The sequence below is a fragment of the Polaribacter sp. Z022 genome, from assembly GCF_023555495.1.
In the GTDB taxonomy this organism is placed as follows: Bacteria; Bacteroidota; Bacteroidia; order Flavobacteriales; family Flavobacteriaceae; genus Polaribacter.
On record NZ_JALCZO010000001.1, the window covers coordinates 634,266 to 691,936 of the forward strand.

A 57,671-nucleotide genomic window follows, 5' to 3' on the forward strand; every position below is an offset into this window, starting at 1 on the left:
ATATTTGTGCAAGTGGTGGTTTAACAGAAGCTAAAAGAATTTCTGCTTTAGCAACTACAAATGGAATAGATTTAATTCCTCATACATGGGGTACTTCAATTGGTTTACATGTAGCTTTACATTTTATTGCTAATTTAGAATCTATACCAGGTAGAATGTATCAAGCAAATTTTTTAATGGAATTTGATCAAACAGAAAATGGCTTAAGAGATAACTTGTCATTCCCTAAATTAGAAATGAAAAATGGTATGTTAGAAGTACCAAACAGACCAGGATTAGGAATAGATATAGATGAAGAAGTATTACGAAAGTATTGCATTAATACTACGTCTAATGAAAACATAATAGAAAACATACTAAAATAATAATAATGAAGACTAACAACTTCGGATATAAAAAATTATACATTGACGGTAAATTAGTTGATGCAGTTAGTGGAGAAAGAGAAGATGTAATTTGTCCAGCTACTGGAGAAGTAATTGCGCAAATAGCAAAAGCTGGTACAGCAGATGCAGAAAAAGCTTTAATATCATCGCAAAAAGGATTTAAATATTGGTCTAAACTTTCTTTAGAAGAAAGAACAGTTTGGATGTTAAAATTGCGTGATGCAATTTTAGAAAAAGAAGATGAACTAAGAAATGCAATGGTGCATGAAATGGGTAAAACCTATGCAGGTTCTGAAGAAGATATATTAAGATTAACAGAGGCGTTAGAATGGTATCCTAATGCAATGAAAAATTTAAGAGAAGAGCAAATTCCAGATTATGAAGGAACTCATACTCATAAAATGATTTCTAAACCAGCAGGAGTTGCCCTTGCTTATTTAGCTTGGAATTTTCCTTTATTAAATGTTGGTTATAAAATAGGGCCAGCATTGGCTTCTGGTTGTTCTTTAATTATTAAGCCTTCAACTTTATCACCATTATCAACATATATGGTTGGAGAAATTTTAGAAAGTATTAATTTTCCAGCAGGTGTTGTAACAATTTTAGCAGGATCTAGTAGAGAAGTGGCAACACCAATGACTACTAGTAAAATACCAGCTGTAATAACTATGATTGGTTCTACACAAACTGGTCAAAGAATTATTGCAGATAGTACTACCTCTATTAAAAAATTGGGAATGGAATTAGGAGGTAATGCTCCTTTTATTGTATTTGAAGATGCAGATTTTGAAGAAGCTTTAAACTTAGCAATCATTTTAAGATTTCATAATACTGGTCAAATTTGTGTAGCAGCTAACAGAATATTTGTTCATAAAAATATTTATGACAAATTCATGAAAGAATATGTAAAAAGAGCTTCAGAATTAAAAATTGGTTTTGGTATTAAAGAAAACGAAGATGTTTTTATGGGGCCTTTAGCTTCTAGTGAATCTAGAGACAGAATGTTCGAATTAGTTGAAGATGCTGTAAGTAAAGGTGCAACTTTAGAATATGGAGGTAAAATTCCTGAAGATCTACCTAAAGATGGATATTGGATGCAACCAACAGTGGTTTCTAATATAACTACAGATATGAAGCTATTTAGAGAAGAAACTTTTGGTCCAGTTGCAGGTATTATGCCTTTTGATACTGATGATGAAGTTTTAGAATTAGCTAATGATACAGAGTTTGGTTTAGCCTCATATATATTTACAAATAATCATAAAAGAATAGAAAGATTCACTGAAGACTTAGAATTTGGAGAAATTCAGATAAATGGTGTAAAATATGCCATATATTTGCCTCATGGAGGCTTTAAGAACAGTGGTATTGGTCATGATTGTTCTCATTTAGCCTTAGAAGATTATTTAGTAAAAAAACGTGTTACAACAGCACTTTAATATATGGCGAAAAATTTATTACAAAACAGTTTAAAAAAAGGAGAAACTTTATATGGCCCTTTTTGTAAAATACAAGATCCAGCAATTGTAGAAATTGCAGCTTTAAGTGGTTTCGATTTTGTTATTATTGATATGGAACATGGTCCTTATAGCATAGAATCTGCTCAAAATATGATAAGAGCAGCAGAAGCAAGAGGAATTACACCAGTAGTTAGGGTTACAGAAAATTCTGAAACTTTAATATTAAGAACATTAGATATTGGTGCTAAATGTATTCAAGTTCCACAAATATGTACAAAAGCAGACGCAGACAGATTGGTTAAATCTACCAAATTTTATCCAAAAGGAGAAAGAGGAATGTGTCGTTATGTAAGAGCAGCAGAATATACAAATATTAGTGGTGCAGATCATTTTGGTAAAGCAAACGATAATATAACAACCATTATTCATATTGAAGGAATGGAAGGTATCAATAACTTAGAAGAAATAGTAAAAGTTGATGGTATAGATGTTATCTTTTTAGGACCTTATGATTTATCACAATCTTGTGGAGTTCCTGGAGATGTTAATAATCCTAAAGTGGTTGATGCAATGAAAGGAGCTGTTGAAACTGCAAAAAAATATGGAAAATTTGTAGGTACTTTTACTGAATCTGCAGAAAAAGCAAAAATGTGGAAAAGTATTGGTGTACAATATATTTCTTATGCAGTAGATGTTGGTTTGGTAATGAATACTTTTAAAGATATTACAAAGCAATTAAAAGAATAATTTTATTTTAATAAATTAAAAAAGCCTTTTTGAATTTTCAAAAAGGCTTTTTTTGTTAATAGAGTAGTTAAATAATTAGTAAAACGTTCTTTTAATGTATTACTATATTTAATCATAAAAACATCATATAAACCTTCTTATGATGTTAAAACGAAGTATTCATAAGAGTATAAACTAATTTAATAAATGTTTTAATTTAAAAGTTTTCGATATAAAAAAACTCCCTCTTTTTTAGAAGAGAGAGTTTTTATTAAAATATTTTAAAAGAATAATTATTTCTTTACAAAACGTTTAGTAGAAATTCCTTTGTCAGAAGTTAACTTTAAAATGTAAATAGATTTACTTAAAGAAGAAACATCTAAAGAACCTTGTACGTTGTTTAATGATAATACTTTTGTACCTAATAAGTTAAAAACTTCAGCAGATTGAATCTTTTCTTGCGAATTGATAAATAAATTGTTTTCTACTGGGTTTGGGTAAGTGTTAAACTCAAATGAATTAATTTTTTCAGTAGATAAAGTAGCTGCTACTATTTCAATAATTATATCAATTTTTGTTCCCCAACCAGATCCACCAGCAGGAATGTAATTTTTACCATTGAAACGTAATGTATGATTTCCTAAAGGAGCATCAGAAGGAATAGCGTACTTAGCATCTGTTTCTGTATAAGGAGACGTTTCACCTGGAGCATCAAAAATATTATTATATGGTCCACCAATGTTAGCACCTGCAGCTTCTCCAGTTTTAACTACCATAAAAGCTCTTTCAATATTATTAGAACCATGAGTAAGTGTAAACGTTACTGTCATGTCTTTACCTTGTTCAACTTTTACAGGCGTTGCAAATTCTGTACCACTAGCACCAGTTCCTGCAGTTCCGTTAATTATAATATTTGAAGTATTTTGTCCTATCACCGAAGATGAAACTAATACAGCAAATAAAAATAAAGTTTTAATGTAATTTTTTTTCATAATTATAAATTTATATAGATTAAGTTTTTATAAAATTACAGTAAAACCCTACTTTTTTATTGCATAAAATTACCCCAAGTAAAGTCATAATTAACAATATAACTTTTTTAGAGTCAAAATTTTAAAATTAAAACATATTAAAATGTAGCTATTTTAATTTTAAAAGCATATATTTGGGTGCCCAATTTGGTTATCCAGTTTGGGCACCCAAAAAAAATACAGTATCAAAACACAAGTTATATATATCATGGGAGTTTCTGGTTGTGGTAAAAGCACAATAGGAAAATTACTTGCAAAAGAATTAAAAATCCCTTTTTTTGATGGAGATGACTATCATCCTGAAAGTAATATTAAAAAAATGTCTAAAGGGCATGCTTTAAATGATGATGATAGACAAGGATGGTTAGAGACATTAAATAACTTAGCAAAAAAACAACTTTCTACAAATAGTTGTGTTATTGTATGTTCTGCTTTAAAACAAAAGTATAGAGATATTTTAAATAAAGGAATTGTAAAGCAAGCTAAATGGGTTCATTTAGAAGGTAGTTTCAATCAAATTTACAAAAGAATTAATAGTAGATCTAATCATTTTATGCCTTCAGAATTACTTAATTCTCAATTCGATATTTTAGAAAACCCAAAACAAGCTATTAAAATTGATATTAGCTTAACACCAGAAAAAATTATAAATACAATAAAAGATAGATTAATGAATACCTCAGAGTTTGGATTATTTGGTTTAGGAGTAATGGGAAAAAGCTTGTGTAGAAATTTAGCTAATAACGGATTTAAAATTTCTATGTTTAACAGGCATGTAGATGGTGTAGAAGAAGACGTTGCTAAAAAATTTAAATCGCAATTTTCAGAATTATCACAAGCTGAAGCTTTTGATGATATTTCTGCTTTTGTAAATTCTTTACAACAACCAAGACGTATTATGCTAATGGTAAATGCGGGTAAAACAATAGATTTTGTAATTGAAGATTTGTTACCTCATTTATCTGAAAATGATATTTTAATTGATGGAGGAAACTCAAATTATAAAAAAACGAAACAACGTTTTGAATATTTAAAACCAAAAGGAATACATTTTATTGGTACTGGAGTTTCTGGAGGAGAAGAAGGAGCTTTAAAAGGACCCTCTATAATGCCAAGTGGAGATTTAGAAGCATATAATAACATTAAGGTCTTTTTAGAGAAAATTGCTGCTAAAGACAAAAACGGATTGCCTTGTTGTACATATGTTGGTCCAGAAGGAAGTGGACAATTTATAAAAATGGTTCATAATGGCGTAGAATATGTAGAAATGCAGCTTTTAGCTGAAGTTGCTACAATATTAGAAAGTTTAGGTCAAAATCCTGATGAAATTGCAGATACTTTAGAAACTTGGAAAGATGAAGCAAGTAGTTATTTATTAGAAATTACAACTAATATTTTTAGAAAAAAAGAAGGTAATGATTGGTTAGTAAAAAAGATATTAGATAAAGCAGGAAATAAAGGAACTGGAAACTGGACAACCATTGCTTCTGCAGAACTTGGTGTACCAAGTACATTAATTGCTTCTGCGCTTTTTTCTAGATATACTTCTTTTTATAAAGAAGAAAGAGTACTATTAAATAAGAATTTCGAAAACGTAAATAATTCAGAATTAAATATTTCTACTCAAGAAGTGTTAGAAGCTTATCAATTTGCAAGAATTATAAATCATTATCAAGGATTTAAATTAATTTCTGAAGCTTCTCATAAATCTAATTGGAATTTAAATTTAAGTGAAATTGCTAGAATCTGGACAAACGGCTGTATAATTAGATCTTCATTAATGGAAGACCTGGTTGAAGTTTTTAAAGAAACAACTAATATTTTAACAAATTCAGAATTAATTCAACTTGTTAAAAAATATAAACCATCAGCTAAAAAAGTTGTTTCAGAAAGTATTCTTAATGATATAACAACGCCAGCTTTAAGTGAATCATTACAGTTTTTAAACGGAATTACAACAGAATATGCTTCTGCAAATGTAATACAAGCGCAACGTGATTATTTTGGAGCACATACATACAAACGATTAGATGATGATTCTGAAAAGAGTTATCACACAAATTGGAATTAAATATTAACTAACCTATAAACTTACTCTTAACTATGGAAAATACTAAAACTAGTAAATCTTTGTTTAAAAAAATACTTGCTATCATTTTAGGATTTGGTCCTGGTATTTTTGCTATTGGTTATACCATTGGTACAGGAAGTGTTACATCTATGCTTGTGGCTGGTAGTACTTATGGTATGCAATTATTATGGGTATTACTTTTAAGTTGTCTTTTTTCTGGAGTATTAATGTTTGCTTACGGAAATTATGCTTTAATATCAGGAGAAACAGCACTTTATAGTTTTAAAAAATATATTAAAGGAGGTAAAATACTTGCTATTTTAATTATAATTGGAATCTCTTTTGGTCAATGGGGTTCTCTTATGGGAATTTTAACTATTTCTTCTAACATGCTTTTTGAAATCTTTGCTATTAATTTTGAAGGACTTCGAAACTATGAATATTTAACTGTTTTAATTATTGCAATAACTATTATAGTAATTTTTTATTCTGTAATGTTAGTTGGTAAATATAGTTTTTTTGAAAAAATACTAGTTGTTTTTGTAACGTTTATGGGGTTGTCTTTTATTGTGTCTTTATTTTTTGTGCAGCCATTACCAATGGAAATTGTACAAGGATTAATACCAAGTATACCAGATGTACCAGGAGGAAAAATGATGGTTGCAGCATTTGTAGGAACTACAATGGCAGCAGCTACATTTTTGTCTAGACCTTTATTTGTTAAAGGAAAAGAATGGGGTATTAAAGATTTAAAAAAACAACGTAAAGATGCTATTAATGCAGCAATACTGGTGTTTATAATTAGTGGAGCAATTATGGCAGTAGCTAGTGGTGCTTTATTTCATCAAGGAAACCCAGTAGAAAATGTGTTAGACATGGCAAAACCATTAGAACCAATTGCAGGAAGTTTTGCTGTAGCAATATTCTTTTTTGGAACACTTAGTGCAGGTTTATCATCTATTTTTCCTTGTTTATTAATTGCCCCTTTACTAATTGCAGATTATCAATCTGGTACTTTAGATACCAACTCTAAACAATTTAGAATAATTACAGCTATAGCTTGTTTAGTAGCCTTAATTGGACCCGCATTTTTTGGTGGAAAACCAATTTTAGTACAAATATTATCGCAAGTATTTAATGTATTTGTGTTACCAATAGTGGTTTTAGGAATCATTTTATTAGTAAATAATAAAAAAATAATGAAAGAATATAAAACAAATATTTTTGTAAATATTGGCTTGTATTCTGCATTTATATTTTCATGTCTTATTTCTTACACTGCTGTTATAGGTTTGGTAGATAAGTATTTATAGGAGTAAATTTTAGATAAATAATTTTAAATGAAGATAAGCTTAATAGATAATAATGTAAGAAGAACTTTGCAAAATGATGTAATCTGTAAGATTAGAGATTTAATAAATGCAAAGAATTTAGAACGTGGAGACAAATTGCCTTCAGAGAGAATTATGTCTGAAAAGTTTGATGTAAAAAGAAACCATATAAGAGAAGCTATAAGAAAGTTAGAATTTTATGGTGTATTAAAATCAATGTCACAAAGTGGAACCATTTTAGCAATAGGGTTAACAGGGTTTAATGGTATTGTAGATGAAATAGTTTCTTTAGATACACCCTCATTTAACGAGCTGGTAGAAACAAGAATTTCTTTAGAATTAAAAATTGTAAGGCTAGCTGCAAAAAGAAGAACAGAAACAGACTTAAATAAAATAAAGGAAGCTCTAAATGCTTTTAAAGATAAGATAAGTGTAGGAGAAGATTATTTAGAAGAAGATTTATTATTTCATTTAGCTATTGCAAAAGCAAGTAAAAATAGTACAATGGTTTCATTAATGCTCTTATTAACACCACCAATACTTTCTACTTATGAAAGAGATGCTGTTTGTGAAGGTGATAAAGTAATTTCTGAAATAGCAAAACACGAAAACATTTATCTAGCAATAGAATCTAAAGATGTTGAGCAAGCTACAAAAATGATGAATGAGCATTTTTACAAATTAACGAAACACATAGAAAATTAAAATTCACATAAATTCAAACAAAATGAATAAAAAACTTATTAATTCTGTAGCAACACTTTTATTGTTAGGTGTTTTTTTAACAATAAATAGTTGTAGTAAATCAGTAAAAAAAGAGAATAAAGAAGAAACAAAAAAAACTGTTTATGCAAGTGATGTTATTCCGTTTTTTGATCATTGGAAACTGGTTTTAGGAAATGGTGTAAATGCAGGATTTGCAAATAATTTTGAACACAAAGACTTTTTTTATACAGCAAACGATGCAAATGGAGACTGGGTTGTTTTTAAAGCACCAAATGCTGGAAGTACTCATGGTACTTCTAACAATACAAGAACAGAATTGGGGCAAATTAAAAAATGGTATCCAAAAACTGCTAATGATAAATTAACAGCTACTCTAAAAGTAATGAATGTTTCTGCAACAGGTGATGCTAGAGTTGCTGCTTCTCATGCAGTTGTTGTAGGACAAATTCATAGTGCAGATGCTTTTGAAAATGAACCTCTAAAAATATTTTACAAAAAATTTCCTGGTCATACAAAAGGCTCTGTTTTTTGGCATTATGAAATTAATACTGCAGGAGATGATAATTCTTTAAGATGGGATTTTTCTCATGCTGTTTGGGGTAATGATTTTTCTGTTGTAGGTAAAACTGCAGATACATATCCAGAAGAGCCAAAAGATGGTATTGCTTTAGGTGAAGAATTTACCTATGAAATAGAAGTTAAAGATGGAATAATGAACTTGAAATTTTCAAGTAAAGGTCATGAAACAAAGACTTTTACCAAAAACTTACTTGAATCAGAATATGCTACAAAAGCAGATATTCCAGAGCAAACTCAAAAATTATTTGTACCAATTGGTCAAGATGGAGTAGAGCGTAAAGAAGCTTATACAGGTGAAGGTTGTTTCTTTAAATTAGGAGCTTATAATCAAACTAATGGTAAATCTCCAGAAGTAAATAAAAATTGGTGTTCTGGTGCAGAAACACATGGAGGAGATATTCAAAAACAATATGCAGATGGAAATTATGCTGAAGTTTGGTTTAAAACTGCAAGTATTAAAATAAGTGAAGCATCTGTTTCTAATCAAGGTTATTTCAATAAAAACGATCATAAATAATAAAACATGAATAATAATAAATTAGCAGGTAAAAATGTACTAATTACAGCAGGAGCTCAAGGTATAGGAGAAGCAATTACTAAACATTTTATAGATAATGGAGCTAATGTTGCTATCCACTATTTTTCTAGTGCAGATACAGCAAATCAATTAACAGAGTATGCAAAAAGTAAAGGTCTAAAAGCTATTGCAATTAGTGGAGACTTAACTAAAGAGTCTGATGCAATTTCTTTGGTAGAAGCAACTATAAATGCATTTAATGGTTTAGATATTTTAATTAATAATGCAGGGTCTTTAGTTGCACGTAGAATGTTAAACGAAATGGAAGCAGATTTTTGGCACAAAGTAATGGATATAAACATGACTTCAATGATGTTTGTAACTAAAGCTGCAGCTCCTCATCTTGCTAAAAACGATAATAGTAGTATTGTAAATTTAGCCTCACTTGCTGGTCGTAAAGGAGGTCATCCAGGATCGTTGGTATATGCTACTAGTAAAGGAGCTATTTTAACTTATACACGTGCACTTTCTACAGAGTTAGGAGGTCAAGGTATTAGAGTTAATGCAGTAGCACCAGGTCTAATTTTAGGTACATCTTTTCATAATACACATACAACTAAAGAATCTGCAGCAGAAACAATTTCTGGTATTCCAATAGAAAGAGCTGGTAATGCAGATGATGTAGCAAGAGCAGTATTATTTTTAGCATCAGAATATGATGGTTTTATTACAGGTGCTACTTTAGATATTAATGGTGGTGTATACAATATGTAATTAAACTTATATTATTTAATTAAATAAGCTCCTAATCTCTTTTTTATAATAAGTTCCTAATTTCTAATTAAATTGTTATGATAAAAACAGCAGTAATTCACCCTACAATAATGGAAGTTTTAGCACGTTCTGGGCACTTTGCACAAGTTGTAATTGCAGATGGAAATTTACCAGTTGGAGCTATGAACGGGCCTAATTCTACCACTGTACATTTAAATTTTCGTCCAGGATTATTAGATGCTACAACTGTGTTAGAAGGTTTAATAGAAGTTTGTCCTTTTCAAGGAGCAACAGTTATGAAAAAACCTAAAGAAGCAAATGTAGAAATACATGAGGCGTATAAAAAATTATTAGGTGATGTTAGTTGGGAGGAAATGGAAAGATGGGCATTTTATGATAAAATTAAAGATGCAAATACAACATTAATTATTCAAACAGGTGAGCAAAGACGTTTTGCAAATTTAATTTTAACTGTTGGTGTAGTAAAAATGGCAGAAGAAAACAACTTTTAGTTTTTCTAACGCTTGGTAAAAATGAAATATTAAAAAATATTAATATGAATACTAAAATAACAAAATCAATATTTTGCGCATTAATGTTTGGAATAATCTCTTTTAGTGGATGTTCAGATAAAGCAAAAAAAACTAGTAAAAAAGTAACCAAAGCTAAAGTTTACCCAAGTGATGTTATTCCATTTATGGATGAATGGAAAATTCTTTGTGGTGATGGAACTCGATTTAATGATTTAGCTAAAGTTGAGCATAAAGATTTTTTTTATGTAGAGAATGAAAACAATACCAATTGGGTAGTTTATAAAACACCAAATTCTGGTATCACTTCAAGAACTTCTAGTAATACTAGAACAGAGTTGGGACAAAAAAAACATTGGATTCCTGAAGAAGGAGGTAAGTTAAATGGTACATTAAAAGTTAAACACGTGTCTACATCTGGAGATGCTAGAGTTGCTGCTTCATATTCTGTTGTAGTTGGACAAATTCATAGTGATGAAGGCCATGAAAATGAACCAATTAAAATATTTTATAAAAAATTCCCAGGTCATACTAAAGGGTCTGTATTTTGGAATTATGAAATTAATACAAAAGGTGATAATTCTGGAAGATGGGATTTTTCTACAGCAGTTTGGGGTTATGATATTTCTACAGTAGGTATAACTCCAGATACTTATCCTCAAGAACCTAAAGATGGTATAGAATTAGATGAAGAATTTAGTTATGAAATAAATGTGTATAAAGGTATTATGTATGTAACTTTTACAAGTAAAGGTCATGAAACCAAAACATATACCAAAAATTTATTAAAAACAGAGTATGCAACTAAAAAGGATATACCTCAACAAATTTTTGATGTTTATGCTACTTTAGGACGTGAAGGTGTTGAGCGCGATAATGCTTATGCAGGTGAAATACAATATTTTAAACAAGGAGCTTATAACCAAACAAATGGAAAAGATCCTGAGAAAAACATTGTTTTTTATACGGGTTCAGAAACTTATAATGGAGATATTGCAAAACAATATGCAAATGGTTGTTATGCAGAAGTTTGGTTTAAGGAGGCTAAAGTAGGACCAGGAACAATGCCAAATAATAACTAAAGTAAATTTTACTTTATATATATAATAGGTCAGTTAAGAAACCATCTTAACTGACCTATTTTTTTTTGCTTTTAGTTCTGTTGTTGAATGTTACTTTTTATCCCAAAATAGTTTTTATTAATTCATTTTGTAAAAAATCTAGTTCCAATTTTTTACAAATAGACAAGTTAAATAGCCATGTTGTTGTTATAATCCAGTTTTAGTTCTCTATCGATTCTACAGTCCATTTTATGCTTCTATTCTCTTTTTTTTCAACCTTAAGTGTAATTTTTAGATAGTCAGAGAATAAGAACATTTTTATCAAATTCCTCGTATCAAAACTAAAATACAACAGTAAAATTTTCATTTCTTTAATAAGTTAGAAATACAGAAAATCCGTTTTTAATTCATATACTACTTCTGGATATTTCTTTAAACGGTTTACTATCTAAAGTTAAAAGCGTGTGTTCATATAACTTATGTTCTTAAGTTTATGGACTAAATAGAAAAGGATAAAAGAAGAAAATTAATGTACTTATAACTAATTAAAACTCTAACCTAACTTGGTTAAGTGTATGCTATTTAATTTTTTATCAAAAAAAATGGGTTTGTAACTAATAAAAGTTACAAACCCAAAAATAATAACAATTCAATTATTTATTAATATCCTGCATTTTGTGTAATAACTCCTTTAGTTGCCAATACTTCAGATACTGGAATAGGGAATATATGATAATTACTATTTACAGTTGTTCCTAATTCTGCATCAACAGTATTAGTTCTTACAAGATCAAACCATCTGTGACCTTCAAAAGCTAACTCTAATCTTCTTTCATTAGCAATTGCTTGTCTTACGTCTGCTTTAGAAGTAACAGTTCCTGTTAAACTTGTTAAACCTGCTCTAGTTCTAATAGGATCTAATAAAGGTAAAACTGTAGAAGCTGGAGAGTTGTTTTCATTTAATGCTTCAGCATATAATAAAATAACATCAGCTAATCTAATTTCAATCCAATCATGCTCAGTACCAAGACCACCATCTTTTGGAAATTTAACAGCAGTTGTTCCTGCAGCACTTAAAGTAACAGCTCTTCTTAAATCTGTTCCACCACCACTAGCATCACTAGCGTCAAAAGCAGCAACTAAATCAGCATCAACTGGGAAATCAGATTTTGGATCATCACCTACAAACCAGTTCCAAAAGTCAGTACCAAATGTATATTCATCAACAATAGAACTAGAAACTTGAGTAGAATAAATTATTTCTGAATTAGCAATTTCATTTTCAGCTCCAAAAATGTCATTGTAATTTGCTTTTAAGCTAATACCAGCAGAAGAAGCTCCACTTACTACAGCACCAAGGTGAGTTTCAGCATTTACGAAGTCTCCCATTTGCATATAAACTTTTCCTAATAAACTTTGTGCAGCATATTTAGAAGCTCTTCCATCAACAATGGTAGTACTTAAAGCAGAAATTGCATCATTTAAATCAGGAATAATTACATTGTTGTAAACATCTGCAGCTGGTTGTCTTACTAATATAGAAGTATCAGTTAAACTTGGTGATGCAGATAAGTTAACAGTTACATCTCCAAAAGATTTTACTAATTTAAAGTAAGATAAGGCTCTTAAAAACTTTGCTTCACCAATTTGTGTTGCGTCTGTAGAGTTTTCAATTACATTATTTGCACTTAAAATAGACTTATACATAGCAGTATATAAAGGACCAAAAAATTGATCTTCCATAGTTGTTAAATTACTAGTAAATGCATCGAACTCTGTATATGGAGCTTCAAACATAAATGCATTGTCTGATCTAAATTCAGCCATTACTGCTAATGGAGTAACACTACCTAATTGATAATAGTATGCTGCATTTAATACACCTTCAAAATCAGTTAAAGAATCTGCACTCGCTAAATTAGGAGGCGTTTGATCTAAATCTGTGGAACAAGCTGTCATTATAAACAGCGATGCCAATAATATATATATTTTTTTCATTTCTTTTATTTAAAAATTAACACTTATACCTAAAGTAAAACTTCTAACTACTGGACTAGCACCTACTTGTGCACCATAAGTTGTTGGATCTGTAGTATTTACACCTTCTGGGTTGTATGATGTATAGTTATCACCCATTAAGTATAATAAGTTAGTTCCTGCAACATAAGCTCTTAAAGAACTTAATCCCATTTTTTCTGATAAATCACTATTAAAAGTATAACCAACAGTTAAGTTTCTTAATGCTACATAAGAAGCATCTTGAATCATAGCATCAGTTTGGTTTCTGTTTCTTTCATAGTATTGTCCATTATGGTCAGCAATTCCATCACTATTAGCATCTAAACGAGCGTAGTCTAATCTACCTCCCCATTGAGAACCATAGTAAAGTGGGTCTATATTATAAACTTCTGCACCATGAGATCCTTGAATTTGGAAAGACATATCGAATTCTTTGTAAGTAAAGTTATGAGACATACCCCAGTAAAAATCTGGTGTATTTTGTCCTATCTTAACTAAGTCTCCACCATCAGCAACAGTTCTTGTTCTGTCAATTATACCATCACCATTTTGGTCAACAACATAAGATTCACCAGTTTGACTGTTTGGGTGTCTAGATCCATCAGCTAAGTAATCCATTTCTACATCTCCAATAGTTTCTAATCCCCACATTTCACCAATTCCACCACCTACGTAGTTTCTAAAAACAGCACCTCTACCACTTTGTCCAAAAATTTGTTGAGGTAATTCATCTAATCCACCTAAATATTTGATTTCAGTATTTACAGTAGATAAGTTACCACTCATATTCCAAGTAAAATCTTCATTACTAATAATTCTTCCTGAAAATTCAAATTCAAGACCAGAACTCTCAACATCACCAACATTAAGAATTGAAGAAGGGTTACCTAATACTTCAGATTGTGCTTGATTAATTAAGATATCTTCAATATCAGAAGTATAGTAGTCTATACCTAAAGTAAAACGATTACTTAAAACACCAACTGTAATACCGTAGTTAGTTTCTGTATTTGTTTGCCAAGTTAAATCTTCATTTAAAGAGTTATTTGGAATTAAGAAACCTGTACCAAAAATAGTTGCAGAAGGATCTAAAAGACTTAAAGAGTTATAAGAACCTAAAAAAGAAGTTGTTCCTAAAGAACCTTTACTAAATCTTAATTTTAATTGACTTAATGTTTCGTTTTCTGCTAAGAAATCTTCTTTATGAATGTTCCAACCTAAAGAAACAGCAGGGAAAGTTGCATATCTTTTATTTGCACCAAATTGTGAACTACCATCTCTTCTTACAGAAACAGAAGCTAAATATTTATCAGCAAATGCATAATTTACTCTACCAAAAACACTTTCTCTAGCTCTAGTTTCATCTCTAGAAGTAACTGTAATATCAGCTGGGTCAAATAAATTGTAGTTTAAGATAGCTTCATCTGGTACATTTACACCAGCTAAACCAGTACCTACAAATTTAGTAGTTTGGAATTCGATACCTGCTACAGCAGAAATATTGTGTTTTCCAATTTCTTTAGCATAACTTAAAGTAGTTTCACTTAATACAGAAGAAACTTTTAAATCTGTTTGTCTCATAAAAGTTTGAGAATCTCTTGCTCTAGAATCAAATCCTAATAATCTATGAGAATAAGTTTGAGTATCTTTCATATCTCCCCCTAAAACTGTTTTAAGTTTTAATTCTTCTAAGATACTGTACTCTAAATATCCACTAACGTTTGCAAAGTAAGTTTTTTCCCAACTCTCTACATTGTCAAGCTTAGCTGCAGGACCAGCATCACCAGAACCTCCAATACCATTATTTGCTCTACCATAATGCCAGTCTTGAGCTGCCATACCTGGCTCTAAGTCATAAATACTACTAGCTTCATAACCAGAACCTCTATATCCATTGTCAAAAGCAGTAAGACCTAATGCTTGTGCTTTTGCATCTAAATCTTGAACAAATGCAATTGATTCTGCAGTATGATAGATAGGGCTAATTGGGTAAGCTCTTAATAAATCTCTCATATCGTGAGCTAAAATATCTCTATCAGAAGTAAATCCATTAAAACTTAAACCAGTTCTAAATTTATCTCCTAAAGTTGCATCAACATTGATACGTGCATTTAATCTTTCGAAACCTTGAGTGATAACAACACCCTCAGCCTTTTGATAACCTACAGAAGCAAAGAATTTTACATCATCACTACCACCACTCATACTAAAGTCATGATTTGTTGTAGAACCTGATTGGAATAACCAATCTTCAGGACTAATAGCTCCTGGAGAATTTTCATAAGCACTTAATCTGTACTCTAAGAAAGCAGGATCATTATCAGCTGTACTTGTCCAGTTACCAGCAGCAATTTCTGATCTTGCATGTGATGCCCACTCAGAAGCATTCATTAAAATGTTATCTCTGTATTTATTAGATACACTAGCGTATGCATTATAGCTAAAACTAACTTTACCAGATTTACCTTTTTTAGTTGTTACTAATACAACACCATTTGCACCTCTAGAACCATAAATTGCAGCAGAAGCAGCATCTTTTAAGATTTCTAAACTTTCAATATCATTTGGGTTTACTGTTTCTAAACCTCCAGAAATAGGATATCCATCAACAACAATTAAAGGATTAGATGCACCAGATATAGATGAAGCAGCTCTAATTTGAATTTTTGGAGCAGCTCCTGGAGAACCATCTTGGTTTTGAATTAATACCCCAGATAATTTACCAGCTAAGGCATCATCCACACGAGTTACTTGTACTGCAGCAACATCTTTACCACCTATTTTAGAAATAGAACCAGTTAAATGAGACTTTTTTCTAGTACCATATCCAACAACAACAATTTCATCTAATGCACTAGCATCTTCTACTAAAGCTACATCTAATGTTTTGTTATTACCTACTTTTATTTCTTGAATTGCATAACCTAGGTATCTGAAAACTAATACAGATTCAGAGTTAGGTACTTCAATAGAATATTTTCCATCGAAATCTGTTGTGGTACCAATAGTAGTTCCTTTTACTTGAATACTCACTTCTGGAAGCCCATATTTATTGGAGGCATCCGTAACTGTACCGCTTACTTTTTGTTGTGCAAAAGTAAACAGCGACGCTAATAAAAATAAGCATGTACTTATTTTTTTAATTAAGTTGTTTTTTGACATAAAATTGAATTTTAGTTAATTATTTTTATTGGTTCCCCAATCTGGTTTACCAATCTGGTTCACCAAAGATAGGTAATTATTTTTATTAATAAATAATTAACTAAAAAAATTACTGATTTCTCTTAAAAATTAATACGTTTTTTGGGTAATTATAAAGTTTAAATAGTTTTTTAAATGATTTAGCAGTTGTTTTTGTATATTTTTGACACCTATTATATATAGCTAATAAACTTGTTTATGTAATTGTTCTAAAATAATATCCTTTTTATAGAGATATCTCTAAGTTTTAATAAAATAATATTTAGTAGATTTTTATTAATAAAAAATATGAGTTACACTTTAATAATAAAAAAATGTCCCAAGAATTATTTAAGATTACAGGAAAAATAGCTTTGGTTACAGGTTCTACTCATGGTTTGGGTAAAGCTATGGCTATGGGCTTAGGAAAAGCTGGAGCAATAATAATTGTGAATGGTAATTCTTCACAAGATAAAATTGATATTGCAGTTGCTGAATATAAAAAAGAAGGAATACTTGCATATGGTTACAAATTTAATGTTGCTGATGAAAAAGAAGTAATTGAAGCTATTAAAAAAATAGAAACTGAAATTGGAAACATTGATATTTTAGTTAATAATGCTGGAATTATTAAAAGGACTCCTTTAGTAGATATGGAAGTTAAAGATTTTAAACAAGTTGTTGATATAGACTTAGTAAGTCCTTTTATAGTATCTAAGCATGTTGTACGTGGAATGATGAATAGAAAAGAAGGTAAGATTATAAATATCTGTTCTATGATGAGTGAGTTAGGTAGAAATTCTGTTGGAGCTTATGCAGCTGCAAAAGGAGGTTTAGTAATGTTAACTAAAAATATGGCTACAGAATGGGCTCGTTTTAATATTCAAATAAATGGAATAGGTCCTGGTTATTTTGCAATTTCACAAACAGAACCAATTAGGGGTGATGGTCATCCTTTTAATGATTTTATAATAAATAGGACTCCTGCAAAAAAATGGGGTGATCCTGAGGATTTAGCTGGTGCAGCTATTTTTTTAGCTTCTAAAGCAAGTAATTTTGTAAACGGACATATTTTATATGTTGATGGAGGAATTTTAGCAACAATAGGTAAACCCTCAAATGAAGAATAAATATAAAATTAAAAAGCCTCAACTAATATAGTTGAGGCTTTTTTTGTACTCAAGGTGGGAACATTTATATAAAACAAAAGCAATCATAAATAATTAAAAACATGTAAATCAGATATTTGCATTTTTAAGTTTTTCATTTTTTTACCCTTTTTAGCCTATTTTTTCATATTTTTGTTACTGTAACGTTACTAAAAATAATTACTAAATGTCAGTAAAATTAGTAGAAAGAAAGCTTTATAAATGAAATATAAAATATTATTTCGACATTATTCACAATTGAAATAGAACTTACGAATTTTTAGGAGTAGTAATTTTACCAACAAATCTATGAATAATAAATTTTTTTGTTAGTTACAATAGATATTTAGAATTAAACCCATTGGAAACAGACTGTATACCTAAACTTTCAAAAGTGTAAAATTAACTGATTTTGTTTATTTTTTATTAACTATACTAAGAAAGATAATAGAAAGGTTAAAAAAAATAAATTATTGTGTTTGATTAATTGGAGAATCATCTCAGTATTATTACACTAGGTTTAATTTATCTTTAAAAGATACAGAAGAGAAGGTTTAATAAAAAAGAACACTACTTATAGTTTTCTCAAATATTGATAATTCATTAGATAACATAAAATAAAAAGTTTTAGCAACTGATCAATTATCAATATCTGCGATAACAGAATATGGAAATAAAGAGTTAAGAAAAGTATTTCTATATTATTACTAAAAAGGTATAGGTTTGTTGAAATTCAATAGTCATAATCGGGCTAAGTTAAAAATATGATTTATTAATTCTGTAGTAAAAATTTTCTAACCATTAGATTTGCAAAAATTTAAATTGATTGTAAAAAGAAAATATTTTCTTACTATAATAGTTTTTAAATTAATTTGTACAAACCACTTTCTTAACTTTAAAGGTAAAAAAAATACGATATATTTTTAGTATAGAAAGAATTAAAATTAATTATTTAAATTTACGTCTATTAATAAATTTAGAATAAATATTTATAAGTGAAGTATAATAAAACAAAGGTAAAGGATAATGTTGAGGTCCATAATATGATTATTTCAAAGATCCAAGAATATATAAAATCTAGGAATTTGCAACCTGGTGATAAATTACCTTCTGAACGCGTATTATCAGAAAATTTTAAAGTAAGTAGAAGGAATGTTGTTGAAGCAATTGAAAAACTAGAATCTTTTTCATTAGTTAAGTCTGTGCCTAAATCTGGTACTTTTGTTGCTGAAATTGGAAATATAGCACTAAATGGTATAATTGATGATATAATAATTTTAAAAAAGGAAAATTTTCTTTCTTTAGTTGAAACAAGAATAATGCTAGAAGAGAAATCAGTTGAATTGGCTGCAAAAAGAAGAAAAAGAAAAGATTTAAAAAATATTGAAACGGCTCTTGATAATTATAAATCTAAAATTTTATCAGGCCAAGATGCATTACAGGAGGATATGTTATTTCATTTAGCAATAGCTAAAGCATCTAAAAACACTACTATAAACACTTTATTACTCAAAATTACTCCTAATATTATAACTACTTTTGAGAAAACAAAGGTAAACGATGAGTTTAGTATTACTTATGAAGTAAACAAGCATGAAGCAATATTCAATGCGATTAGGGATAAAAAACCTAAACAAGCTGTAAAAGCTATCAAATCCCATTTTGAGATGCTAATAAAATATTGTGAAAGGTTTTGATTTTTATTTTAAACTATTTTATTAAAAATATTATAAAGTTGAATTTTATAGATATTAAGTCATATTTATAGAAATAATTTTCTTTTATATAATTATTACAAAGAGACTATTGTAAGAAAAACTCATTGAAAATAAAATATATAAAAATTTCAGGCTAAATAAATTTTTATTTTAAGAGTAGTCTTAGAGTCTTAAAAAATCGATTTAAGGTAATTGTTTTTTTGTTGAACCTAAAAAATAAACTTAACTATCTATCTTATAGGTTTTTATACTGATTGTTTCAGTATGTTAGTAAAATTTTGATTGAATCAATTTTTTATTTGTATATTTGGCGCGTCAGATTGGAGCGCCAGATTGGTGTGTCAGATTGAAGATTTGAAAAACTTCAAAAATATAAGCTCAATTTTGCTTATTTATATAACCTGTAAAAAACGTAAAAATGATTTCAATATATGATTATTTAGTAGTTATAGCATATTTTATTTTAATGATTGCTGTTGGTATAGTATTCAAGAGAATGAATAAAAATACAAGTGACTATTTTCGCGGTGGAGGTAGTATGTTATGGTGGCTTGTGGGGGCTACAACTTTTATGTCATTTATCAGTGCTGTCACATATACTGGAGCTGCAGGGAAAGCCTACGAAACTGGTACTTTTGTTTTCGTTGTCTATATGGCTAATGGTGTTGGCTTTTTTATCAGTTATTTGTACTTTTCAAAACGTTTTAGACAGACAAGAGTTGTTACAGCAATTGAAGTTGTTAGAGAGCGTTTTGGAAAAGTAAATGAACAATTTTTCACATGGATGGTAGTTCCTTTTGGTGTTATTCATGGTGGTGTGTGGTTGTATAGTTTAGGTATAATTATTTCAACTGTATTTGGGGTCAGTATGGAAATGACTGTTCTATCCGTTGGTTTAACTGTATTAATAATATCACTGTTAGGAGGTTCTTGGGCGGTAGTAGCGAGTGATTTTATGCAATTAATGATTATGGTACCTGTGGCATTTGTAATGGCATTTTTGTCTTTAAGAGAAATTGGTGGTGTTGGTAATTTTATAGAACAATTACCTACTTCTCAATATAATTGGTCAGAATTAACCGATAGTAAGATTGTTTGGCTTTGGTTTATTGCTTCGTTTTTTAAACAATTTTTCTCTGTAAATAATACTAATGACGGCTATAGGTTTTTAGCTGTTAAAGATTCTGAACAAGCTAGAAAAGCGTCTTTGATGGCCTCTATTTTATTCTTCACAATAACATTTATTTGGTTTATTCCTCCTATGGTAGCTTCAATTATGTTTCCTGATTTATCTGCAATTGAATCTTTAAAGCCATTAGGTGATAAAGCAGTAGATGGTATCTATTTAGCGATGGGGATTGAGTTGCTTCCAGTTGGAATGATTGGGGTCATGATATGTGCTATATTTGCTGCAACAATGTCTTCCATGGATAGTACGTTAAATCGTAATGCAGGTATTTTTGTTCGTAATTTTTACAAACCGATTTTAAGAAAATCGGCAAGTGAAAAAGAATTATTTCGAGTATCATTAATTACTACAGTTTTTTTAGGTGGGTTTGTGATTCTTTCAGCAATTTTCTTTAGTGAATTAGAAGGGATAAATTTATTTGATATAAATATGAGGTTAGGTGCGATGATCTCTTTGCCATTTATGATACCCTTAACTTGGGGTATTATTTTTCAAGATACACCAAGATGGGCAGGATGGTCAACTGTTTTATTAGGAATGTTAGTTTCATACATTATACAGACACACATTGGGCCTGAAACTTTATTAGATCTAATTGGGGTAGCTAAACCTTGGTCTAAAAGAGAGTTAATTGATGTAATGTTTTTTTCAAATGTGTTCGCTGTAATTATAATTTGTAGTTTATGGTTTCTAGGAACACGATTATTTAAAAAGACTTCTCCCGAAGAATATCATAAAGATGTTGAAGATTTTTTTGTAAAAATAAATACACCAGTTGATTATGAAAAAGAGAATGGACACAAAGGTTATGATCAGCAACAATTCAAAATTTTAGGAAATATGTGTCTAATTTATGGCTCTTTCTTAACTTCATTAGTACTTATTCCTAATGATTTAGTTGGTAGATTATGCTTTGTTTTCATAGGTGGTATAATGTTGTCAGTTGGAATTATTTTTAAGAAAAAATATACAAAATCTAAGAAATAATAAAATTAAATAAAATGAAAATTAAAGATATAAAAGTGTTTATTTGTTCACCAGGAAGAAATTTTGTGTCAGTAAAAATTGTTACTGAGGAAGGTGTTTATGGTTTAGGTGATGCAACTCTTAATGGAAGAGAAATGGCTGTTTTTAAATATCTTGAAGAGCATATAGTTCCATGTTTAATAGGTAAAGATGCAAGACAGATAGAAGATATATGGCAATATTTATATAAAGGAGCCTATTGGAGAAAAGGACCAGTAACCATGACAGCAATAGGAGCAATTGATATGGCACTATGGGATATAAAAGGTAAAAAAGCTAATATGCCTGTTTATCAGCTTCTTGGTGGTAAGAGTAGGAAGGGGGTGACAGTTTATGGTCATGCAAACGGTGAGACCATAAATGAAGTTCTTGATAATTTAGGTAAACTGATCAATGAAGGATACAAAGTAGTTAGACTGCAATGCTCTATACCAAATTTAAAGGGAACCTATGGGACTTTGGAGGGTAAAAAAAATTACTACGAATTGCAAGGAAATAGACCTTTACCTCCTGAACAACAATGGTCTACTTCAAAATATATGAATTTTATTCCAGAACTTTTTAAGCAGGCGCGTGAAAGGTTTGGTGAAGAAATTGGATTATGTCATGATGTACATAGTAGATTAACTCCAATAGAAGCTGCCAGATTAGGAAAGCTCTTAGAACCTTATAATCTTCTTTTCATTGAAGATTCTGTTACCTCTGAAAATCAAACAAGCTATAAAATTGTTAGAGAACATACTGTTGTTCCTTTAGCTGTAGGTGAAATATTTAGTACTGTTTGGGATGCTAAAGAGTTAATAGAGGATCAATTAATTGACTATTTAAGGATCGCAGTATCCCATGGAGGAGGTATTACCCCGTTAAGAAAAATATCCGATTTTGCAGCAATGCATCATGTAAGAATGGCTCCTCATGGTGCTCCTGATCAATCTCCGATCTGTTTTATGGCTCAAATGAATTTTAACCTCTGGGCTCCTAATTTTGGTATTCAGGAGTTTACTGGATTTGGAACTTCAGAGTTGAATGATGTATTTAAGTATCATATAGAAATAAAAGATGGATTATTATATATGGTAGATAGACCAGGTTTAGGGGTAGATTTCGATGAAGAGGCTGCTAAAAAATATCCATATAAAAGATCTTACCTTCCCGTAAATAGACTAGAAGATGGGACTTTATGGAACTGGTAAGTTATTGTTATTATTTATTAGAATAATCTAAAACATCTCTAATTTATCTTAAATCATTTTGCTGTAACAAAATTTTAACATATATTTGGCGCACCAGATTGGCGCACCAGATTGGTGCTCCAGATTTAAAAAGTATTAAATTGTGATAAACAAAGATATTTAACCATTCAATATTCAGGTTAAATTTTTATTAAAAATTTAATTCTTTAAAGAATTTATAAAACATTAACTAAAAACAATCACAAATGAATTTAAAATTTAAAATAACACTGTTATTAACATTGTTAATGAATGTTTGTCTTTATGCACAGGACAGTTATACTCTTAAGGGTACTGTAACTTCTCAAAAAGATAAAGAACCACTACCTGGTGTTTCCATTGTAATTCAAGGAACAACAAAAGGTACTGAAACAGATTTCGAAGGGAATTATTACTTAGAAGTAAAAAGTGGAAATGTCCTTGTTTTTTCGTATTTAGGATTTGCACAGAAAACATTAATAATTACTGATCAAAAAGTTGCTAACATTGAATTAATTGAAGATGCTAGCGAATTAGATGAAATTATTGTGGTAGGTTATGGTAAAAGGAAAAAATCTCATTTGACTGGAGCTATCGCGAAAGTTGGAGGTGCAGATATAGCTGCCGTTCAAACTGCCCGTGTCGATGATGCGTTAGCTGGAAAACTGTCAGGTGTTTTAATTCAAAATCAAAGTGGTAATCCAGGAGCAGATCCTAAAATTCAAATTAGAGCAGCGTCATCAATTACTGGTAATTCTAGTCCTTTAATTGTTGTTGATGGGTATCCAATCTCAGGAAGTTTAGCTACTGTTAATCCAAATGATATTGAAAGTATAGAAATACTTAAAGATGCAGCTTCAGCTGCTATTTATGGGTCTAGAGGAGCAAATGGGGTTATATTAGTTACTTCTAAAAAAGGAAAATCTGGAAAAACTAAATTTAGTTATAATTCTTATGTTAGTACTTCAAGTAAGTATAGAAGTAATATAAATATGACAGCTAATGAATGGGGAAATCATGCAGAAGCTCAAATAGCTAATGGGAATTGGGATGTTTCCGAGTTAGAGGCTGCGGCTCCTGGTTATGTAGATTATAAAATTTGGGGTTATAAAAACTCTCCAGATGTTATAGCTATTGAAGATTATGTTTTTGATGGAGGGTCTACAATAAGTCATGATTTTAGTATGAGTGGTGGTAATGATACTTCCAATTTTTATGCTTCTGTAGGTTATCAAAAGATTGACGATATTACTGTTACGCAGGGGTTTGAGAGATTAAATGCTCGTTTAAGTGTAGATACTAAATTAACTGATAAATTTAAAACTGGGGTAAGTTTCAATGGGAATACTTCTAATAGGTCTATATTAGAACATGATTTAAGGGATATCTTAAGGGGAGCTAGTATTCATCCAATATATCATACGGAAAAATCAATAGCTTTTGTACAGGAATTAGAGTCAAGACATCAAGCATTAGGACTTAGGGTTGATAGAAGAGGAAATGTTAATGGTTATCAAGCTTTTGATGCAAGAAGACCAGGATTAGATATTCCTGGAACTCATGGGGCTAGAAGTATTTATGACTTACAACCTGGTGATCCTGCTTGGGATTGGCATTATGGAAGAAATGGTAATGGTATTGGAGGGTCAAGTAATCCTGGAACTGCTTCGTTAATTGATAATAAATCAAATACTCAAAAATCTTATTTTGCTAATATTAGCTCTTATTTAGAGTATAATATTTTAAAAGGATTAAATATTAAAACTGTACTTGGTGGGGATTATAGTGTTTCTAAAGGAAATCAACATAATTTAGCTGGAGGTGATAATAATGGGGATTTAGAAGACACTTATTTGAATAAACAGGATTTAACAAGATATTCTGTTCTAAGTGAAACAACAGTTAATTATAATACCATAATCAATGAAGTACATGATATATCTGCTTTAGTGGGAGTAGAATTTCAAAAGAATTATATTTTAGGGACTTCAACTGTAGGGAACAATGTAACACAACTTCTTGGAGAACCTTTAAATTATGCTTTGTTAGGAAATGATAATATAAATATAACTGAAAGGGAAGAAGTTAATCATAGACAAAGTATATTTGGTAGAATAGCATATGCTTATGATGATAAGTATTTGGTATCTGCTTCTTTAAGGAGAGATGGAGATTCTCGTTTTGGAGCTAATAATAAATATGAAATTTTTCCATCAGTTTCTTTGGGGTGGAATTTACATAATGAAGATTTTTATAATTCAGAAAGTATTATTAATAAATTAAAATTAAGAGTTAGTACAGGGTCTTTAGGGACTGTATCAAATCTTGGATTTCATAATGCTTTAAGTTTTATAAATGCTGGTGCATCTGTATTAGGTAATACATTTAACATTCCAAATGATTTGTCTAATCCAGATTTAACATGGCAAACGAATACAGAAACTAATTTTGGTGTTGATTTAGGTATTTTAGATAACCGTATTTCATTAGGAGTTGATTATTATACTTCAGATATTGAGAATATATTAATTGATCAGAGTGTTTCACAAATTTTTGGTAGAAATTCTATAAGATTAAATTCTGGAGATGTAAGAAGTTCTGGTTTAGAATTTGAATTAAATGCTAATTTAATAAGAAAAGAAGATTTTAACTGGAATATGAGTGCAAACTTATCTACTGTAAATACAGAGATAACTGATTTAGGTAGTTTAACACAATTGCCAGATGTAACAAATTATGGTACCTCAGGTAGAGCAGCTGTTTATAGAAATTATGTTGGTGGTGAAATTGGAGAATTATGGGCATTAGAAACTACTGGATGGGTTGAAGAAAAACATTTGATAAACCCATTAGACGTAATTGGTAATAGTAGTGGAGAAGTTTATGTTGTAGATCAAAATGGTGATGGAGTAATCGATGCTACAAAAACTGTAGCTGAAGGAGGAGATTTAGTAAAACAAGGAACAAATACTCCAGATTTTTATTGGGGTATGTCACATAATTTTTCATACAAACAATTTGATTTAGGAATACAGTTTCAGGGAAGTCATGGAGGTGTTGTTTATAATGTAGATCCATTATATAATGGATCAAACTGGGGAGGTAGATTGCGTTCTAGTTTTGATGCTAATGGAGATGGAAAAGAAGATGCTACTGGATTACATTACTTAAGAGCAAGAGATAAAACAGATGCTGTTATTCAAGATGCTGGTTTTGTTGCTTTAAGAAACTTAACAATTGGTTATACATTAGATGATACAATTGTAAATAAGATAGGTTTGAGTTCTATTAGGTTGTATGGATCTGCCTCTAATTTACTGTATATTATGAGTAGTGATTATACTTCTTATAATCCTGAGGGAGTTGATACATCTTCAAGTAGTAATTATGCTGGACCTATAACTTACGGTCATCAATCAGGAGAAAATCCAGTTGCTAGAACTTTTACTATCGGTTTAAATATTAACTTTTAAAAAATGAAAATAATGAAAAATTTATATAGCATATTATTGGGGACATTAATGATATTTTCGGCTTGTTCCACGGATTTAGATCAAGTTCCGCCAAACTTGGGAGATGCAAGCTCTATCACAGATTTTACACCAGTATTATTTGCCGCATATAACTATCAGAATCAAAGTGTTGAAGGAATGGCAATTTTTGGGGATTTTAGATCAGATAATGCATTATTTGATGAAGAATTTACAGATTTTGATTCTTTCACAGCACCAAGTCCATTAGCAGCAACAGCTTCAACGACTTTTTTAGAGCCTTTTTATGTGGCTTTATATAACTCAATTTTAAGTGCTAATAATGTTATTTTAAATTCTTCTGATGCTACTCTAGTAGCTGAAGCAAAATTTATCAGAGGTCTGTCTTATTTTAAACTAGTTCAAGTTTTTGGTGATGTAACTGTAAACTTAATAAATCCAACAGTAGAAGAAATTGCGGCAGCAGACATAGAAAGAAAGTCTAAAACTGTTGTGTATAATAATGTAATTATTCCTGATTTACAGGATGCAATAGATGGCTTACCTGTTCAATCTGCAGCTGAAGCAAATGGTAGAGCTACAAAATATGCAGCTCAAGGTTTGCTTGGTAAAGTTTATGCTACTTTGGGTAACTATTCTGATGCTGAAATAGAACTAGAAGCAGTAGTTAATGGTGCAAATGCAGCATCAACTATCGCAGGAATGTCTTTTGCAGATGTTTTTAGTTCTGATTTAAATAGTGCTATTTTGTTTTCAACCCAAATGACGGGATCTATTACTTACAGTGGAACTAAATTTACTGATTGGTATGCAGGTCAAAACACAAAAGCTGATGAAGGAGGACCAATTTCACCAGATTTAGTGAGCGCATTTTCTAATAGTGTTGGAGATGTAAGAATGTCTTTAACTGTTGATAATAATGGAGGAGATCCTATATCTGTAAAATATAACACTTTAGGTGCTACAGAACAAGATTGGATTGAATTAAGATTAGCAGATGTTGTTTTGTTATATGCTGAAGCATTAAATGAAAATTCTAAAACAAATGATGCAATTACTCAATTAAATATTATTAGAAATAGAGCGGGATTAGGAAATACAATAGCTTCAACGCAAACAGAGGTAAGAAAGGCTATATTAGATGAAAGAAGACTAGAACTTGCTTGTGAAGGGCATAGGTGGTTTGACCTTGTCAGAGCAGAAGCCGCTCAACCAGGTATAATGAATGCAGAAATGGGAGCTACAATTAGTAGTGACTATTACATCTTTCCAATACCTAATGGAGAAGTTACTTCTTTTGATAAAATAACTCAAAACCAGGGGTATTAAAAAATTGAATTTGAATTTTTTTTGATTATGGGTTACTGGTATTATATTTTATATGATTCAGTAACCTTTTTTCATAATATTATTTTAATACTTATCGACTTTAAATGTTAGTTTTTTATAGATTAACTTTTTGTTTATTACAGTTTGATATCTAAAAATATTTTTATTTTCAAATCTCATTTATTTAGTGTTATATTATACTTTCAGTGTTTTACAATAACCTTTTATTATTTAGTAATCTTACTAATTTTTAAGTTTAATAAAATATCGTTTATATACAATTGGAATTCAGTGAAAATATGAAAAGGGATGATAAAAAGGTGTCTAATCTTGTAATTAGTAAGATTAGAGATTTAATAAATTTAAGAAATTTTGAGCGTAATGATAAATTGCCTTCAGAAAGAATAATGTCTGAAAAACTAGGGTTTAATAGAACTCAAATTAGGGGAGCTATTAGGAAGTTAGAGTATTATGGAGTTTTGAAAACAAAATCTAATATTGGTACTCATTTAGAAATTGGGTTAAATGGTTTTAATGGAATGGTAGATGATATTATATCATTGGAAACCCCTTCTTTTAAAGAAATGATTGAAGTAAGAAGGTATTTAGAATTAAATTCTGTTGGATTAGCATCAAAAAGACGAACTGATATTGATTTAAAAATAATTAAAGACTGTCTTAATGCATTTAAAAATAAAGTTATTAAAGGGAGTGATTATTTAGAAGAAGATTTATTATTTCATTTAGCAATAGCTAAAGCAAGTAAAAACAATACATTGATTTCTTTAATGTTATTGTTAATGCCTCCTATTCTTAAGGTTTATGAAAGGGATGTTTTTTGTGATCTTTATTTAGAGAAATCTGAAATTGAAATACACGAAAACATCTATTTTGCTATAGAATCTAAAGATCAACAACTAGCTGAAAAAATGATGAATGAGCATTTCAGTTTATTAAAGAGAGATAAATAAAGATTTAATAATTTTTTTATACTTTAATAAAGGGTATAACATTGTGGAGTGTCCAAAAGTAATATGTTTCGCCCAAATAAAAACTGAAGATTAAAATTTAAAATTAACTACTATACCCAAGGAGGGAATCGAACCCACACTCACGAAAGTACTGGATTTTGAACCCAGCCTATCTTGATTTAAAATGATGTAGCTTGTTTTAAAATAACTTTACCCCCTTTTATTAAGGTTATTATAAATCAAGTTTAATTAAAATTTGTTGTGCCTATGTTGTACCTAATAAAAAGCCTCAACTAATATAGTTGAGGCTTTTTTTGTACTCAAGGTGGGAATCGAACCCACACTCCCGAAAGAACTGGATTTTGAATCCAGCGCGTCTACCAATTCCGCCACTTGAGCTAAATATAAATAGGACTGCAAATGTATTAAATTATTTTATTTTAAAGTGAAAAAATAAATTTCAAACTAAATAAATAATTTCTACTTTTGCACACTTACAACAACATAACAAAAAAACAACTAAATGCCTACAAATCAACTAGCACCTAAACTTTTTGCTTGCTCGCAAAGTACAGTTTTAGCAGAGAAAATAGCAAAAGAATATGGAGCTGAATTAGGAAAAGTAAAAACAACTACATTTAGCGATGGAGAATTTCAACCAGCTTTTGAAGAATCTGTAAGAGGAAGAAGAGTCTTTTTAATAGGTTCTACATTTCCTAATGCAGACAATTTAATGGAAATGTTATTAATGTGTGATGCCGCAAAAAGAGCATCTGCAAGACATATAACAGCAGTTATGCCATACTTTGGTTGGGCAAGACAAGACAGAAAAGACCAACCAAGAGTTGCTATTGGAGCAAAATTAGTTGCAAAACTTTTAGAATCTGCAGGGGCAACAAGAATTATGACTATGGATTTACATGCAGATCAAATTCAAGGGTTCTTTGAAAAACCAGTAGATCATTTATTTGCTTCAACTATTTTTATGCCATATATAGAAAGTTTAAAGCTAGATAATTTAACCATTGCTTCTCCAGATATGGGTGGTTCTAAAAGAGCTTATGCTTATTCTAAACATTTACATTCTGATGTTGTAATTTGTTACAAACAAAGAAAAAAAGCAAATGTAATTGGACATATGGAAGTAATAGGTGATGTTAAGGGAAAAAATATCATATTAGTAGATGATATGATTGATACTGGAGGAACATTAGCACACGCTGCAAATTTAATGATGGATAGAGGTGCTTTAAGTGTAAGAGCAATTTGTACACACCCAATACTTTCTGGTGGAGCATATGAGAAAATTGAAAACTCAGGATTAACAGAGTTAATTGTTTCAGACACAATTCCTTTGAAAAAAGCTACATCTAAAATAAAAGTAGTATCTTGCGCGCCATTATTTGCGGATGTTATGCACAAAGTACAAGATAATACCTCAATTAGTGGAAAATTTTTAATGTAAATAATTAATAAACAAAGTAATGAAATCAATTACAATTAAAGGATCAAAAAGAGAAAGCGTAGGTAAAGTAGCTACTAAAGCCTTACGTAATGCTGGTATGGTTCCTTGCGTTATATACGGAGGAGAAAACCCAATACACTTTTCAGCAGAAGAAAAAGCGTTTAAAAACTTGGTATTTACTCCAAACGTTTATACAGCAAGTATTGATGTTGATGGACAAAAAATACCAGCTATTTTACAAGACATTCAGTTTCATCCAGTAACAGATAAAATTTTACACGTAGATTTTTATCAATTATTTGATGATAAAGAAATTACAATGAATATTCCTGTAAAATTAACTGGAACTTCTCCTGGTGTTTTAAGTGGAGGTGCTTTACGTTTTACAAATCGTAAATTAAAAGTAAAAGCATTACCTGCAAATTTACCAGATTTTATAACTGCAGACATTTCTGGATTAAAAATTGGTAATAAATTATTTGTAACGTCTTTACATAATGATGATTATACTTTTATGCACCCAGACAATACTGTTGTTGTACAAGTAAGAACTTCTCGTAATGCAACTGTATCTGCTGATGTAGAAGAAGAAACTACTGAAGCTGCAGAATAATTTTTGTAAACATAAGAATAGAAAAAGCGTTACTTTATAGTAGCGCTTTTTTATTGTTTTTAATTTATTTGAAGAACTTATGTTATTTTTGCAAAATGAGATTAAGAAACTTTTTATATAAAATATTGGGTATAAAAGTTGAATCTAAAGAAGAATTGATGAAGAAATTTTTAATTGTTGGTTTAGGAAATATTGGTGATAAATATACCAATACACGTCATAATATTGGCTTTAAAATTGTTGATGAAGTTGCAGAAGAGCATAAAACTACTTTTGAAACTGAAAAATTAGGAGATGTTGCATCTTTTAGATTTAAAGGAAGAACATTTGTTTTGTTAAAACCAAGTACGTTTATGAATTTAAGCGGAAAAGCAGTAAAATATTGGATGGATAAAGAAAAAATATCTGTTGAAAATGTTATGATTGTTACAGATGATGTAAATATTGATTTTGGTACCATTCGTATAAAAGCAAAAGGTTCTGCTGGCGGACACAATGGATTAAAAGATATTGAAGCTAAGTTAAATACTCAAAAGTATACACGTTTTAGATTTGGTGTTGGAGGAAATTATTCTAGAGGAAGACAAGTAGATTTTGTTTTAGGAGAATGGACCAAAGAAGAAACAAGTTTGTTAATAGAACGTTTACCAACATCTGCAAAAGCTATTACTTCTTTTGGTACTGCAGGATTAGCAAACACAATGAATACTTTTAATGGAAAATAAAACTAAACAAAAAAGCTACCTAATAATAGGTAGCTTTTTTGTTTAGTTTTATTAGAACTCTATTTTCTAACTAAGCCAATAGAGCCATTAAAAGTTAAAGTAGAATTACCATCTGTTTCAATTATTTCTTGTTCTATAGTAGCACCAGTTTCTTTAAAAGATTTAATACTAAAAACACCATCAATAAAATCACCACTTTGTTGATTAAAAGTTATTGTGTTATCTATTGTATTTAATTGGTAAGTACCAGATGAATTAAAAACTATAATTTCATTATCTGTAATTGTACTACCAGTATTAGGTTTTTCTGTAATTACATTTCTATATTTTCCTGAAGCAGTAAAAGTTCCGTTTGCATTTATAATAAAACTAATATCATCAAAAGAATCTGCAACACCATTAATTGTAGTTAAAACAATACTTGAGTTTCCTGAGCTAGAAGTAATTGTTTCTACTTCTTTATAAGTAATACTATTTATATCATAAGAACCTGCAAAATTAGAAGATGTTAGCTCAAATGGAGGTGTACTTTCATCACTACTACAGCTAGTAATAGAAACAGAAATAAGTAGGGTTAAAATAAATTTTAAGATTTTCATAATGTTTATTTTTTTCAAATATAACTTATAATTATAGTTGATATTGTTTGAAGTTATAAAAAACTAATTTTCACTTGCATACCATTCTGCAAAACTAGAGTCAGTTTCTTTTAATTTTATAGAATGTAATTTAATGTTTTCTGGCAATCTGTTTTTAATTTTTTCAGCAAAGTCAATTACCATCATTTCACTTGTTGGTTGATAATCTACTAAAATAACATGGTGACCTCTATCAATTAATTCTTTAGCCAACTCAACATGAGGTGTGTTTTTATTAAACACAGTAGCATGGTCAAAAACATCAACAATTTCTTCGTTCACAATCTTTTTTAAATCTCCAAAATCTATCACCATTCCAAATTTTACGTTTGTATTATCGGTTATAGGTTTCCCAGAAACAGTAACAGAAAGTTTGTAAGAATGCCCATGAACATTTTTACACTTACCATCATAACCATACAATGCATGACCCGTTTCAAAATTGAATTGTTTTGTAATTCTAATAGTACTCATTAACGTCTGTTTCTAAATTTGTTGTAAAAGTATACAATTACTAAAGCTATAGCTAATCCTATAAATAAAAAATCTCCTCCCATTTTGTATGTTATTGTTGTTCTTCAATTAAAAAATTTTGTAAAACATCAGCAATTTTTCGGTTATCAGATAATTGCGGAATCTTGTTTTGTCCACCAAATTTACCAATAGATTTCATATATTCATGAAACCCACCTTTTTTAACTTTTCTGATTATTAAAGGTCGTAAAACTTTACCTTCAATTAAATCGAAATAGTAGATGTTTTGTGCTTGCATAGAAGCATCAACTTTTTTAGCAAACTCTTCTAAGTTTTTTGGTTCATTTTCAAATTCTATAAACCATTCATGATAAGGTAACCCACTTTCTGGATTTACCTGTGGAGCCACAGTAAACTCACTAATATTAATATTTGTACCCAAAATAGAATCGTTTAAAGCTTTTTCTACTTCTTTACCAATAACATGCTCGCCAAAAGCAGAAATAAAATGTTTTATACGCCCTGTAACTTTTATTCTATAAGGTTTTGTTGATGTAAATTCTACAGTATCACCAATGTTGTAACCCCAAAGACCAGCAGTAGTATTTAAAATGATAACATAGTTTACACCTACTTTTACATCTTTTAAAGAAATTCTTGTAGGGTTTTCATCAAAAAATTCATTTGCAGGAATAAACTCATAGAAAATACCAGAATTTAGTTGTAAAAGCATTCCCTTTTCTGTTTGAGAATCTTGATAAGCAATAAAACCTTCTGATGCTGGATATAATTCTATGTAATCTATTTTTTTCCCTATTAAGCTTTCAAATTTATTTTTATAAGGTTCAAAATTTACACCACCGTAAATAAAGAAATTAAAATTTGGAAACAATTCTGAAACTGATTTTCCTGTTTTTTCAATTAATTTTTCAAAATACATTTGTACCCAAGAAGGAATTCCGCTAATTACAGACATGTCTTCATGAATAGTTTCTTCTACAATTGCATTTACTTTAGTATCCCAATCTTCTATACAATTGGTTTCCCAACTTGGTAATCTGTTTTTTAATAAATATTGGGGTACATAATGTGCTACAATACCACTTAATCGACCTAGTTTTACACCATTCTTATCACTTAAAACAGGGCTTCCTTGTAGAAAAATCATTTTTCCGTTTACAAAACTTGCATCTTTTTTTTCTACAATATAAAACAACAAGGCATTTCTTGCAGCCTTAATATGTGTAGGCATAGAATCTTTAGTAATAGGAATGTATTTTGCACCAGAAGTAGTTCCAGAAGTTTTGGCAAAATACAATGGTTTTCCTGTCCAAAGAACATCAGATTCTCCAGCAACAATTCTATCTACATAAGGTCTTAAACCTTCATAATCTGTAACTTTTACTTCTTTTTTAAAATCTTCATAAGAATTGATATTCTCAAAATTATGATCTTTACCAAAAGCAGTTTTTTTTCCTTTAAAAATTAACTTTTTAAAAACTCTTTCTTGAGTTTTAAGAGGATTTTTTGCCCATTTGTTTACTTTTTTTGTAGCAAATTTAGCAAACGGAAGTGCAAAAATAGATTTGATACTCATTACTTAAAATCTATAAAATTAGTTGGGTTTACAGTATAACCACCATTCCAAAGTTCAAAATGCAAATGAGGTCCTGTTGTTAGTTCTCCTGTAGAGCCAACAGTAGCAATTACTTCACCAGATTTTACAAAATCTCCTTGTTCTTTTAGTAAATTACCATTGTGTTTGTATACAGAAATATATTCTTTTGCATGTTTTAAAATGATAACGTAACCAGTTTCTGTTGTCCAGCCAGAAAAAATTACGGTACCATCTGCTGTTGCTTTTATTGGGTCTCCAGTTTTTGCTGTTATATCTACAGCAAAATGTTTAGAAGTAGCATCAAAATTTTGTGAAATAGCACCATTTAAAGGAGCAAAAAAGACTATTTTAACTGAACTCTCTGTGTTATTCTGTAAAGAAAATCGAGTTTCACTTTCTACTTTTTCTCTAAATAATGAATCTTCTTTAGAGGCATTTAATTTACTTTCGTCTATTAAACGTTGTCTTGCTTCAGTTTGAATAGAGTCTATACTTTCTGGTTCTATTTCACCAGTTAAAACAGGTTTTAATGCTTTTGTATAGTTTTCTATTAAGGCTAATTTTATTTTTAAAGAATCTGCTTCAAAAGTTAATTTAGCAGCTTTTCTTTTTAATGCTGTAGAAGAATAACCTGGTATGTATTCTTTTATTGGTGTAAATGCAATTAAAACAGTGGTTACTGCAATTAATAAAATAGAGAAAACACCTCCTAAAACAAATACGTTTAAACGCGATAGTTTTAATGAAAAACGCTCTTCAAAAGTGTCTTCATTTAAAACAACTAACCTGTATTTATCTGTTAGTTTTTGTTTAAGTTTTCCTTTCTTTTTATCTTTTTTAGCCACAAAATGTTATTTGATGTTTAACAAATATACAACGAATTTAATGTGATATTATTTTCTGTAAAAATTCATCTCATCTACATATTCCCAAACCTCTTTTGTTAAAAGTGGTTTTATGTTTTTCTTGTCTTTAATTCCGTTTCTAATTGCAGTTGAAGATATTTGTACAATTGGTGCATCAACTTTATGAATTTTTGAGTGGTTTTTAAACTGATGTTCAACCATACCATCTGCTATTCTTGGATACACATAAATGTGATGATGCTCTAAAATAGTTTCATAATTTTTCCATTTATGTAAACTTTTTAAATTGTCTTCTCCCATAATTAAACAGAATTCTTTTTCTGGATGTATTTCAGAAATATGAGCTAAAGTATGTACTGTATAATTGGGTTGAGCTAATTTAAACTCTATGTCTGAAGGTTTAATTTTTGGGTAATCTTCAGTTGCTTTATATACCATTTCAAAACGATGATGATTGTCTAGCAAAGAACTTTTCTTTTTAAAAGGATTGTGTGGTGTAACTACCATCCAAATTTCATCTAAATCTGAATGCTCTACCATATGATTGGCAATAATTAAATGCCCAACATGAATTGGATTGAAAGTACCAAAATAAAGACCAATTTTACTCATAACTTTTGTTTGAAGTTTGAAGAAGGGAGTTTGAAGAGTCGGTTTTGTTTTCCCAACTTCACATTTCCAACTTCATGCCTTTTTATTATTTCAAAAAATCATCAACCAATTCTTCTGCTTCTTTAAGAGCAACATCTAAATCGTAATTTTTAATGATTGTATCAAATTGAGGAGCAGTTGCTAACTCTACAGATGCTTTTGCAATACGCATGTTAATTTTGTCTTCGCTTTCTGTAGAACGCTTTTTTAATCGAATTTTTAATTCATCTACACTTGGTGGTTTTACAAAAACAGCTAAAGTTTGTTCTGGAAATTTCTTTTTAATTCTTAAACCTCCAACAACATCAATATCAAAAATAACATGTTTTTTTAACGCCCAAATACGTTCTACTTCGCTTTTTAAAGTTCCGTAAAAGTTATCTCTATAAACTTCTTCCCACTCTAAAAATTCATCATTTTTAATTTTACTTTTAAAGTCTTCTAAAGTAATAAAATAATAATCTTCACCATGTTTTTCTGTTCCTCTGGCATCTCTAGAGGCACAAGAAATAGAAAACTCTAAATTAAATTTTTCTTGACTTAATAAATGACGCACAATAGTTGTTTTACCTGAACCAGAAGGTGCTGAAAAGACGAATAATTTTCCTTTAAAATCTGACATATAGTTGTTTTTGATTATTAGATTTTGATTGATGGTTTTTTTACGAATAACCAAAAATCCTCAACTAATAACTAATTATAATACGTTTAAAATTTGTTCTTTTATTTGTTCTAATTCGTTTTTCATTTGAATAACAGCTTTTTGCATTGGTGCAAAATTTGCCTTAGAACCAGTAGTGTTAATTTCTCTACCCATTTCTTGAATTACAAAGCCTAATTTTTTTCCATTAGAATCTGGTGTTGCAAGTGTTTCTAAAAAGTAGTCTAAATGATTTGCTAAACGAACTTTTTCTTCATTAATATCTAACTTTTCTAAATAATAAATAAGTTCTTGTTCAAACCTATTTTCGTCAGTTTCTACTTTTAGGTCATCAATAGCTTTTTTTAATCTTGCTTTTACGTTTTCTACTCTATCTCCATCTAAAGCTTTTACTTCTTCTAAATATATTTTAATGTTTGATATTCTTTCTTTAAAATCAATTTCTAAAGAAGCAGCTTCATCAATCCTATATTGTACAATTTCTTTTATAGCGATGTCAATATTTTCATTGATAAGATTCCATTCATTTTCATCTAATTCTTCACGTTCTGTTTTTAATGCATCTGGCATTCTAACAGCCATTTTTAATAACTCTACATCATCAGAAGAACCTGTTTGAACAACATTTCTAAGTTGTTGCATGTAATCTTTAACTACACCATGGTTTACTGTAGTAGAAGTTTCATCTGCAGTCATTTCTACAAAAATTGAAAAATCTACTTTACCACGAACTAAAGCTTTTGCTAGTTTTTTACGAACAGATAATTCTTTTTCTTTGTAATAAGAAGGAATACGAACGTTTAAATCTAGGTTTTTACTATTTAAAGATTTAATTTCTATGGTTACTTTTTTAGTAGGTAGCTGTAATACAGATTTACCATAACCAGTCATAGATTGAATCATAAAATCAACGTTTTAGATGAACTGCAAATATAGTTTTTATTTAACAGAATTATCTACTTGTTTTAGAGCTATAAATAACAATTAAAAGCATAAAAAAAGAGCTTCAATTTAATTGAAACTCTTAAAGTTTTGGTTGATTAACTTTTGATTAGTCCACTAAAGGTGGAATTCTTAAAACCTGACCAGGGTAAATTTTATCTGGATGTGATAACATTGGTTTGTTTGCTTCAAAAATTACTGGATATTTCATTGCATTACCATAATAATTTTTTGCAATTTTACCTAAAGTATCTCCACTTTCTACAGTATGAAATTGAGCCATTGCAGCTTCTTCTATAACTTCTATTTCTGCAACTGTTAAGCTATCATCTACAGATGAAACACCATTTGTATTACCTACAGCAATAACAACTTTTTCTTTAGTTGCTATATCTGCAGCTTCTCCTGTTAGTTTAACAGCATCATCATCTACCTCTATACCTAAGTCTTTAATTTCTAGGTTTAACCCAGTAATTATTTCTCTTAACTGATTCGATTTTTCTGCATTTTCTTCTTCTGTTGTTTTTCCAATGCCGAAAACTGCTGCTCCTGCATTTTTAATGAATGAAAAAATTCCCATTTTTTTTGATTTTTTTGTTAATATTTTGATTTTTTGTGTAATGCCAAGATACAAATTTTAAGCAATTTCTTTACATTTGTTAATATAAAATATACAAATGATAATTCATCACATACAAAAAGAGAATTCTATTCTTAATAAATTTATATCGGAAATTAGAGATGTAAAAATTCAAAAAGATTCACTTCGTTTTCGAAGAAATATAGAAAGAATAGGAGAGGTTTTAAGTTATGAATTAAGTAAACAATTATCTTATTCTAGTATTAATATTGAAACTCCTTTAGCAAAAAAAGAAGAGCAATTACTTAGTAACGATATTGTTTTATGTTCTATTTTAAGAGCAGGTTTACCTTTGCATCAAGGATTGTTAAATTATTTTGATGATGCAGAAAATGCCTTTATTTCTGCTTATCGTAATCACCCAAATAATGATGCAGAGTTTGAAATTGTGGTAGAGTATTTTGCATCACCCTCTATAAATAATAAAACTTTATTATTAGCAGATCCAATGTTAGCCACAGGTCAGTCTTTAGTGGCAGTTTTAGAAGCAATAAAAAAATACGGTACTCCAAAAGAAATTCATATTGTTGCTGTAATTGGGTCTGAAGAAGGAATAGAGTTTATAAAAGATAAATTCCCAGAAAATACTCATTTATGGATTGCAGCAATAGATAGTGAGTTAAATGATAAAGGTTATATAGTTCCTGGTTTAGGAGATGCTGGAGATTTAGCTTTTGGGTCTAAATTATAACCAAAAATAAGTTATAACTGTTATTGCAATTAATAAGCTAAAAAGGATATCTTTAATGAAGTTTTTTTGAATAACTTCAAAACCATTTGCAATTATTACAGATGCAGGTATTAAAAATAAAACAATTTCAGATCCGTTTTTATTAGATACTATTAAAGCAAATAATATTGCAATAATTAAATTGATAATTAAAAGAAGCCAACTTTTTTTAAATGAATTATTTACAGATAAAGCTTTTGGCGATTTTAATAAAACAGCACAAATTGTAAGTAAAAGTGTTGTTAAAAAGATGTAGAAGAAATAATTATCTGTATAAATAGATAAATTATTACTAATTTCTAGGTTAATTATTTTTGTGAAAGCAAAAGTAGAATCTTGCCATAATAAATAAGCAAAATAGATTATTATAGGTGAAATAAACCCTAAAACAGGTGTTAATAATGTATGAATGGTTAGCTTTTGTTGTAATAAAATTGCTGCATAAACTAGAATTATAAAAAGTAAAGAAGAAGGTTCTAGAATACACATTATACCCAACCAAAAACCACTATCAAATATTTTTTGAATTACATTTTTAGAAGATCTTAAACTGTATAGTTTTCTTAAAAAAAGAAGGTGAATTAATATAGAAGACAACGTTTTAAAATCTAAAAGAACAGTTGTAAATAAAGCTAATCCTAAGGTAAATATGAAATAAGCATAAGAATTATCAAACGTTAGTTTGTTTTTAGTTACTACAAAATGATAAAAGAAAAAAATTGCTAAAAAAAGCATTAAAAAAGATATATTTTCTAGCGCTTTAATCCATGTAAAATTCTCATTAAAAAGGTCTGAAAAAACAGAAAATAGGAAGAAACTAAAAAACAATCCTAAGTAGAATATAAAATTGATTGGTTTAGATTTCTCTAAAAAATTGGCTAGCATTGTTTCTTTTGTTATTTTTGCAGTGTAAAGATAATTAAGTTATGATAGCAAGCAATATTTTTAGATGGATTGGTAGTTTATTTACTGATTTATTATTTCTTCCTTTTGAGTGGTTACGTACAAGTGTAGCACATGCAGATTTAGGGTGGTGGGTTTCTAACGCCGTAAACTGGGGATTTCTAGTAGTTTTATTAGTTTTATTCGCTTATTGGATGGGACAATCTAGAAAATTTGTAAAAGAAGGAACTGAAGACAGAGCTTAATTTTACACATTGGGAAGCAAAAACAAATTAAAACGTTTCAAAGAAAATGAAACGTTCAAAAATGTCATTCAACCAACAAGAGAAGAAGTTGTAACAGGTTTTTCTCATAAAGGTAAGTGGCATTCTTTTTTTGGAAACAACAATCCTATTGTTGTAGAGTTAGGTTGTGGTAAAGGAGAATATACTATAGCCTTAGCAAGAAAAAATCCAAATAAAAACTATATTGGTATAGATATTAAAGGTGCTCGTTTTTGGCGAGGAGCAAAAACTGCAATAGAAGAGAACTTACCTAATGTAGCTTTTGTTAGAACTCAAATAGAATTGGTAGATTTTATTTTTGCAGAAAATGAAGTGTCTGAAATTTGGATAACTTTCCCAGATCCACAAATTAAATTTCAACGCACCAAACATAGAATGACAAATTCTAGTTTTTTAAAGAAATATAATCATATTTTAAATGAAGAAGGAATCATGAATTTAAAAACAGATTCTGAATTTATGCATGGTTATACTTTGGGTTTATTACATGGAGAAGGACATGAAATTTTATATGCAAATCATAATGTATATAAAAATCAAGGAGCTCCAAAAGAAGTAACAGAAACCCAAACTTTCTATGAAAATCAATATTTAGAAGTAGGAAAACCAATTACTTATATTCAATTTAGGTTGAAATATTAGTAGGTTTTTATATCTTCACTTCGTGAAAGAATCTGATAATTTTTTTGATAAAGTTTATAAAATAGCACGTTTAATTCCTCATGGTAGAGTTACGAGTTATGGAACAATTGCAACTTATTTAGGTGCAGCAAGATCTGCAAGAATGGTTGGTTGGGCTATGAACAAAGCACATTATTTAGAAGATATTCCTGCTCATAGAGTAGTAAATAGAAAAGGTATTCTTACAGGTAAACATCACTTTGATGGTACCAACTTAATGCAACAATTATTAGAAAGCGAAGGTGTTGTAGTTGTTGAAAATCAAATTCAAGATTTTGAAAAAATATTTTGGAATCCAACTAATGAATTGCACTAATTCTTGTTTGTGTAAAATAAAAAACCCCATCAAAATTTGATGAGATTTTAATTAGAAAGTGGAGGCAAAGTTTATTTAATTTTGATAAAGCTTCCTTTATAAGTTTTATTTTTAAAACGCGAATTATAAAAATATTGATTGTTTCTAATTTTTGTAATTTCTGAGGTCAATTCTTGACCCACTTTAAACGAAGAACCATTTAGCTCTATATCTGTAATTACGAGTTTGTATTCGTATTTAGACAACCATTTAATCTTTGCTTTAATGTATTTGTTATTAGGATGATATTCGTAGTAAAAACCATCTTTAATTTCAATTAAAATTTCTTTTTTACGAAAGTTATAGGTGTATTTTCCATCTTCTAAAACAACGTCTTTAACTTCTAAGTCATTTCCAATAGAATAAATTTTAGCATCTGTTTTAAAGTAGCTTACTTGTGCAATATCTTGAGAAAAAGATGTTTGATAATTAAAAGAAATTAGTATTAATAAAGTAATAAAAATAAGTTGCTTTCTACGTTTCAAAATATTTGTTTTTAAATTCTGTGCGAAAGTATACTTAGATAATGAAGTAGTTTTTTGTTACCGTTTGAAAAACAATTTTCTAATGATGAATTGCAATAAATTTTCGATAAACTAAAATGCCAAAACTCCTAATCGATTAAAATTAGGAGTTGAATTTATTTTTAAAACTAGTTTTATTTTACTTTTTTAAAACTACCTTTTCCAGTTTTGTTATTAAAACGAGAAGTATAAAAGTATTCATCTCCTTTAATTTTTACAATTTCTGCAGTAAGTTCATCACCAACCTTAAAAGGAACACCTCTTCTTTCAATATCTACAATAATAAGTTTGTATTCATATTCAGAAATCCAATCAATTTTAGCTTTAATAAACTCATTTTTAGGGTGATATTCGTAATAAATACCATTTTTAATTTCTATTAAAATATCATTTTCTCTAAACTTGTAGGTGTATTTGCCATCTTCTAAGACAGCGTTGTTTACAACTATATCATTAGAAATAGAATACATTTTAGACACAGGTTTTAAGTAAATACTTTGTGCTAAATCTTGAGAAAAAGAAGTCTGAAAATTAAAAGAAATAAACAGTAAGAATATCACAGACCTTAGGGTGTTTGTGCTTTTCATAATTTTGGGGGATTAAATTATTTTTCTAAATATAATAAATTTTTTTTAAAATGGTATATAAGTCTGATTTAAAATATTTTAATAATAGTATTTACTGCATATATTTCATTAATAAGTTTTTTAAAAAAAGTATCTTTGTAAGTCTAAAAATTAAATAAATTAAAATCTCTAAAATGAGTTTTAAAAAACAAGATATATATAAAGCATTAGAAACTATTACAGCTCCTGGTGAGGGTAAGAGTTTAATAGAAAATAATAATGTTACAAATGTAGTAACTTTTGGCAATGAGGTAATTGTAGATGTTACTATAAGCAATCCTACTTTACAGGCTAAAAAGAAAATTGAAACAGAAATTACAAAAGTAATTCAATCTAAAGTAGATGAAAATATTGATGTAAAAATCAATTTAAAAGTAGTTGCAGCTGCTCCAAAAGAAAATCCTAACTTAATTAGAGGAAAAGAAATTCCTAATATTAAAAATATTATTGCAATTGCATCTGGTAAAGGTGGTGTAGGTAAATCTACTATAACTGCTAATACAGCTATTGCATTATCTAAAATGGGCTTTAATGTAGGTGTTTTAGATGCAGATGTTTATGGTCCTTCTCAGCACATTATGTTTAATGTAGAAAGAGAAAAACCACTTTCTGTTAAAGTTGAAGGTCGTTCTAAAATGAAACCGATAGAAAATTATGGTGTTAAATTATTGTCTTTAGGGTTTTTTACAGATCCAGATCAAGCAGTAATTTGGAGAGGTCCTATGGCTTCTAAAGCCTTAAATCAATTAATTTTTGATGCAGATTGGGGAGAATTAGATTTTCTTTTAATTGATTTACCTCCAGGAACAGGAGATGTACATTTATCTATTGTACAAGCTTTACCAATTAATGGTGCAGTTGTAGTAAGTACACCTCAAAATATTGCTTTAGCAGATGCTAAAAAAGGGGTTGCAATGTTTAAACAAGAAAACATTAATGTACCAGTTTTAGGAATCATAGAAAACATGGCATATTTTACTCCAGAAGAATTACCTAATAATAAATATTATATCTTTGGACAAGATGGAGCAAAAAATTTAGCAGAAGATATTGATACTAAATTTTTAGGAGAAGTGCCATTGGTACAAAGTATTAGAGAATCTGGAGATGTTGGTCATCCAGTAGCGTTACAAGAAGGTACAATTTTAGAGAAATCATTTAATGATATTACTAAAGAAATGGTTTCAGAATTATTAAAAAGAAATGCTAATTTGCCTCCAACAGAAGTTGTTAGAATTACAACTATGAGTGGATGTAGCACAAAATAAATTAGATTTATGACAGCAGAAGAAACACTAAGTAATGTAGAAAAAGCTTTAGATGAAATCCGTCCTTTTTTAATTAGTGATGGGGGTAATATTAAACTTTTATCTATAGAAGATACTATTGTAAAAGTACAATTAGAAGGTGCTTGTACAGGTTGCTCTGTAAATCAAATGACATTAAAAAACGGAGTAGAAGCAACAGTAAAAAAGTATGCTCCACAAATTAAAGAAGTAATTAATGTAGGGTAATTCTTATGTGACTTTTGTCACACTTAGAATTATTTGATTTGGTTATTTTTGGACAACTCTTATTTTTAATGGTATGATAACAACAGATATTTTAATTATTGGAGCTGGCCCTACAGGTTTATTTACTGTTTTTGAAGCTGGCTTATTAAAGTTACGCTGTCATTTAATTGATGCACTTCCACAAGCTGGAGGGCAATGTTCAGAAATTTATCCTAAAAAACCAATTTACGATATTCCTGCTTATCCAGAAATTTTAGCTGGTGACTTAACAGATAAATTAATGGAACAAATTAAACAATTTGAACCAGGATTTACCTTAGGAGAAAGAGCAGATACTGTAGAAAAACAAGAAGATGGTACTTTTATAGTAACTACAAATAAAGGAACAAAACACCATGCTCCAATTGTAGCAATTGCAGGAGGTTTAGGAAGTTTTGAACCTAGAAAACCGCCAATTCCTAATATTGCAGATTTTGAAGATAAAGGAGTTGAGTATATTATTAGAGATCCTGAGTTTTATAGAAATAAAAAAGTAGTTATTTCTGGTGGAGGTGATTCTGCCTTAGATTGGTCTATTTTTTTAACAGATGTTGCTTCAGAGGTTACTTTAATTCATAGAAGAAATGAGTTTAGAGGTGCTTTAGATTCTGTAGACAAAGTACAAGAATTAAAAGACGAAGGTAAAATTAGAATGATAACTCCTGCAGAAGTAAAAGGTATTGTAGGAACAGATAAAGTAACTGGTGTTTCTGTTGTAAAAAAGGGTGAAGAACCATTTACTATTGCAACAGATCATTTTATTCCATTGTTTGGTTTGTCACCAAAATTAGGTCCTATTGCAAATTGGGGATTAGAAATAGAAAAAAATGCCATAAAAGTTAACAATGCTTTAGATTATCAAACTAATATTCCTGGTATTTATGCCATTGGAGATGTTAACACATATCCAGGAAAATTAAAATTGATTTTATGTGGATTTCATGAAGCTACATTAATGTGTCAAAGTGCTTATCAAAGAATATTTCCAGATAAAAAATATGTAATGAAATACACAACAGTTGGTGGTGTAGATGGTTTTGATGGAACTAGAAAAGAAGCACCTAAAGCTGTAGTTAAAAAGATAGAGTAATCCTACTTAACACTTAGAGTTGATAGTCGTTATTTTAATTAATTTAAAAGCATAGGATAATCAATTTCTGTAAAATCAATTAGGTCACTTTTATAATTATTATCAATACCTAGTAAAATACGTAATGCTTTAATTTCATTTAAATCAAATATTAATATTAAATTTTGATGAGAAGTAGGAATTGGTATTTTTCTTTTCTGAACATAATAATCCTTAAAACCTAACCAATAATAAACATCTATTTGTGATACGTAATATTTAAATTTATAAAGTTGATCTTTTGTAAATTGAAAGAAAATATTATTAAAAGTTAAAGCATATGTATTACAATCCTTACAAAAAGAAAGTTCTCCGTTTTTTACCCTTGCTATAATTTCTGAATTTTGACACATCGTTTTTTTATGAAAAATTATTATGCTTTTCTCCAGAGATTTAAGTTTCTAATTAAGAAAACACTGGCAGTAGAAACTAGAGCTAACATAAATATTTCTGATATGTTAGAACTTTCTAATATGATAGCTTCTATAAAGTGATAAATGTTGTAAATACCAGCAATTATTGCCCAAATAAAAGACATCCAAATAAACCATTTTTTAGAAACTTCTAAGGTTAATAAAGCAAAAAACAAACAAAGACCTTCAAAAATAATTCTATAAATATGATGTGCTAAAGGCGCTTCTCCTGTTGCGTTTTCTAAAATTAAAGTTTCATTATAATAGATGTTAAAAAGGCCATACATGTGGTGTACAATCCAACCCATTCCTAAAAATAGCCAAAGGATTACAATTTTTGTTTTCATAGGTATTTCGTTTTTATTTATTTCTGTTTTTGATGTTTTTTCTATTTTAGAAGTTGTTTTGCTTTTTTCTTCTAACAACAATTGTTTTCTGTTTTTATAATCTATTGGATGTTTGGTAAAAGCACTTTGTTCTTTAATTGTAGGTTTAATTTTTAAATACACTAGAAAAGCTGTTGTAGATAAGAATATCCAAAGAATATCTACAGAGAAAATTTCTATTTGATTATTCTTATATGTATTCCAAATCCAATTATTAGATACAATACCGTTTACAATTGGAATTAAAATACCTAAAATTGCACCAGATAATAAGGTTGTTTTGTTGGTAAAATAATTATCTCTTTTGTATCTAAAATAGAGAGTTGCAATGAACCAAGTTGTAAAAAAGAAAAAGTACAATATGTCCATTCTTTGGTTCATATAAGATTCTGGCAATAACTTTACTAAAAGAAAAGATAAAGCTGTAATAGGAAACATAGACAAGCAAATTGCCAAATAAAAATGACCAACTTTTGTGGTGTACAAACGTTGTTTTAGAGTCATGCTTTTTTTATTACGTGCTTCTATGTAAATTAAGACTCCAGTTATAATTACAAAACAGGTAATAAAAGCCAGTATAAAATAGATGATTTTAACCCAGAATCCGCCAAAATCTGCAAAATGTAATCTAGCTAATAATCTTTGAGAATCTTCTAGGTAACTTAATTTATTGGGGTCTTTAATTTCTTCAATTTTACCTGTGTAAGCATTGTAAACAATTCTACCAATACCAATATATTTTTCTTGGTCACTTAGTTCTCCAATTAAAACATACTCCATATTATTGCCTTTATAATTTCTTATAAAAGCTCTTGTTAAATGAAATTCATTCCAAGTATCGTTTGTTTTCTTAGCAAAAGAATTAAAGCTAAAAACTTCTTGATTGGTTGTTTTTACCCACTCATAATTTTTTCTTGCAGGACGTACATCTTCAATTAATTTATCTTGATTACCATTATATAAAAATGTGGCAGGTAAGAGTACTAAAATACCTATGCCTAGATAGGCTCCTGTTACTGCAAATATAAATTGAAAAGGTAAACCAATAATTCCAAGAGCAGTATGAGAATCTGTCCAAATACGTTTTAAAGTTACTTTTGGATTAAATTGATAAAAATTTGAAACTATTTTTTTCCAATGTATAATTACACCAGTTACAATAGCAAATAAAAAAAATAGCGAAACAAAACCCGATAAATATTGCCCTATAAAAGGAAGTTGCCTAAAATAATGTAATCTATATAAAAACTCTCCTAAGCTATATTGTTCTTCATAAGTTTTTTCTTCAAAAGTATTGGTGCCTATAAAAAATATCTTTCTTTCAAGGTCAATTTTATTGTTAATTGAGTCTTTTTGTATATCAAGAGCAACAGAAATTTTATCACTTTTAAAATTTAGATTTAATTGTAAATCTCTACCTGTTAAATTGTACTCTTTGTCTAGATTGTTTAATATTTTATCAAAATCTACATTTTTTTTCTCAATATGTTTTACTTCTTTTCCCTCTTCCCATAAAGAAATTTCGTCTTTAAATAAAGAAAAAGCACCAGCAAAGAAAATTACATAAAGAGCTACACTTATTACAATGCCACTTACTGTGTGTGTATTAAAAAATACATTATAATTTCTTTTACTCATTATATAAAAGGATTTTGTTGTTTTCCATAAAAGTAGATAGCATAAAGAAGCACAGATATTAATAGATATAAAGCCCAAACTTTCCATCCGTTTTTAAACAAATAAGGAATAATTAATAATACTCCCCAAAGAATAAAAACAGTATAAATAGATGTTATTAAAACTTCTTTATGGTTTGGTAACCATAAGGCTAATGATAAATGAAAAAGTGCAGTTATTATATAACCTCCTATTATTCCTGCAGTTATTTTAGCAAATTTTTGCCATGAGTTAGTTGTTAAATACTTTTTGTTTGCAGGCATTTTATAGGTTTAAAATTGTTTCTAGAATTAGAGAGGTAATACATAGAACTATAATGTGTTTTTTAGTAAATATTTTTAATGGATACAAAACAATAATTAAACTTAATATTGTAGATAAAGTAAAAATCCAAAAGAGAAAACCACTTGTTAATCCGAAAAAAAATAGAGAAAATGTAAGTGTTATAAATAAAACTAAAAGACTTAAATATTTTGTTTTTTTTATATTTTCTTGTAGCCAAATATCTATAAAGACGTTTTTATCTAATTGAACTTTTTTAGAAGTATTGTACAAAAAATAACTCCCTATTAAAATTGTAAAAATTAAAAGACTAACCATATTTTTTATTAGAGTAGCAAAACTCTAAACAGTTGTTTAGAGCTTTGCAGTTTACTAAAATCAACTAAAAAACTTATTTTAAAATGAGTAACTAACTGTTCCTAAAAACGCTCTAGGTGCTTGTGCGTTAACAGTTGTCCATCCATTATAGTATATTTTATTTGTAAAATTATTTGCTTTTAACGCTACTCTAAACTTATCTACATTATAGTATAAACTAGCATTAAAAATTGTGTAACTAGGTATTGTAAAAACACCAGCTACAGAGTTGTTTTTTGTTAAGTTTTCTGAAGCACCATTAAAACCAAAACCTAAACCAAAGTTTTTTGCAAAACTATTTTCGTCAAATTTATAGTCTGCCCAAAAGTTGTATAAGTTTTCTGCACCTGCTTCTGTTGGTCTTCTGTCTAAATATTCTATAACTTCTCTTCCTGTAATACCAGTTATTGGGTCTATTGCTTTTTCACTATATACATCAGTGTATTTTCTATCATTCAAAGAATAAGAAGCTCTAATGTTAAGGTTTTTTATAGGACTCGTGTTTATTTCAAATTCAAAACCTTTACTTATACTTTCTGCCATATCAATAGTTACATTAAATAATAGTGCATAAGGATCACTTGTTGTAAAATCATTTACAGTAATGTGATAATAACTAGCGCCTAAATTTAATTTTCCATTAATTAGATTTGTTTTTACACCACCTTCAAATTGAACTGCTTTGGTTGGTTGAAAAACACTAGTAGTTCCATCAGGATTCACAATAGAGTTATTGTTTACAAAACCTGTTTGGTAGTTTCCAAATACAGATACTTTATCTTTTATAGGTTGGTATAAAATACCAGCACTTGGAGATAAAGTTGTTTTTGTATAATCATCTGCTTTAGTAGATAAATTACCATCTTGAATAAAATGGTCTAAACGTAAACCAACATTAACAGTTAATGCAGGTGTAACATTAATTACATCAGAAACATAAGCTGCAAGTGTTTGTGATTTTAAATTGCTAATAAAAGGATCTAATTGATCAAAGTTTTCTTGAACATTTTTAGCATCTGTAAAATAGGTAGCATTTGGTGTAAATGTAGAAGGAATTACATCTCCATTTGCAGCTATAAAAGCATCAAAATAAGGAAAAGAAGAAAAATTGCTCTCTATAGCATCTGAAAAAGGAGATAAACCTAAAGCATTTAAAGTGGCTATTAATTGTGGAAAGTTTGATGAAGAAGTAATTTCTGTGTTACCATTAACATTTTTACTATTTCTTTGATTACTAATATAATCTACACCAAAAACCAATCTATTTCTAACATCACCAATTTTAAAATCTCCAGTAAAATTTTGTTGTAAGTTAAATCTTGTTTCACTTGCATCTCTTTCACTATAAACTCGTGTAAAAGACTCTGTTGTTAATAGAGAAGAAGCTTCTAATAACATTGGATTTACTAATGGATCTAGTAATGAATTTATGTAGCCTAAAGTTGCAGCATCTAAACCTAAATTATTTAATTGACCTGTAATTGAAGATAATAATAAAAGACCACTAGCACCACCATCAAATTGGTATTGATACAAACCATCAGTTTGTGCATAACTACTAGAAAAAGCAGTTTGAGATGTCCAAGTGTCAGATATTTTATAATCAAAAATTGCTCTTGTGTTAAAAGTTGAATTATTTAAAGTGATATCATTAGAGGTAAATGATTTGTTTGGATTAATATTTAGCTCATCAATATTAGTAGCAACAAGTGGTATTCCATTTCTTAAAAATAGCATAGAAGGATTGGTAGATTCTGTTTGCGAATATTCTAAATTAACAGAAGCATTTAATCTATTATTAATTCTGTAAGACATAGAAGGTGCAATAAAAAACGTGTTTTTAAAACCTGCATCTTGAAAACTATCTTGAGTTAAATAAGATGCATTTACTCTAAAATATGGAGCGTTTGTTTTTCCTAATGGTGTATTGTAATCTAAAGAAACTCTATTTAAACCAAAAGAACCACCTGTGTAAGATACACTACCTCCCTTACCTTCAAAAGGTTTTTTAGTTACTACATTAATTAAACCACCTAAAGAAGTTTCTGTACTTCCAAATAATGTAGCAGAAGGCCCTTTTATAACTTCTATTCTTTCAATATATGATGGATCAACTGCACTAAAAGTTACCCCTGCAACACCATCTACCATTCTTGGTTGTACACTAAATCCTCTTGAAGAAAAATAGGCAGTTCCATTTCCTGGAGATCTACCTGTTCCTTCCCATAATTTATAAATACCTGTTGCATTAGTCATAGCCTCATCTAAGTTTGTTACAACTTGAGATTCTAATAAAGCAGAAGTAACAGTAGTATACACATGTGCATTTTCCATGTCTTTTAAAGGAAGTTTAGAAACGTAAGCAGTTTCTTTTCTAGAAAAAGAATTGTTTTTAGATCTAAGTACTACTTCTTGTAGTAATTCATTACCCTCATATAAAATAATAGTACCTAAATCTGTATTATTACTTATGGTAATTTCTTTTGTTTTAAAACCAATATAAGAGAATACAATTGTTTGATTTTTTTGAATATCCTTAATTTCAAAATTTCCATCAAAATCAGATTCAACTCCCTTTTTTGAACTTTTAATATGAATACTTACTCCTGTTAAAGGGTTTTTGTAATTGTCTACAACTTTTCCTTTTATTGTAGTTTTCTGAGCATTAGTGTTTGCTATTATCAGCAAAAACAGTACTGAACTTAAAATATATTTCATTATATTTATTTAGACTTGTTAAAAATAGTGTTATTTTTGGCAAATATATCTACTAAGACTATATCTACAAAATTTATTTAGAATTATTTTAAATAAGGATTTGTTTTTGTTTTTTGCCCAATGATAACAAGCAATCAAAAGCGTTATTAAGTAAAAACAATTTGGGTTTTAATACAGAAGAAACTAGAATTAACTATATTGCTTCTTGATTTTTTACAGATAAAGGTTAAATGAATAGAGACGATATTTTAAAGAAAATTGAAGAAAAGTACGAAAAACTAGGAGTACCTGTAGATTCTATGTTAGAGGGTTTACTTTGGAGCACACCCATTACTTATTGGGATTATATTCAAACAGATGCGCTTTTAGGTTTACAAACTCCAAGAACAACACAACCAGATGAAATGGTTTTTATCATGTATCATCAGGTAAACGAATTGTTGTTTAAAATGGTTTTATGGGAAATTGATCAGGTTGCAAAAACAATTGAAGTTTCTGCAGAAAAATTTTCTATGCATTTAAATAGAATTAGTAGATATTTTGATATGCTTTGTAACTCATTTACTGTAATGGCAGATGGTATGGAGCGTGAACAATATTTAAAATTTAGAAACACTTTAACACCTGCAAGCGGATTTCAATCAGCTCAATATCGTAAAATAGAATTTGCATCCACAGAGTTAATCAACTTAATAGATGTTCGTTACAGAGATACAATCAATAAAAGTTCGTCTTTTAAAAATGCATACAATCACTTGTATTGGCAAGCTGCTGGTAAAAATTATACAACTGGTCAAAAATCTACTTTATTAAATCTTTTTGAAAAGAAATACATGGGAGATTTTATAGATTTTATGGAAGATTATAATGATATTAATCTGTCTTTAAAATTTAAACAACTACCTAAAGAAGTTCAAGAAAATGAAGATTTAATAAAAGCAATGCGTCATTATGATTATACAGTAAATGTAAAATGGGTAATGGCACATTACAATGCAGCTGGTAAATATATTGGAGGTAATGATTCTGATTTAAAGGCAACTGGAGGAAGTAATTGGCGTAAGTATATGCATCCTAAATATCAAAAAAGAATATTTTTTCCATTCTTGTGGAGTAAAGACGAATTAGAAAACTGGGGTACTTTTTAAAATCTTAAATTAATTGTTAAAAGTCATTAGTTTAAAGTTATTAAATGGCTTTTTTTTATTTTGGAATGGTAATTGTCAATACTTTTTTATAAGTTTGGTTTTATATGAAAAATTACATCCTATTATTTTTTACACTTTTTTTCTTAACAACTGCTAAGAGTCAGAATCATAACAAAGCTTTTAAAAGCGGAGAATGGCTTCGTTATAAAATGAGTTATAGTGGTTTTTTAAGAGCAGGTACCGCAATTTTAGAGGTAAAAGAAAAAGATTTTAATGGTAAAAAAGTTTTTCATACTAAAGGTACAGGTTGGACTTCTGGAATGATAAAATGGTTTTTTAAAGTAGATGATAAATATGAATCTATTTTTGATAGAGATACAATTAAACCTTATGTCTTTAAAAGAAAAATAGATGAAGGAGGTTATAAAAAACATAGAATAACTTCTTTTAATTACACTTCAAAAAAAGCTTATATACAAGATTTTACTTTACAAAAAGATACATCAGTTGCATTTTATAACGTACAAGATATGCTTTCTTCTTTCTATTATTTAAGAAATAGAGATGTAAAAAATATGACAAAAGGAGAAGAGATTGCTATAGATATGTTTATGGATTCTCAAATTTACCCTTTTAAATTACGTTTTTTAGGAAGAGAAACTATAAAAACAAAATTTGGTAAAGTAAAAACAATGATTTTTAGACCATTGGTTCAGTCTGGTAGGGTTTTTAAAGCGCAAGAAAGTGTAACACTTTGGATTACAGATGATGCCAATAAAATTCCAATTAAAATGAAAGCAGATTTATCTGTAGGTTCTCTAAGAGCAGAATTAGAACAATACAAAGGTTTGGCAAACTTGTTTGCTAAAAATTAATAAATTTTTAACGAAACCGTTATCGGAAGTTCATTGATAATGATACCTAAAAAAACTTTTTTATTTGTATTTTTGAATCTTACATTCAACAGAACAAATTTTTGAAAAAAATACTCCTCCTTTTAGTTTTAATTATCTCATTTTCATCTTGTAAAAAAGATTCAGAAAAATCAAATACTACTCCTAAAAAAGTAAAACCTAAACCTGTTTATAGATTTGGGTATAAATTAGATGATTATAAAGTTATACAAGACACTATTAAAAACGGAGAAAGTTTTGGAGCAATTTTAGATAGACATCATGTTTTTTATCCAAAAATTAATAAGATAGCTGGTACTATAAAAGAAACTTTTGATGTTAGAAGAGTAAGAGCAGGTAAACCTTATACCATTTTAGCTAGTAAAGATTCTACAGAAAAAGCACAGGTTTTTATTTATAAACATAATAAAATAAATGCTACAATTATAGATTTTAAAGATTCTTTAATTACTGCAAAACGTTATGAAAAACCAGTAAAAAAAGTATTAAGAACTGTTTCTGGTGTTATAAATTCTAGTTTTTCTGTTACAATGGATAGTTTAGGGGTTAATGCAGGTGTTACTAATGAAGTAGCAGATATTTATGCATGGACTTTAGACTTTTTTAAACTTCAAAAAGGAGATTCTTTTAAATTAATGTTTGAAGAAAGGTTTATAGAAGATACTATTTATGCTGGTTATGGAGAAATTAAATCTGCAGTGTTTAAACATAAAGGAACAGATTTATATGCTTTTAGGTTTATAGCAGATTCTATAAAAGGTATTCCAGAATATTATGATGATGAAGGGAATATGCTTCGAAGTCAGTTTTTAAAATCACCTATAAAATTTAGATACAGAATTTCTTCGAGATATAATTTAAGAAGAAAAATTGCTTATTATGGTAATAAAATAAGACCACATAGAGGAACAGATTTTGCGGCAAACATTGGTACACCTATTTTAGCAACTGCAAGTGGTACAGTTGTAGAATCTACAAGAAGAGGAGGTAATGGTAAGTTTGTTAAAATAAAACATAATGCAACTTATTCTACACAATATCTTCATATGAAAAATCGTAATGTTAAAAGAGGGCAATACGTAAAACAAGGAGATGTAATTGGTTGGGTAGGTATGACAGGTAATACTGGTGGTCCACATGTTTGTTATCGTTTTTGGAAAAACGGAAGAGAAGTAGACCCTTTTAAACAAAAATTACCAGCAGCAGAGCCTTTAAAGAAAAGTATAAGACCAAGATATTTTGAGTTTATTAAACCACTTAAATATCAATTAGAAAATAAAACATTTCCGGTTAAAGAACCAGAAGTGATAGAAAGTATAGCAAAAAAATAAAAGAAATGGCTTTAAAAAACATCAACCCAACTACAACTAACGCTTGGAAAGAATTATCAAATCATTTTAATGAAATTAAAGATATAAACATTAAAGATTTAGATAAAGACCCAAATAGAAAAGAAGAGTTTTCATTAAAATTTGATGATTTATTAGTAGATTTTTCTAAAAACAGAATTACTAAAAAAACCCTTAGTTTACTAGTAGATTTAGCAAATGAAGTAGATTTAAAAGATGCTATAGAAAAGCAATATTCTGGAGCTGTAATTAATGTTACAGAAGGTAGGGAGGTTTTACATACAGCATTAAGAAGCACTACAGAAGATCCTATTTTAGTTGATGGAAAAAACATTAAACCTCAAATACAAACTGCTTTAAGAAAAATTAAAAGCTTTTCTAACAAGGTAATTTCTGGTAAATGGAAAGGATATACAGGCAAATCTATAACAGATGTAGTAAATATAGGTATTGGTGGGTCAGATTTAGGACCAGATATGGTTGTAGAGTCTTTACAATACTATAAAAACCAATTAACTACACATTTTGTTTCTAATGTAGATGGAGACCATGTTTCAGAAATTATTAAAAACTTAAACCCAGAAACAACATTGTTTGTAATTGTTTCTAAAACATTTACAACTCAAGAAACTATTTCTAATGCAGAAACTATTAAAAATTGGTTCTTAAAATCTGCTACAATATTTGATATTCCTAAGCATTTTGTTGCTGTATCAACTAACTTAGAAGCTGTAGATAATTTTGGTATAGATAAGAAAAATGTATTTCCAATGTGGAATTGGGTTGGAGGTCGTTTTTCTCTTTGGTCTGCAGTAGGTTTATCAATTAGTTTATCTGTTGGTTTCGATAATTATAAAGAGTTATTAGAAGGAGCAGAAGAAATGGATATTCATTTTAAGAATGAAGATTTTGACAAAAATATACCAGTAATTTTAGCACTTATTAGTATCTGGTATAACAATTTTTACGGAGCAGAAACAGAAGCAGTATTACCTTACTCTCAGTATTTAAAGAAACTTCCAGATTATTTACAACAAGCAATTATGGAAAGTAATGGTAAAGGTGTAGATAGAAATGGAGATAAGATAGATTATCAAACAGGTACAATTGTGTGGGGTAGTTCTGGTACAAATATGCAACATGCTTTTATGCAATTAGTACACCAGGGTACAAAATTAATTCCTGCAGATTTTATTGGTTATAAAGAATCTCTTTATGGCTTAACAAGTCATCATAAAAAATTAATGGCTAATTATTATGGTCAAATGGATGCTTTAGCATTTGGAAAAACAAAAGAAGAAGTTCACTTAGAATTAAAAACTTCTGGAGATGAAGATAAAATTTCAACTTTATTACCATTTAAAGTGTTTGAAGGTAACAGACCAAGTAACGCCATTTTATTTGATAAATTAACTCCTCGTTCTTTAGGTAAATTAATAGCATTATATGAGCATAAAATCTTTACTCAAGGAATTTTATGGAATATTTATAGTTATGATCAATTTGGTGTTGAGTTAGGAAAAGAGTTAGCTAAGAAATTGTTGAATAAGCAATAAATAAAACTATTAGTTTTTACTGTTCAATTTTTTAACGTTTAATGTACATATTGATAATAAATCTGTTAATATATAATAGATTTATTATCAATATATTAATGTTCTTTGTATAATTAACAACTTCTTAATTATTTGTTAAATATTAACATTTAATTAACATTAATCCTCTGTGAAAACAAGATTTTTGTAGAACATTTAATAATATAAAATTAAACAATGAGAAATTTTAAAAACTTATTATTTGTAGCCTTGTTTTTTGTAACAGCTACAGTTTTAGGACAAACTAAAATTACTGGTACGGTTGTAGATGATACAAACCAACCATTACCAGGCGCAAGTGTTGTTGTAAAAGGTACAACAAACGGAACATCAACAGATTTTGATGGAAAATTTACTTTAAAAGCTAAAACTAGCTCAGGAACTGTTGTGGTTTCTTTTATTGGTTTTAAGTCTAAAGAAATTACATTTTCTTCTTCAAAATCTAATTTAGGGTCTATTCAATTAGAAGAAGATTCAGTATTAGATGAAATTGTTGTAACTGCTACTTCTTTTGCAGTTGATAGAAAAACTCCTGTTGCTGTTTCAACAATTAAAGCAGCAGATATTGAAAGAAAATTAGGAACTCAAGAATTTCCTGAAGTTTTAAAATCTACTCCTGGGGTATATGCTACTAAATCAGGTGGTGGTTTTGGAGATGGACGTATTAACTTACGTGGATTTAACTCAGAAAACGTTGCTGTAATGATTAACGGTGTACCTGTTAATGATATGGAAAACGGAAGAGTATATTGGTCTAACTGGGCTGGATTATCTGATGTAACATCTGCAATGCAAGTTCAAAGAGGTTTAGGAGCTGCTAAAGTTGCTGTACCTTCTATTGGTGGTACAATTAATATTTTATCTAAAACGTCTGATATTGAAAAAGGTGGAAATGTTATTGCATCTACAGGTAATGATGGATACCAAAAATACGGTTTTACTTTATCTACAGGTTTAATGGATAATGGTTTTGCTGCAACAGTTTCTTTTGCAAAAATTTCTGGAGAAGGTTATGTAGATGGAACTCAATTTAATGGTTTCAATTACTTTGTAAACTTTTCAAAAGAATTAAATGATAATCATAAACTTTCATTTACAACTTTTGGAGCACCACAAAGACATGGTCAAAGACAAAATAGAAGCACAATTTCTACTTATAGAAATGCTCAATCAGGTATTCGTTTCAATCCAGACTGGGGTTACAAAAACGGACAAGTAACTCATATTGAAGATAACTTTTACCATAAATCTCAATCATCTTTAAATCACTATTGGACAATGAGTGATGTAACTTCATTATCTACTGCTGTATACGCTTCTTATGGTACAGGTGGTGGTGGTGGAACTGCTGGTACTAACAGAGATTTATTTAATGTTAGATTAGGTGGTTTTGATCAACCTGTAGATTTAGATAATATCGTTTCAATTAATAAAGCAAATGGAGCTTTAGGATCTGAAGCAATTTTAAGAGCTTCAAGAAACGATCATGAATGGTATGGTGTTTTATCTACTTTTAAAACAGAATTATCAGATAATTTAGATTTAATTGCTGGTTTAGACTGGAGAACTTATACAGGAAAACACTTTAGAGAAGTAACAGATTTATTAGGTGGTGAATACTTTTTAGATAATTCTGATATTAACAATCCTAATGCCACTTTAAAAGTTGGTGATAAATTCTCTTATAATAATGATGGAAAAGTAGGTTGGTTAGGTTTCTTCGGACAATTAGAATATGGAACTGATAACTTTGATGCATTTGTTTCTACTTCTTTCCAAAAAACTTCTTACCAAAGAGTAGATTATTTCCAATATGCTACAACTAGTGATTTAAGAACTACAGATAAAGTAAAATTAAACGGATACAGTATTAAAGGAGGAGCTAACTTTAAGTTAGATGATGTACATAATGTTTTTGCAAACATTGGTTACTTTGAAAGACCTGCTAATTTTGATGCAGTTTTCCAAAACTTTAATAACGAAGATGTAAATCCAAATGCTGAAAACGAAAAGATTTTTAGTATGGAATTAGGTTACGGTTTAAGAAGCGAAAAATTTGCTGCTAATGTAAACGTTTATAGAACTCAATGGAATGACAGAACTTTTACAAGAGGTATTTCTGCAGACCCAACAATTGCTGGTTCTGAAGATTTTACAGCAAACTTATTAGGAGTTAATGCATTACACCAAGGTATTGAATTTGACTTTACTTATAAGCCTTCAGATAAATTAAACTTCTCAGGAATGTTATCTTTAGGAGACTGGAAATGGGATAACGAT

General features: G+C 29.1%; 50 protein-coding genes and 1 tRNA gene (2 of these 51 cut by a window edge). 32 read left to right on the forward strand and 19 right to left on the reverse strand.

Going from position 1 to position 57,671, the window contains the following annotated elements:
- The 3 genes in view from MPF13_RS02750 to MPF13_RS02760 are tightly spaced (at most 5 nt apart) and all read left to right on the forward strand, a layout consistent with a single transcriptional unit that may run on beyond the window.
- Nucleotides 1-365, forward strand: the final stretch of a protein-coding gene (locus MPF13_RS02750; RefSeq protein WP_249980783.1) for a mandelate racemase/muconate lactonizing enzyme family protein. The gene continues 805 nt to the left of window position 1, outside the view; the window shows 365 of its 1,170 coding nt (coding positions 806-1,170); its start codon lies off the left edge, out of view; it ends in the stop codon at nucleotides 363-365.
- Between the two features lie 5 nt (nucleotides 366-370).
- Nucleotides 371-1,825, forward strand: coding sequence for an NAD-dependent succinate-semialdehyde dehydrogenase (locus MPF13_RS02755; RefSeq protein ID WP_249980784.1), 1,455 nt, complete (start codon nucleotides 371-373; stop codon nucleotides 1,823-1,825).
- A 3-nt stretch (nucleotides 1,826-1,828) separates the two neighbouring features.
- On the forward strand, nucleotides 1,829-2,593 hold the full coding sequence (locus tag MPF13_RS02760) for an HpcH/HpaI aldolase family protein (RefSeq protein WP_249980785.1): 765 nt from the start codon (nucleotides 1,829-1,831) through the stop codon (nucleotides 2,591-2,593).
- A gap of 272 nt (nucleotides 2,594-2,865) precedes the next feature.
- Here the strand turns inward: MPF13_RS02760 and MPF13_RS02765 are convergent, their stop codons facing one another.
- Complete coding sequence (locus MPF13_RS02765; protein ID WP_249980786.1) at nucleotides 2,866-3,564, reverse strand: T9SS type A sorting domain-containing protein; 699 nt, start codon at nucleotides 3,562-3,564, stop codon at nucleotides 2,866-2,868.
- A 199-nt stretch (nucleotides 3,565-3,763) separates the two neighbouring features.
- Here MPF13_RS02765 and gnd point away from each other — a divergent pair, with 199 nt between their 5' ends.
- The 7 genes from gnd to MPF13_RS02800 all read left to right on the forward strand — a co-directional run bounded on the left by gnd (nucleotide 3,764) and on the right by MPF13_RS02800 (nucleotide 11,213).
- A complete protein-coding gene (gene gnd, locus MPF13_RS02770; RefSeq protein ID WP_249980787.1) occupies nucleotides 3,764-5,674 on the forward strand; it encodes an NADP-dependent phosphogluconate dehydrogenase in 1,911 nt (636 codons plus the stop codon).
- Between the two features lie 32 nt (nucleotides 5,675-5,706).
- Nucleotides 5,707-6,987, forward strand: a complete 1,281-nt coding sequence (locus tag MPF13_RS02775) for an Nramp family divalent metal transporter (protein ID WP_249980788.1) — start codon at nucleotides 5,707-5,709, stop codon at nucleotides 6,985-6,987.
- Nucleotides 6,988-7,014: 27 nt separating this feature from the next.
- Nucleotides 7,015-7,710: a FadR/GntR family transcriptional regulator gene (locus MPF13_RS02780; RefSeq protein ID WP_249980789.1), complete on the forward strand. Its 696-nt coding sequence runs from the start codon at nucleotides 7,015-7,017 to the stop codon at nucleotides 7,708-7,710.
- Nucleotides 7,711-7,732: 22 nt separating this feature from the next.
- Complete coding sequence (locus MPF13_RS02785; protein WP_249980790.1) at nucleotides 7,733-8,827, forward strand: polysaccharide lyase family 7 protein; 1,095 nt, start codon at nucleotides 7,733-7,735, stop codon at nucleotides 8,825-8,827.
- 6 nt (nucleotides 8,828-8,833) lie between these two features.
- The gene (locus MPF13_RS02790; RefSeq protein ID WP_249980791.1) at nucleotides 8,834-9,601 is read left to right on the forward strand and encodes an SDR family NAD(P)-dependent oxidoreductase; all 768 of its coding nucleotides are present in this window, start codon (nucleotides 8,834-8,836) and stop codon (nucleotides 9,599-9,601) included.
- 77 nt (nucleotides 9,602-9,678) lie between these two features.
- Entirely contained in the window at nucleotides 9,679-10,113 is a 435-nt protein-coding gene (locus tag MPF13_RS02795; RefSeq protein ID WP_249980792.1) for an RbsD/FucU domain-containing protein, read from the forward strand.
- Between the two features lie 44 nt (nucleotides 10,114-10,157).
- A complete protein-coding gene (locus tag MPF13_RS02800) occupies nucleotides 10,158-11,213 on the forward strand; it encodes a polysaccharide lyase family 7 protein (RefSeq protein WP_249980793.1) in 1,056 nt (351 codons plus the stop codon).
- A 639-nt stretch (nucleotides 11,214-11,852) separates the two neighbouring features.
- Here MPF13_RS02800 and MPF13_RS02805 read toward each other — a convergent pair.
- Both MPF13_RS02805 and MPF13_RS02810 read right to left on the reverse strand, forming a co-directional pair.
- The gene (locus tag MPF13_RS02805) at nucleotides 11,853-13,190 is read right to left on the reverse strand and encodes a RagB/SusD family nutrient uptake outer membrane protein (protein ID WP_249980794.1); all 1,338 of its coding nucleotides are present in this window, start codon (nucleotides 13,188-13,190) and stop codon (nucleotides 11,853-11,855) included.
- A 9-nt stretch (nucleotides 13,191-13,199) separates the two neighbouring features.
- Nucleotides 13,200-16,373, reverse strand: coding sequence for a SusC/RagA family TonB-linked outer membrane protein (locus tag MPF13_RS02810; RefSeq protein WP_249980795.1), 3,174 nt, complete (start codon nucleotides 16,371-16,373; stop codon nucleotides 13,200-13,202).
- A gap of 353 nt (nucleotides 16,374-16,726) precedes the next feature.
- On the opposite strand from MPF13_RS02810, the gene MPF13_RS02815 reads away from it, so the two are divergent.
- From MPF13_RS02815 to MPF13_RS02845, 7 genes are all read left to right on the forward strand, one after another.
- Nucleotides 16,727-17,521 carry a gluconate 5-dehydrogenase gene (locus MPF13_RS02815; protein WP_249980796.1) on the forward strand — a complete coding sequence of 265 codons (795 nt, stop codon included), beginning with the start codon at nucleotides 16,727-16,729 and terminating at the stop codon, nucleotides 17,519-17,521.
- 1,013 nt (nucleotides 17,522-18,534) lie between these two features.
- The gene (locus MPF13_RS02820) at nucleotides 18,535-19,236 is read left to right on the forward strand and encodes a FadR/GntR family transcriptional regulator (protein ID WP_249980797.1); all 702 of its coding nucleotides are present in this window, start codon (nucleotides 18,535-18,537) and stop codon (nucleotides 19,234-19,236) included.
- Between the two features lie 439 nt (nucleotides 19,237-19,675).
- Nucleotides 19,676-21,433 (forward strand): sodium:solute symporter family transporter, encoded by a 1,758-nt coding sequence (locus MPF13_RS02825; protein WP_249980798.1) that lies wholly within the window; start codon nucleotides 19,676-19,678, stop codon nucleotides 21,431-21,433.
- Between the two features lie 14 nt (nucleotides 21,434-21,447).
- Complete coding sequence (manD, locus tag MPF13_RS02830) at nucleotides 21,448-22,665, forward strand: D-mannonate dehydratase ManD (protein WP_249980799.1); 1,218 nt, start codon at nucleotides 21,448-21,450, stop codon at nucleotides 22,663-22,665.
- A gap of 245 nt (nucleotides 22,666-22,910) precedes the next feature.
- Nucleotides 22,911-26,156, forward strand: coding sequence for a SusC/RagA family TonB-linked outer membrane protein (locus MPF13_RS02835; RefSeq protein WP_249980800.1), 3,246 nt, complete (start codon nucleotides 22,911-22,913; stop codon nucleotides 26,154-26,156).
- A gap of 12 nt (nucleotides 26,157-26,168) precedes the next feature.
- The gene (locus MPF13_RS02840; RefSeq protein WP_249980801.1) at nucleotides 26,169-27,503 is read left to right on the forward strand and encodes a RagB/SusD family nutrient uptake outer membrane protein; all 1,335 of its coding nucleotides are present in this window, start codon (nucleotides 26,169-26,171) and stop codon (nucleotides 27,501-27,503) included.
- Nucleotides 27,504-27,802: 299 nt separating this feature from the next.
- On the forward strand, nucleotides 27,803-28,474 hold the full coding sequence (locus MPF13_RS02845; protein ID WP_249980802.1) for a FadR/GntR family transcriptional regulator: 672 nt from the start codon (nucleotides 27,803-27,805) through the stop codon (nucleotides 28,472-28,474).
- Between the two features lie 317 nt (nucleotides 28,475-28,791).
- Here the strand turns inward: MPF13_RS02845 and MPF13_RS02850 are convergent.
- Nucleotides 28,792-28,873: transfer RNA gene (locus tag MPF13_RS02850), tRNA-Leu, on the reverse strand.
- 124 nt (nucleotides 28,874-28,997) lie between these two features.
- On the opposite strand from MPF13_RS02850, the gene MPF13_RS02855 reads away from it, so the two are divergent.
- The 3 genes from MPF13_RS02855 to pth all read left to right on the forward strand — a co-directional run bounded on the left by MPF13_RS02855 (nucleotide 28,998) and on the right by pth (nucleotide 31,277).
- Nucleotides 28,998-29,939: a ribose-phosphate pyrophosphokinase gene (locus MPF13_RS02855; protein WP_249980803.1), complete on the forward strand. Its 942-nt coding sequence runs from the start codon at nucleotides 28,998-29,000 to the stop codon at nucleotides 29,937-29,939.
- A 19-nt stretch (nucleotides 29,940-29,958) separates the two neighbouring features.
- Nucleotides 29,959-30,552, forward strand: coding sequence for a 50S ribosomal protein L25/general stress protein Ctc (locus tag MPF13_RS02860; protein WP_249980804.1), 594 nt, complete (start codon nucleotides 29,959-29,961; stop codon nucleotides 30,550-30,552).
- 158 nt (nucleotides 30,553-30,710) lie between these two features.
- The gene (gene pth, locus MPF13_RS02865; protein WP_502924070.1) at nucleotides 30,711-31,277 is read left to right on the forward strand and encodes an aminoacyl-tRNA hydrolase; all 567 of its coding nucleotides are present in this window, start codon (nucleotides 30,711-30,713) and stop codon (nucleotides 31,275-31,277) included.
- Between the two features lie 59 nt (nucleotides 31,278-31,336).
- On the opposite strand, the gene MPF13_RS02870 is transcribed toward pth, so the two are convergent.
- The 8 genes from MPF13_RS02870 to lysM form a co-directional block, all read right to left on the reverse strand.
- Nucleotides 31,337-31,876, reverse strand: coding sequence for a hypothetical protein (locus MPF13_RS02870; protein ID WP_249980806.1), 540 nt, complete (start codon nucleotides 31,874-31,876; stop codon nucleotides 31,337-31,339).
- A 63-nt stretch (nucleotides 31,877-31,939) separates the two neighbouring features.
- On the reverse strand, nucleotides 31,940-32,389 hold the full coding sequence (locus MPF13_RS02875; RefSeq protein WP_249980807.1) for a 6-pyruvoyl trahydropterin synthase family protein: 450 nt from the start codon (nucleotides 32,387-32,389) through the stop codon (nucleotides 31,940-31,942).
- Between the two features lie 91 nt (nucleotides 32,390-32,480).
- Nucleotides 32,481-33,986: a GH3 auxin-responsive promoter family protein gene (locus MPF13_RS02880; protein ID WP_249980808.1), complete on the reverse strand. Its 1,506-nt coding sequence runs from the start codon at nucleotides 33,984-33,986 to the stop codon at nucleotides 32,481-32,483.
- The gene (locus MPF13_RS02885) at nucleotides 33,986-34,852 is read right to left on the reverse strand and encodes a M23 family metallopeptidase (protein WP_249980809.1); all 867 of its coding nucleotides are present in this window, start codon (nucleotides 34,850-34,852) and stop codon (nucleotides 33,986-33,988) included. The genes MPF13_RS02880 and MPF13_RS02885 overlap by 1 nt, the downstream gene beginning before the upstream one ends.
- Before the next feature lie 48 nt (nucleotides 34,853-34,900).
- Nucleotides 34,901-35,485, reverse strand: coding sequence for a nicotinate (nicotinamide) nucleotide adenylyltransferase (gene nadD / locus MPF13_RS02890; RefSeq protein WP_249980810.1), 585 nt, complete (start codon nucleotides 35,483-35,485; stop codon nucleotides 34,901-34,903).
- An 85-nt stretch (nucleotides 35,486-35,570) separates the two neighbouring features.
- Nucleotides 35,571-36,146, reverse strand: a complete 576-nt coding sequence (gene gmk, locus MPF13_RS02895; protein ID WP_249980811.1) for a guanylate kinase — start codon at nucleotides 36,144-36,146, stop codon at nucleotides 35,571-35,573.
- A gap of 75 nt (nucleotides 36,147-36,221) precedes the next feature.
- Nucleotides 36,222-37,088 carry a YicC/YloC family endoribonuclease gene (locus MPF13_RS02900; RefSeq protein ID WP_249980812.1) on the reverse strand — a complete coding sequence of 289 codons (867 nt, stop codon included), beginning with the start codon at nucleotides 37,086-37,088 and terminating at the stop codon, nucleotides 36,222-36,224.
- A gap of 148 nt (nucleotides 37,089-37,236) precedes the next feature.
- The gene (gene lysM / locus MPF13_RS02905) at nucleotides 37,237-37,707 is read right to left on the reverse strand and encodes a peptidoglycan-binding protein LysM (protein ID WP_249980813.1); all 471 of its coding nucleotides are present in this window, start codon (nucleotides 37,705-37,707) and stop codon (nucleotides 37,237-37,239) included.
- Between the two features lie 97 nt (nucleotides 37,708-37,804).
- Here lysM and upp point away from each other — a divergent pair, with 97 nt between their 5' ends.
- Nucleotides 37,805-38,458, forward strand: a complete 654-nt coding sequence (gene upp / locus MPF13_RS02910) for a uracil phosphoribosyltransferase (protein WP_249980814.1) — start codon at nucleotides 37,805-37,807, stop codon at nucleotides 38,456-38,458.
- On the opposite strand, the gene MPF13_RS02915 is transcribed toward upp, so the two are convergent.
- Entirely contained in the window at nucleotides 38,453-39,382 is a 930-nt protein-coding gene (locus MPF13_RS02915; protein WP_249980815.1) for a DUF6427 family protein, read from the reverse strand. The genes upp and MPF13_RS02915 overlap by 6 nt on opposite strands.
- A gap of 41 nt (nucleotides 39,383-39,423) precedes the next feature.
- Between MPF13_RS02915 and MPF13_RS02920 the strand changes: the two genes are divergently transcribed.
- Genes MPF13_RS02920 through MPF13_RS02930 form a run of 3 tightly spaced genes read left to right on the forward strand, consistent with a single transcriptional unit; the run spans nucleotide 39,424 to nucleotide 40,681 of the window.
- Nucleotides 39,424-39,645, forward strand: a complete 222-nt coding sequence (locus tag MPF13_RS02920; protein ID WP_249980816.1) for a DUF6341 family protein — start codon at nucleotides 39,424-39,426, stop codon at nucleotides 39,643-39,645.
- Between the two features lie 9 nt (nucleotides 39,646-39,654).
- A complete protein-coding gene (gene trmB / locus MPF13_RS02925; RefSeq protein ID WP_249980817.1) occupies nucleotides 39,655-40,326 on the forward strand; it encodes a tRNA (guanosine(46)-N7)-methyltransferase TrmB in 672 nt (223 codons plus the stop codon).
- Nucleotides 40,327-40,348: 22 nt separating this feature from the next.
- Nucleotides 40,349-40,681: an MGMT family protein gene (locus tag MPF13_RS02930; protein WP_249980818.1), complete on the forward strand. Its 333-nt coding sequence runs from the start codon at nucleotides 40,349-40,351 to the stop codon at nucleotides 40,679-40,681.
- A 71-nt stretch (nucleotides 40,682-40,752) separates the two neighbouring features.
- Here the strand turns inward: MPF13_RS02930 and MPF13_RS02935 are convergent, their stop codons facing one another.
- On the reverse strand, nucleotides 40,753-41,205 hold the full coding sequence (locus MPF13_RS02935) for a hypothetical protein (protein ID WP_249980819.1): 453 nt from the start codon (nucleotides 41,203-41,205) through the stop codon (nucleotides 40,753-40,755).
- A 173-nt stretch (nucleotides 41,206-41,378) separates the two neighbouring features.
- Nucleotides 41,379-41,831, reverse strand: coding sequence for a hypothetical protein (locus MPF13_RS02940; RefSeq protein ID WP_249980820.1), 453 nt, complete (start codon nucleotides 41,829-41,831; stop codon nucleotides 41,379-41,381).
- A 173-nt stretch (nucleotides 41,832-42,004) separates the two neighbouring features.
- Here MPF13_RS02940 and MPF13_RS02945 point away from each other — a divergent pair, with 173 nt between their 5' ends.
- The 3 genes from MPF13_RS02945 to MPF13_RS02955 all read left to right on the forward strand — a co-directional run bounded on the left by MPF13_RS02945 (nucleotide 42,005) and on the right by MPF13_RS02955 (nucleotide 44,513).
- Nucleotides 42,005-43,138 carry an Mrp/NBP35 family ATP-binding protein gene (locus MPF13_RS02945; RefSeq protein WP_249980821.1) on the forward strand — a complete coding sequence of 378 codons (1,134 nt, stop codon included), beginning with the start codon at nucleotides 42,005-42,007 and terminating at the stop codon, nucleotides 43,136-43,138.
- Nucleotides 43,139-43,147: 9 nt separating this feature from the next.
- Nucleotides 43,148-43,384: a NifU family protein gene (locus MPF13_RS02950; RefSeq protein ID WP_249980822.1), complete on the forward strand. Its 237-nt coding sequence runs from the start codon at nucleotides 43,148-43,150 to the stop codon at nucleotides 43,382-43,384.
- Nucleotides 43,385-43,457: 73 nt separating this feature from the next.
- Entirely contained in the window at nucleotides 43,458-44,513 is a 1,056-nt protein-coding gene (locus MPF13_RS02955; RefSeq protein WP_249980823.1) for an NAD(P)/FAD-dependent oxidoreductase, read from the forward strand.
- 38 nt (nucleotides 44,514-44,551) lie between these two features.
- Here the strand turns inward: MPF13_RS02955 and MPF13_RS02960 are convergent, their stop codons facing one another.
- The 4 genes from MPF13_RS02960 to MPF13_RS02975 all read right to left on the reverse strand — a co-directional run bounded on the left by MPF13_RS02960 (nucleotide 44,552) and on the right by MPF13_RS02975 (nucleotide 50,385).
- Entirely contained in the window at nucleotides 44,552-44,905 is a 354-nt protein-coding gene (locus tag MPF13_RS02960) for a DUF6686 family protein (protein WP_249980824.1), read from the reverse strand.
- Between the two features lie 20 nt (nucleotides 44,906-44,925).
- The gene (locus tag MPF13_RS02965) at nucleotides 44,926-46,989 is read right to left on the reverse strand and encodes a PepSY-associated TM helix domain-containing protein (RefSeq protein ID WP_249980825.1); all 2,064 of its coding nucleotides are present in this window, start codon (nucleotides 46,987-46,989) and stop codon (nucleotides 44,926-44,928) included.
- Nucleotides 46,989-47,291: a hypothetical protein gene (locus MPF13_RS02970; protein ID WP_249980826.1), complete on the reverse strand. Its 303-nt coding sequence runs from the start codon at nucleotides 47,289-47,291 to the stop codon at nucleotides 46,989-46,991. Before MPF13_RS02970 ends, MPF13_RS02965 begins: the two co-directional genes overlap by 1 nt.
- A gap of 415 nt (nucleotides 47,292-47,706) precedes the next feature.
- Entirely contained in the window at nucleotides 47,707-50,385 is a 2,679-nt protein-coding gene (locus tag MPF13_RS02975; protein WP_249980827.1) for a TonB-dependent receptor, read from the reverse strand.
- A 230-nt stretch (nucleotides 50,386-50,615) separates the two neighbouring features.
- On the opposite strand from MPF13_RS02975, the gene MPF13_RS02980 reads away from it, so the two are divergent.
- The 5 genes from MPF13_RS02980 to MPF13_RS03000 form a co-directional block, all read left to right on the forward strand.
- Nucleotides 50,616-51,533, forward strand: a complete 918-nt coding sequence (locus MPF13_RS02980) for a tryptophan 2,3-dioxygenase family protein (protein WP_249980828.1) — start codon at nucleotides 50,616-50,618, stop codon at nucleotides 51,531-51,533.
- A 104-nt stretch (nucleotides 51,534-51,637) separates the two neighbouring features.
- Nucleotides 51,638-52,408, forward strand: a complete 771-nt coding sequence (locus tag MPF13_RS02985; protein WP_249980829.1) for a DUF3108 domain-containing protein — start codon at nucleotides 51,638-51,640, stop codon at nucleotides 52,406-52,408.
- A 101-nt stretch (nucleotides 52,409-52,509) separates the two neighbouring features.
- Nucleotides 52,510-53,778, forward strand: coding sequence for a peptidoglycan DD-metalloendopeptidase family protein (locus MPF13_RS02990; RefSeq protein WP_249980830.1), 1,269 nt, complete (start codon nucleotides 52,510-52,512; stop codon nucleotides 53,776-53,778).
- Nucleotides 53,779-53,783: 5 nt separating this feature from the next.
- Nucleotides 53,784-55,352, forward strand: coding sequence for a glucose-6-phosphate isomerase (pgi, locus tag MPF13_RS02995; RefSeq protein WP_249980831.1), 1,569 nt, complete (start codon nucleotides 53,784-53,786; stop codon nucleotides 55,350-55,352).
- Between the two features lie 216 nt (nucleotides 55,353-55,568).
- Nucleotides 55,569-57,671: the 5' portion of a TonB-dependent receptor gene (locus MPF13_RS03000; protein ID WP_249980832.1), read on the forward strand. The gene runs 432 nt beyond the window's last position; 2,103 of the gene's 2,535 nt are visible here — the first part of the coding sequence; the start codon lies at nucleotides 55,569-55,571; its stop codon lies off the right edge, out of view.

What these genes read in the sequence shown, in the direction of transcription:
- MPF13_RS02980 (WP_249980828.1), top strand. Translation starts at nt 50,616, where the DNA reads ATGAATAGAGACGATATTTTAAAGAAAATTGAAGAAAAGTACGAAAAA.
- MPF13_RS02835 (WP_249980800.1), top strand. Translation starts at nt 22,911, where the DNA reads ATGAATTTAAAATTTAAAATAACACTGTTATTAACATTGTTAATGAAT.
- gmk (WP_249980811.1), bottom strand. Translation starts at nt 36,146, where the DNA reads ATGTCAGATTTTAAAGGAAAATTATTCGTCTTTTCAGCACCTTCTGGT.
- MPF13_RS02945 (WP_249980821.1), top strand. Translation starts at nt 42,005, where the DNA reads ATGAGTTTTAAAAAACAAGATATATATAAAGCATTAGAAACTATTACA.
- upp (WP_249980814.1), top strand. Translation starts at nt 37,805, where the DNA reads ATGATAATTCATCACATACAAAAAGAGAATTCTATTCTTAATAAATTT.
- nadD (WP_249980810.1), bottom strand. Translation starts at nt 35,485, where the DNA reads ATGAGTAAAATTGGTCTTTATTTTGGTACTTTCAATCCAATTCATGTT.
- MPF13_RS02795 (WP_249980792.1), top strand. Translation starts at nt 9,679, where the DNA reads ATGATAAAAACAGCAGTAATTCACCCTACAATAATGGAAGTTTTAGCA.
- MPF13_RS02825 (WP_249980798.1), top strand. Translation starts at nt 19,676, where the DNA reads ATGATTTCAATATATGATTATTTAGTAGTTATAGCATATTTTATTTTA.
- MPF13_RS02940 (WP_249980820.1), bottom strand. Translation starts at nt 41,831, where the DNA reads ATGAAAAGCACAAACACCCTAAGGTCTGTGATATTCTTACTGTTTATT.
- MPF13_RS02800 (WP_249980793.1), top strand. Translation starts at nt 10,158, where the DNA reads ATGAATACTAAAATAACAAAATCAATATTTTGCGCATTAATGTTTGGA.
- MPF13_RS02975 (WP_249980827.1), bottom strand. Translation starts at nt 50,385, where the DNA reads ATGAAATATATTTTAAGTTCAGTACTGTTTTTGCTGATAATAGCAAAC.
- manD (WP_249980799.1), top strand. Translation starts at nt 21,448, where the DNA reads ATGAAAATTAAAGATATAAAAGTGTTTATTTGTTCACCAGGAAGAAAT.
- MPF13_RS02780 (WP_249980789.1), top strand. Translation starts at nt 7,015, where the DNA reads ATGAAGATAAGCTTAATAGATAATAATGTAAGAAGAACTTTGCAAAAT.
- MPF13_RS02950 (WP_249980822.1), top strand. Translation starts at nt 43,148, where the DNA reads ATGACAGCAGAAGAAACACTAAGTAATGTAGAAAAAGCTTTAGATGAA.
- MPF13_RS02815 (WP_249980796.1), top strand. Translation starts at nt 16,727, where the DNA reads ATGTCCCAAGAATTATTTAAGATTACAGGAAAAATAGCTTTGGTTACA.
- MPF13_RS02985 (WP_249980829.1), top strand. Translation starts at nt 51,638, where the DNA reads ATGAAAAATTACATCCTATTATTTTTTACACTTTTTTTCTTAACAACT.
- MPF13_RS02870 (WP_249980806.1), bottom strand. Translation starts at nt 31,876, where the DNA reads ATGAAAATCTTAAAATTTATTTTAACCCTACTTATTTCTGTTTCTATT.
- MPF13_RS02805 (WP_249980794.1), bottom strand. Translation starts at nt 13,190, where the DNA reads ATGAAAAAAATATATATATTATTGGCATCGCTGTTTATAATGACAGCT.
- MPF13_RS02765 (WP_249980786.1), bottom strand. Translation starts at nt 3,564, where the DNA reads ATGAAAAAAAATTACATTAAAACTTTATTTTTATTTGCTGTATTAGTT.
- MPF13_RS02790 (WP_249980791.1), top strand. Translation starts at nt 8,834, where the DNA reads ATGAATAATAATAAATTAGCAGGTAAAAATGTACTAATTACAGCAGGA.
- MPF13_RS02965 (WP_249980825.1), bottom strand. Translation starts at nt 46,989, where the DNA reads ATGAGTAAAAGAAATTATAATGTATTTTTTAATACACACACAGTAAGT.
- MPF13_RS02855 (WP_249980803.1), top strand. Translation starts at nt 28,998, where the DNA reads ATGCCTACAAATCAACTAGCACCTAAACTTTTTGCTTGCTCGCAAAGT.
- MPF13_RS02970 (WP_249980826.1), bottom strand. Translation starts at nt 47,291, where the DNA reads ATGCCTGCAAACAAAAAGTATTTAACAACTAACTCATGGCAAAAATTT.
- MPF13_RS02860 (WP_249980804.1), top strand. Translation starts at nt 29,959, where the DNA reads ATGAAATCAATTACAATTAAAGGATCAAAAAGAGAAAGCGTAGGTAAA.
- MPF13_RS02915 (WP_249980815.1), bottom strand. Translation starts at nt 39,382, where the DNA reads ATGCTAGCCAATTTTTTAGAGAAATCTAAACCAATCAATTTTATATTC.
- MPF13_RS02920 (WP_249980816.1), top strand. Translation starts at nt 39,424, where the DNA reads ATGATAGCAAGCAATATTTTTAGATGGATTGGTAGTTTATTTACTGAT.
- lysM (WP_249980813.1), bottom strand. Translation starts at nt 37,707, where the DNA reads ATGGGAATTTTTTCATTCATTAAAAATGCAGGAGCAGCAGTTTTCGGC.
- pth (WP_502924070.1), top strand. Translation starts at nt 30,711, where the DNA reads ATGAAGAAATTTTTAATTGTTGGTTTAGGAAATATTGGTGATAAATAT.
- MPF13_RS02760 (WP_249980785.1), top strand. Translation starts at nt 1,829, where the DNA reads ATGGCGAAAAATTTATTACAAAACAGTTTAAAAAAAGGAGAAACTTTA.
- MPF13_RS02880 (WP_249980808.1), bottom strand. Translation starts at nt 33,986, where the DNA reads ATGAGTATCAAATCTATTTTTGCACTTCCGTTTGCTAAATTTGCTACA.
- MPF13_RS02845 (WP_249980802.1), top strand. Translation starts at nt 27,803, where the DNA reads ATGAAAAGGGATGATAAAAAGGTGTCTAATCTTGTAATTAGTAAGATT.
- MPF13_RS02785 (WP_249980790.1), top strand. Translation starts at nt 7,733, where the DNA reads ATGAATAAAAAACTTATTAATTCTGTAGCAACACTTTTATTGTTAGGT.
- MPF13_RS02955 (WP_249980823.1), top strand. Translation starts at nt 43,458, where the DNA reads ATGATAACAACAGATATTTTAATTATTGGAGCTGGCCCTACAGGTTTA.
- MPF13_RS02755 (WP_249980784.1), top strand. Translation starts at nt 371, where the DNA reads ATGAAGACTAACAACTTCGGATATAAAAAATTATACATTGACGGTAAA.
- MPF13_RS02875 (WP_249980807.1), bottom strand. Translation starts at nt 32,389, where the DNA reads ATGAGTACTATTAGAATTACAAAACAATTCAATTTTGAAACGGGTCAT.
- MPF13_RS02840 (WP_249980801.1), top strand. Translation starts at nt 26,169, where the DNA reads ATGAAAAATTTATATAGCATATTATTGGGGACATTAATGATATTTTCG.
- MPF13_RS02810 (WP_249980795.1), bottom strand. Translation starts at nt 16,373, where the DNA reads ATGTCAAAAAACAACTTAATTAAAAAAATAAGTACATGCTTATTTTTA.
- MPF13_RS02775 (WP_249980788.1), top strand. Translation starts at nt 5,707, where the DNA reads ATGGAAAATACTAAAACTAGTAAATCTTTGTTTAAAAAAATACTTGCT.
- MPF13_RS02900 (WP_249980812.1), bottom strand. Translation starts at nt 37,088, where the DNA reads ATGATTCAATCTATGACTGGTTATGGTAAATCTGTATTACAGCTACCT.
- MPF13_RS02960 (WP_249980824.1), bottom strand. Translation starts at nt 44,905, where the DNA reads ATGTGTCAAAATTCAGAAATTATAGCAAGGGTAAAAAACGGAGAACTT.
- pgi (WP_249980831.1), top strand. Translation starts at nt 53,784, where the DNA reads ATGGCTTTAAAAAACATCAACCCAACTACAACTAACGCTTGGAAAGAA.